The sequence below is a fragment of the Peribacillus alkalitolerans genome (assembly GCF_010882125.1).
GTDB lineage: Bacteria > Bacillota > Bacilli > Bacillales > DSM-1321 > Bacillus_BN > Bacillus_BN alkalitolerans.
The window spans coordinates 1-57,170 of the sequence record NZ_JAAGVZ010000021.1; the positions used below are offsets into that span (position 1 = coordinate 1).

Annotated in this window: 57 protein-coding genes, 2 tRNA genes and 1 rRNA gene; 3 read left to right on the top strand and 57 right to left on the bottom strand. The window is 39.0% G+C overall.

The features are described 5' to 3' along the window. From G3O09_RS18250 to spoIIE, 20 genes are all read right to left on the bottom strand, one after another. Positions 1-89: ribosomal RNA gene (locus G3O09_RS18250) — 16S ribosomal RNA — on the bottom strand; the annotation flags it as partial. A gap of 377 nt (positions 90-466) precedes the next feature. Then, entirely contained in the window at positions 467-1,951 is a 1,485-nt protein-coding gene (gene lysS, locus G3O09_RS18255) for a lysine--tRNA ligase (RefSeq protein WP_163102884.1), read from the bottom strand. 315 nt (positions 1,952-2,266) lie between these two features. Then, a complete protein-coding gene (dusB, locus tag G3O09_RS18260; RefSeq protein WP_163102885.1) occupies positions 2,267-3,265 on the bottom strand; it encodes a tRNA dihydrouridine synthase DusB in 999 nt (332 codons plus the stop codon). A 54-nt stretch (positions 3,266-3,319) separates the two neighbouring features. Continuing rightward, a complete protein-coding gene (locus G3O09_RS18265) occupies positions 3,320-3,529 on the bottom strand; it encodes a helix-turn-helix domain-containing protein (protein ID WP_163102886.1) in 210 nt (69 codons plus the stop codon). Then, positions 3,481-4,008 carry a 2-amino-4-hydroxy-6-hydroxymethyldihydropteridine diphosphokinase gene (folK, locus tag G3O09_RS18270; protein WP_163102887.1) on the bottom strand — a complete coding sequence of 176 codons (528 nt, stop codon included), beginning with the start codon at positions 4,006-4,008 and terminating at the stop codon, positions 3,481-3,483. The genes G3O09_RS18265 and folK overlap by 49 nt, the downstream gene beginning before the upstream one ends. Then, positions 4,008-4,370 (bottom strand): dihydroneopterin aldolase, encoded by a 363-nt coding sequence (gene folB / locus G3O09_RS18275; protein ID WP_163102888.1) that lies wholly within the window; start codon positions 4,368-4,370, stop codon positions 4,008-4,010. Before folB ends, folK begins: the two co-directional genes overlap by 1 nt. Continuing rightward, the gene (gene folP / locus G3O09_RS18280; protein WP_163102930.1) at positions 4,363-5,136 is read right to left on the bottom strand and encodes a dihydropteroate synthase; all 774 of its coding nucleotides are present in this window, start codon (positions 5,134-5,136) and stop codon (positions 4,363-4,365) included. Before folP ends, folB begins: the two co-directional genes overlap by 8 nt. Positions 5,137-5,219: 83 nt before the next feature. Continuing rightward, positions 5,220-6,107 (bottom strand): aminodeoxychorismate lyase, encoded by an 888-nt coding sequence (gene pabC / locus G3O09_RS18285; protein ID WP_163102889.1) that lies wholly within the window; start codon positions 6,105-6,107, stop codon positions 5,220-5,222. Then, on the bottom strand, positions 6,100-6,693 hold the full coding sequence (gene pabA, locus G3O09_RS18290; protein ID WP_163102890.1) for an aminodeoxychorismate/anthranilate synthase component II: 594 nt from the start codon (positions 6,691-6,693) through the stop codon (positions 6,100-6,102). The genes pabC and pabA overlap by 8 nt, the downstream gene beginning before the upstream one ends. Beyond that, a complete protein-coding gene (locus G3O09_RS18295) occupies positions 6,677-8,125 on the bottom strand; it encodes an anthranilate synthase component I family protein (protein ID WP_163102891.1) in 1,449 nt (482 codons plus the stop codon). Before G3O09_RS18295 ends, pabA begins: the two co-directional genes overlap by 17 nt. Before the next feature lie 302 nt (positions 8,126-8,427). Next, positions 8,428-9,357: a cysteine synthase A gene (gene cysK, locus G3O09_RS18300; protein WP_163102892.1), complete on the bottom strand. Its 930-nt coding sequence runs from the start codon at positions 9,355-9,357 to the stop codon at positions 8,428-8,430. A 198-nt stretch (positions 9,358-9,555) separates the two neighbouring features. After that, entirely contained in the window at positions 9,556-10,449 is an 894-nt protein-coding gene (locus G3O09_RS18305; protein WP_163102893.1) for a peptidyl-prolyl cis-trans isomerase, read from the bottom strand. 17 nt (positions 10,450-10,466) lie between these two features. Continuing rightward, positions 10,467-11,345, bottom strand: a complete 879-nt coding sequence (gene hslO, locus G3O09_RS18310; RefSeq protein WP_163102894.1) for an Hsp33 family molecular chaperone HslO — start codon at positions 11,343-11,345, stop codon at positions 10,467-10,469. 22 nt (positions 11,346-11,367) lie between these two features. Next, positions 11,368-12,147 carry a type III pantothenate kinase gene (locus G3O09_RS18315; protein WP_163102931.1) on the bottom strand — a complete coding sequence of 260 codons (780 nt, stop codon included), beginning with the start codon at positions 12,145-12,147 and terminating at the stop codon, positions 11,368-11,370. Between the two features lie 165 nt (positions 12,148-12,312). Further along, positions 12,313-14,358, bottom strand: a complete 2,046-nt coding sequence (gene ftsH, locus G3O09_RS18320) for an ATP-dependent zinc metalloprotease FtsH (RefSeq protein WP_163102895.1) — start codon at positions 14,356-14,358, stop codon at positions 12,313-12,315. 109 nt (positions 14,359-14,467) lie between these two features. Beyond that, the gene (hpt, locus tag G3O09_RS22595; protein ID WP_240338487.1) at positions 14,468-15,019 is read right to left on the bottom strand and encodes a hypoxanthine phosphoribosyltransferase; all 552 of its coding nucleotides are present in this window, start codon (positions 15,017-15,019) and stop codon (positions 14,468-14,470) included. A gap of 24 nt (positions 15,020-15,043) precedes the next feature. Next, positions 15,044-16,435 carry a tRNA lysidine(34) synthetase TilS gene (gene tilS, locus G3O09_RS18325; RefSeq protein WP_240338488.1) on the bottom strand — a complete coding sequence of 464 codons (1,392 nt, stop codon included), beginning with the start codon at positions 16,433-16,435 and terminating at the stop codon, positions 15,044-15,046. A 115-nt stretch (positions 16,436-16,550) separates the two neighbouring features. Further along, positions 16,551-17,534: a protein kinase domain-containing protein gene (locus G3O09_RS18330; protein ID WP_338048421.1), complete on the bottom strand. Its 984-nt coding sequence runs from the start codon at positions 17,532-17,534 to the stop codon at positions 16,551-16,553. Continuing rightward, positions 17,500-18,237: a VWA domain-containing protein gene (locus G3O09_RS18335; RefSeq protein ID WP_163102896.1), complete on the bottom strand. Its 738-nt coding sequence runs from the start codon at positions 18,235-18,237 to the stop codon at positions 17,500-17,502. The genes G3O09_RS18330 and G3O09_RS18335 overlap by 35 nt, the downstream gene beginning before the upstream one ends. A 73-nt stretch (positions 18,238-18,310) precedes the next feature. Then, positions 18,311-20,800 (bottom strand): stage II sporulation protein E, encoded by a 2,490-nt coding sequence (gene spoIIE / locus G3O09_RS18340; protein ID WP_163102897.1) that lies wholly within the window; start codon positions 20,798-20,800, stop codon positions 18,311-18,313. 739 nt (positions 20,801-21,539) lie between these two features. On the opposite strand from spoIIE, the gene G3O09_RS18345 reads away from it, so the two are divergent. Together G3O09_RS18345 and G3O09_RS18350 are read left to right on the top strand one after the other, a co-directional pair. Next, a tRNA-Met gene (locus G3O09_RS18345) sits at positions 21,540-21,616 on the top strand. A 9-nt stretch (positions 21,617-21,625) separates the two neighbouring features. Further along, positions 21,626-21,697: transfer RNA gene (locus G3O09_RS18350), tRNA-Glu, on the top strand. A 190-nt stretch (positions 21,698-21,887) separates the two neighbouring features. Here G3O09_RS18350 and G3O09_RS18355 read toward each other — a convergent pair. From G3O09_RS18355 to metG, 26 genes are all read right to left on the bottom strand, one after another. Next, complete coding sequence (locus tag G3O09_RS18355; protein ID WP_163102898.1) at positions 21,888-22,337, bottom strand: S1 domain-containing RNA-binding protein; 450 nt, start codon at positions 22,335-22,337, stop codon at positions 21,888-21,890. Positions 22,338-22,423: 86 nt separating this feature from the next. Then, on the bottom strand, positions 22,424-22,804 hold the full coding sequence (locus tag G3O09_RS18360; protein WP_163102899.1) for an FtsB family cell division protein: 381 nt from the start codon (positions 22,802-22,804) through the stop codon (positions 22,424-22,426). Between the two features lie 4 nt (positions 22,805-22,808). Continuing rightward, a complete protein-coding gene (gene yabQ / locus G3O09_RS18365; protein ID WP_163102900.1) occupies positions 22,809-23,447 on the bottom strand; it encodes a spore cortex biosynthesis protein YabQ in 639 nt (212 codons plus the stop codon). Next, positions 23,444-23,752, bottom strand: a complete 309-nt coding sequence (gene yabP, locus G3O09_RS18370; protein WP_163102901.1) for a sporulation protein YabP — start codon at positions 23,750-23,752, stop codon at positions 23,444-23,446. Before yabP ends, yabQ begins: the two co-directional genes overlap by 4 nt. A 57-nt stretch (positions 23,753-23,809) precedes the next feature. Next, positions 23,810-24,082, bottom strand: a complete 273-nt coding sequence (locus G3O09_RS18375; protein ID WP_163102902.1) for an RNA-binding S4 domain-containing protein — start codon at positions 24,080-24,082, stop codon at positions 23,810-23,812. 15 nt (positions 24,083-24,097) lie between these two features. Further along, positions 24,098-25,567 (bottom strand): bifunctional methyltransferase/pyrophosphohydrolase YabN, encoded by a 1,470-nt coding sequence (yabN, locus tag G3O09_RS18380; protein WP_163102903.1) that lies wholly within the window; start codon positions 25,565-25,567, stop codon positions 24,098-24,100. A 38-nt stretch (positions 25,568-25,605) separates the two neighbouring features. Continuing rightward, complete coding sequence (locus G3O09_RS18385) at positions 25,606-27,213, bottom strand: putative polysaccharide biosynthesis protein (protein ID WP_163102904.1); 1,608 nt, start codon at positions 27,211-27,213, stop codon at positions 25,606-25,608. 214 nt (positions 27,214-27,427) lie between these two features. Continuing rightward, the gene (spoVT, locus tag G3O09_RS18390) at positions 27,428-27,964 is read right to left on the bottom strand and encodes a stage V sporulation protein T (protein WP_163102905.1); all 537 of its coding nucleotides are present in this window, start codon (positions 27,962-27,964) and stop codon (positions 27,428-27,430) included. Between the two features lie 210 nt (positions 27,965-28,174). Continuing rightward, on the bottom strand, positions 28,175-31,705 hold the full coding sequence (gene mfd, locus G3O09_RS18395) for a transcription-repair coupling factor (RefSeq protein WP_163102906.1): 3,531 nt from the start codon (positions 31,703-31,705) through the stop codon (positions 28,175-28,177). Positions 31,706-31,888: 183 nt separating this feature from the next. Next, positions 31,889-32,119 (bottom strand): anti-sigma-F factor Fin, encoded by a 231-nt coding sequence (locus G3O09_RS18400; RefSeq protein WP_163102907.1) that lies wholly within the window; start codon positions 32,117-32,119, stop codon positions 31,889-31,891. 110 nt (positions 32,120-32,229) lie between these two features. Further along, positions 32,230-32,793 (bottom strand): aminoacyl-tRNA hydrolase, encoded by a 564-nt coding sequence (pth, locus tag G3O09_RS18405; RefSeq protein WP_163102908.1) that lies wholly within the window; start codon positions 32,791-32,793, stop codon positions 32,230-32,232. A gap of 185 nt (positions 32,794-32,978) precedes the next feature. Next, on the bottom strand, positions 32,979-33,617 hold the full coding sequence (locus G3O09_RS18410) for a 50S ribosomal protein L25/general stress protein Ctc (protein WP_163102909.1): 639 nt from the start codon (positions 33,615-33,617) through the stop codon (positions 32,979-32,981). Positions 33,618-34,062: 445 nt separating this feature from the next. Continuing rightward, positions 34,063-35,016 (bottom strand): ribose-phosphate diphosphokinase, encoded by a 954-nt coding sequence (locus G3O09_RS18415; RefSeq protein ID WP_163102910.1) that lies wholly within the window; start codon positions 35,014-35,016, stop codon positions 34,063-34,065. A gap of 17 nt (positions 35,017-35,033) precedes the next feature. Next, on the bottom strand, positions 35,034-36,407 hold the full coding sequence (gene glmU, locus G3O09_RS18420; RefSeq protein WP_163102911.1) for a bifunctional UDP-N-acetylglucosamine diphosphorylase/glucosamine-1-phosphate N-acetyltransferase GlmU: 1,374 nt from the start codon (positions 36,405-36,407) through the stop codon (positions 35,034-35,036). 250 nt (positions 36,408-36,657) lie between these two features. Continuing rightward, complete coding sequence (spoVG, locus tag G3O09_RS18425; RefSeq protein ID WP_108672132.1) at positions 36,658-36,960, bottom strand: septation regulator SpoVG; 303 nt, start codon at positions 36,958-36,960, stop codon at positions 36,658-36,660. Positions 36,961-37,179: 219 nt separating this feature from the next. Continuing rightward, on the bottom strand, positions 37,180-37,554 hold the full coding sequence (ridA, locus tag G3O09_RS18430; protein WP_163102912.1) for a 2-iminobutanoate/2-iminopropanoate deaminase: 375 nt from the start codon (positions 37,552-37,554) through the stop codon (positions 37,180-37,182). A 12-nt stretch (positions 37,555-37,566) separates the two neighbouring features. Next, positions 37,567-38,403, bottom strand: coding sequence for a pur operon repressor (gene purR / locus G3O09_RS18435; protein WP_163102913.1), 837 nt, complete (start codon positions 38,401-38,403; stop codon positions 37,567-37,569). A 60-nt stretch (positions 38,404-38,463) separates the two neighbouring features. Then, positions 38,464-39,333, bottom strand: coding sequence for a 4-(cytidine 5'-diphospho)-2-C-methyl-D-erythritol kinase (gene ispE / locus G3O09_RS18440; protein ID WP_163102914.1), 870 nt, complete (start codon positions 39,331-39,333; stop codon positions 38,464-38,466). 331 nt (positions 39,334-39,664) lie between these two features. Then, positions 39,665-39,841 carry a small, acid-soluble spore protein, alpha/beta type gene (locus G3O09_RS18445; RefSeq protein ID WP_108672136.1) on the bottom strand — a complete coding sequence of 59 codons (177 nt, stop codon included), beginning with the start codon at positions 39,839-39,841 and terminating at the stop codon, positions 39,665-39,667. Between the two features lie 163 nt (positions 39,842-40,004). Then, entirely contained in the window at positions 40,005-40,274 is a 270-nt protein-coding gene (gene veg / locus G3O09_RS18450) for a biofilm formation stimulator Veg (RefSeq protein WP_108672137.1), read from the bottom strand. A gap of 252 nt (positions 40,275-40,526) precedes the next feature. Further along, positions 40,527-41,411 carry a sporulation peptidase YabG gene (yabG, locus tag G3O09_RS18455; protein WP_163102915.1) on the bottom strand — a complete coding sequence of 295 codons (885 nt, stop codon included), beginning with the start codon at positions 41,409-41,411 and terminating at the stop codon, positions 40,527-40,529. Positions 41,412-41,683: 272 nt separating this feature from the next. Further along, positions 41,684-42,571, bottom strand: a complete 888-nt coding sequence (rsmA, locus tag G3O09_RS18460) for a 16S rRNA (adenine(1518)-N(6)/adenine(1519)-N(6))-dimethyltransferase RsmA (protein WP_163102916.1) — start codon at positions 42,569-42,571, stop codon at positions 41,684-41,686. Beyond that, positions 42,564-43,124: a ribonuclease M5 gene (rnmV, locus tag G3O09_RS18465; RefSeq protein ID WP_163102917.1), complete on the bottom strand. Its 561-nt coding sequence runs from the start codon at positions 43,122-43,124 to the stop codon at positions 42,564-42,566. Before rnmV ends, rsmA begins: the two co-directional genes overlap by 8 nt. Before the next feature lie 166 nt (positions 43,125-43,290). After that, the gene (locus G3O09_RS18470; protein WP_163102933.1) at positions 43,291-44,481 is read right to left on the bottom strand and encodes a G5 and 3D domain-containing protein; all 1,191 of its coding nucleotides are present in this window, start codon (positions 44,479-44,481) and stop codon (positions 43,291-43,293) included. 239 nt (positions 44,482-44,720) lie between these two features. Continuing rightward, complete coding sequence (locus G3O09_RS18475; RefSeq protein WP_163102918.1) at positions 44,721-45,488, bottom strand: TatD family hydrolase; 768 nt, start codon at positions 45,486-45,488, stop codon at positions 44,721-44,723. Between the two features lie 357 nt (positions 45,489-45,845). Next, positions 45,846-47,804 (bottom strand): methionine--tRNA ligase, encoded by a 1,959-nt coding sequence (gene metG / locus G3O09_RS18480; RefSeq protein WP_163102919.1) that lies wholly within the window; start codon positions 47,802-47,804, stop codon positions 45,846-45,848. A gap of 732 nt (positions 47,805-48,536) precedes the next feature. Here metG and G3O09_RS18485 point away from each other — a divergent pair. After that, a complete protein-coding gene (locus G3O09_RS18485) occupies positions 48,537-48,821 on the top strand; it encodes an AbrB/MazE/SpoVT family DNA-binding domain-containing protein (protein ID WP_108672156.1) in 285 nt (94 codons plus the stop codon). Positions 48,822-48,861: 40 nt separating this feature from the next. On the opposite strand, the gene rsmI is transcribed toward G3O09_RS18485, so the two are convergent. The 11 genes from rsmI to G3O09_RS18540 form a co-directional block, all read right to left on the bottom strand. Next, the gene (gene rsmI, locus G3O09_RS18490) at positions 48,862-49,737 is read right to left on the bottom strand and encodes a 16S rRNA (cytidine(1402)-2'-O)-methyltransferase (protein WP_163102934.1); all 876 of its coding nucleotides are present in this window, start codon (positions 49,735-49,737) and stop codon (positions 48,862-48,864) included. Then, complete coding sequence (locus tag G3O09_RS18495) at positions 49,709-50,002, bottom strand: GIY-YIG nuclease family protein (protein WP_163102921.1); 294 nt, start codon at positions 50,000-50,002, stop codon at positions 49,709-49,711. Before G3O09_RS18495 ends, rsmI begins: the two co-directional genes overlap by 29 nt. Next, positions 49,989-50,729, bottom strand: coding sequence for a tRNA1(Val) (adenine(37)-N6)-methyltransferase (locus G3O09_RS18500; RefSeq protein ID WP_163102922.1), 741 nt, complete (start codon positions 50,727-50,729; stop codon positions 49,989-49,991). The genes G3O09_RS18495 and G3O09_RS18500 overlap by 14 nt, the downstream gene beginning before the upstream one ends. A gap of 249 nt (positions 50,730-50,978) precedes the next feature. After that, positions 50,979-51,353, bottom strand: a complete 375-nt coding sequence (yabA, locus tag G3O09_RS18505; protein ID WP_163102923.1) for a DNA replication initiation control protein YabA — start codon at positions 51,351-51,353, stop codon at positions 50,979-50,981. A 15-nt stretch (positions 51,354-51,368) separates the two neighbouring features. Then, positions 51,369-52,196, bottom strand: coding sequence for a competence/sporulation regulator complex protein RicT (gene ricT / locus G3O09_RS18510; protein ID WP_163102924.1), 828 nt, complete (start codon positions 52,194-52,196; stop codon positions 51,369-51,371). Next, positions 52,189-53,196, bottom strand: a complete 1,008-nt coding sequence (gene holB, locus G3O09_RS18515; protein WP_163102925.1) for a DNA polymerase III subunit delta' — start codon at positions 53,194-53,196, stop codon at positions 52,189-52,191. The genes ricT and holB overlap by 8 nt, the downstream gene beginning before the upstream one ends. A 14-nt stretch (positions 53,197-53,210) precedes the next feature. Further along, complete coding sequence (locus tag G3O09_RS18520) at positions 53,211-53,651, bottom strand: YaaR family protein (RefSeq protein WP_163102926.1); 441 nt, start codon at positions 53,649-53,651, stop codon at positions 53,211-53,213. Between the two features lie 18 nt (positions 53,652-53,669). Further along, positions 53,670-53,999, bottom strand: coding sequence for a cyclic-di-AMP receptor (locus tag G3O09_RS18525; protein WP_163102927.1), 330 nt, complete (start codon positions 53,997-53,999; stop codon positions 53,670-53,672). Positions 54,000-54,090: 91 nt separating this feature from the next. Further along, on the bottom strand, positions 54,091-54,735 hold the full coding sequence (gene tmk, locus G3O09_RS18530; RefSeq protein WP_163102928.1) for a dTMP kinase: 645 nt from the start codon (positions 54,733-54,735) through the stop codon (positions 54,091-54,093). Between the two features lie 71 nt (positions 54,736-54,806). Next, positions 54,807-56,249: an aminotransferase class I/II-fold pyridoxal phosphate-dependent enzyme gene (locus G3O09_RS18535; protein ID WP_163102929.1), complete on the bottom strand. Its 1,443-nt coding sequence runs from the start codon at positions 56,247-56,249 to the stop codon at positions 54,807-54,809. A 90-nt stretch (positions 56,250-56,339) separates the two neighbouring features. Beyond that, complete coding sequence (locus tag G3O09_RS18540) at positions 56,340-56,537, bottom strand: sigma factor G inhibitor Gin (protein ID WP_108672151.1); 198 nt, start codon at positions 56,535-56,537, stop codon at positions 56,340-56,342. Positions 56,538-57,170 lie beyond the last annotated feature (633 nt).

Sequence of the window (57,170 nt, forward strand, 5' to 3'; positions counted from 1 at the left end):
AAAGCAAGCTTTTAAGATGTCCGCTCGACTTGCATGTATTAGGCACGCCGCCAGCGTTCGTCCTGAGCCAGGATCAAACTCTCCAAAAAGTGTTTGACTCGCTCATAAAATGTCTTATTTAAAAGACTTAAATTTAAACGTTGACGTATTGTTTTGTTTAGTTTTCAAAGAGCAATTAGAACAGCTTTTTAATATTACCACCGACTCAACTTTGAGTCAAGATGTTTTTTTAAAAAGTATTTCGTTCTTTTCGTTAAGTTGTTTTGTTCTTAACAACAGATATAAATATAACACCATATCGAAGTGGGCGCAATAGCTTTTTAAAAAGTTTTCCTGAAATAATTTATGTTATAAAATTCCGACAAAAGAACTTAATTAAAGCTAGTGGTAATTACATCTCTTATCCGAATATATCAAAATAAAAAAGCCTGGAAGATAATATCCTCCAAGGCTTCCACTCAAGCTATTAACGATGACGCATTAATGGGAATAACAATACATCACGGATAGAAGGTGAGTTAGTTAACAACATAACTAAGCGATCGATACCAATGCCAAGTCCACCTGTTGGAGGCATACCGTATTCTAATGCTTCGATGAAATCATCATCCATTTCATGTGCTTCATCATTACCTTGTTCTTTTTCCTTCATTTGAGCTTCAAAACGTTGACGTTGATCGATAGGATCATTTAACTCTGTAAATGCATTCGCATGTTCACGCTGAACGATGAATAATTCAAAACGGTCTGTGAATCGAGGATCTTCCTCGTTTTTCTTAGCAAGTGGAGAAATTTCCACTGGATGACCGTAAATGAATGTAGGTTGAATCAGCTTGTCCTCAATTTTTTGCTCGAAGAATTCATTAACGATATGGCCAAATTCCATATGCTCAGTAATCTCTACTCCATGCTCTTTTGCAAGTGCTTGTGCTTCTTCCTTCGTCATTTGCTTCCAGAAGTCAACACCTACGTACTCTTTAATCGCATCAACCATATGAAGTCTCTTCCATTCAGGTTTCAATTCAACCTGATGTTCGCCATATTGGACAGTAGTCGTACCTAATACTTCTTGAGCAATATGAGCAATAAGATTCTCCGTTAAAGTCATGATGTCACGGTAATCCGCATACGCCTCATACAATTCAATCATCGTAAATTCTGGATTATGTCTTGTAGAAACACCTTCATTACGGAATACACGTCCGATTTCATAAACCTTTTCAAGACCACCTACAATTAGACGCTTTAAATGCAGTTCAATTGCGATACGCATGAACAACGGCATGTCTAATGCGTTATGATGCGTAGTGAATGGTCTTGCAGAAGCTCCACCTGCAATCGCATGCATCATTGGAGTCTCGACTTCTAAGTAGCCGTGGTTATCTAAGTATCTACGCATAGATTGAATGATTAAACTTCTTGTAATAAAAGTCTTTTTGCTTTCCTCGTTCGTGATAAGGTCTACATAACGTTTGCGGTAACGCTCTTCCACATCTTTAAGACCATGGAATTTGTCAGGTAACGGACGAAGAGCTTTCGTCAAATAAGTGAAGTCAGTAGCTTTAATTGAAAGTTCTCCAACTTGCGTTTTGAATACCGTACCAGTAACCCCGATAATGTCCCCTAAATCAGCTGAATCGAAATCTGCATAGTTTTCTTCACCGATAGCATCTTGGCGAACATAGATTTGGATTTGGCCTGTAAGATCTTGAATATGAGCAAAGCCTGCTTTCCCTTTTCCACGCTTAGTCATAATACGGCCAGCGATAGTAACGGCAACCTTCTTTTCTTCTAGGTCTTCTTTAGATAATTCTCCATATGCCTCAAGAATTTCTTTCGCATGATGTGAACGATCAAATCTTTTACCGAAAGGATCTTTTCCTGCATCCATCATGGATTGCATTTTGTCACGTCTTACTTGTAACTGGTCATTTAACTCTTCATGACTCATTAAATTTCACTCCCAATTTCTTTTATATATGTAATCACATTAAACATCGTAATAATTGACACTTATCCATTTTACACAAGCTACTAAGATAAAACATCAATTTAAAATGAAAAAAATCCACATCAACAAAAACAGAATATTCTAATCATTTTAGTTTTTACAGAAACATTGGCAATTGCTTAATGCTACCTTACCCTCTAGTATCCCTACCTTAAATTACACCTTAAGATATAAATATGAAATGAATAATATAAAAACTGCCAGATTCCCTGGCAGTTTATTTACAGCGTATTATAGAAAAATTCAAAATCAAAGTCAACCAACCACTTGAGTTTCTTCATTGACTTCATTTTCTTCTACTAGAGAGTATAGAAGGTTAACTAGGTCATCCCTCGTATTACATTCATTAATGCCATTACGCACCTTCGCATTTCCACGTACACCTTTTAAGTACCATGCAGCATGTTTACGCATTTCACGAACGGCAACATTTTCATTCTTTAAGTCAATAAGGCGGTCCAAGTGAAGGACAGCAACATCCATCTTTTCACTTACGGATGGCTCGTCCATTAATTCCCCAGTTTCTAGATATTTTACCGTACGATAAATCATCCATGGATTCCCAAGAGCTGCACGTCCAATCATGACACCATCTACACCAGTTTCATCAAGCATACGTTTAGCATCCTGTGGAGTTTGGACATCACCATTTCCGATGATTGGGATGTTTACAGATTGTTTTACTTCGCGAATGATATCCCAATTCGCTTGTCCTTCATACATTTGAACACGTGTTCTTCCATGAAGAGATACTGCTTTACCGCCCGCACGTTCTACTGCTCTAGCGTTTTCCACAGCAAAAATGTGGTCTTCATCCCAACCCATACGCATTTTAACAGTTACTGGCTTATCAACAGCGTCAACAACAGCAGAAACCATTTCATAAATTTTGTTAGGATCTAGTAACCACTTTGCACCCGCATCACATTTTGTGATTTTTGGGACGGGGCAACCCATATTGATATCGATAATGTCCGCATTCGTATTGCGATCAACAAAACGAGCCGCTTCCACTAAAGATTCTCTTTCCCCACCAAATATTTGTAAGCTTAGAGGTTTTTCTCTTTCATCAATGTAAAGCATATTCATAGTCTTTTCATTTTTGAAGATAATCCCTTTGTCGCTTACCATTTCCGCACAAACTAGCCCTGCACCAAATTCCTTTACAGTAAGACGGAATGCTGAGTTACAAACACCAGCCATTGGAGCAAGGACAACAGGGTTTTTCATGGTGATATCTCCAATTTTCAGCACAATATTAACTCCTCTTTATTTTAAAATAATTTATATATTAAATGAATTGTCTTCTTAATTTTCTTTAGGGTTAAGCTCTCCTAGAGGTACATCGAGCATTTCTGCTACTTCTGTCAAAAATTTATCAGAAGGCATACGGTTTCCTCTTTCGACCTCACCTAATAAAGAAACAGAAACTCCAAGTTCTTTCGCAAATCCTTCTTGCGTATAACCTTTCAACTTTCGAAAGGCACGAATGCGTCTTCCCCATTTTTCTGCTTCCATATTCGAACTCCTTCTTTCTCTGGCATGTTCTCTAACAATGATGTTAGCGGTAAATCCATCGTCGGAAGCTTGATGTTCGATTCAATTTCCAATAAAGGTATAAGGACAAATGCTCGCTCATGCATCCGAGGATGAGGAATAGAAAGATTATCCGCTTCAATATTGTCTAGATTATACAACAAAATGTCAAGGTCTATGGTTCGAGGACCCCACCTAATTTCCCTTTTTCTCCCAAGTGACTCTTCAATAGATTGGCAACTTACTAGCAATTCTTCAGGTGAATGATCCGTTTCAATCTTCACTACAATATTCAAGAAATTTCCTTGATCAGTATACCCAACCGGTTCCGTTTCATAAATCGAAGAGATGTCCGTAACAAGAATATACTTATCTTCACGCAGTAATTGAACTGCTTCGTTTAAATATTGAAACCGATTTTCTATATTTGTTCCTAATGACAAAAAAGCTGTTGACTTCATTACCCTCTACTCCTCGAGATCTCAATGGCTACAGATTTATAGTGTCCAGGAATAGGAGGATCTGGCTTAATGACTTTGACTGTACAGCTTTGCACTTTTGAAAATCTTTCTAAAATCACTTCGGCAACTTTCTCTGCGACTGATTCTATCAGCTTATATGGTTTGCCTTCAACGATTTCCTTACAGGTAAAATATAGTTCACCATAATTAATAGAATCGTTTAAGTTATCACTTTTTCCAGCTTTGGATAAATCAGCATCCACTGACAAATCGACTTTAAATCGTTGCCCCAGCTTCGTTTCCTCAGGGAACACTCCATGGTAACCATAAAACTCCATTTCATTTAAATAGATTTTATCCAATAGAATCACCCTTCCCAACCAGAACATCCATCACTTTTGCCATACGTGATATTTCTTTCACATCATGAACGCGCATGATGTGGCATCCTTTTTGAATCCCATAACATACAGTTGCCCCTGTACCTTCCATCCGCTCTTGTGGTGGCAAATCCAAAATCTGTCCAATCATGGATTTCCGGCTTGTCCCGAGTAATACAGGATAACCTAAAGACACTAAATTATCTAACCCTCTCATCATGTCTATATTTCCTGCAAAGTCTTTTGCAAATCCAATGCCAGGGTCTAAAATGATATTCTGATCCTTCACACCTGCTGATTTCACCAACTCGATGCTTTGGTACAAGTCATAAAATGCATCACGCAAGAAAACATCATATTCCATTCCCTCACGATTGTGCATTAATATAATCGGTACATCTAACTCCGCTGCTACCTTTGCCATATTCGGGTCCGCTTTTGCTCCCCACACATCATTGATAATATGTGCCCCAGCTTTCACCGCACGCAACGCGACCTCAGCTTTATATGTATCGATGGAAATTGGCACAGAAACCTCATTAGAGATTGCTTCGATTACAGGAATGACCCGTATCAGCTCCTCTTCTACCGACACCCTTTCAGCACCTGGACGTGTGGATTCGCCACCTATGTCAATAATGTCAGCTCCGTCTTTTACTAACTGCTTGGCACGAGCTACAGCTGCCTCCACTTCATTGAACTTTCCCCCATCAGAGAAAGAATCCGGTGTTGTATTCAAAATCCCCATGATAAGGGTTTTATTCTGATAATCAAGTTGATACGGTCCACACTGTATGGTTGTTGAAGGTTCCCTCACAATAAAACTCTCCTTTACTCAGCACAATCATTTGGGTATTCACTCATTGTAAAAAGCTGTTCTCTTAGTGTTTTATATTTCCTAAACAATAATGCCGTGATAACACCTTGAACTCCGTTAAATTCCTTTACTCCTTCTAAACGGTCAATCGCGACGATTTCTTGAATGGAGTTGGTAATAAACATTTCATCTGCTTCTAGTAGGTCGTCGAGCAAGTATTCTCCTTCTTCTACCAGAATGCCATGTTCCATTGCAAGATGGATGACAAACTGTCTTGTAATCCCATTTAAAATTCCGGTTTGAATGGCTGGGGTGTATAAAACGCCCTTTTTCACCCAGAATATATTTGAAACAATGCCTTCTGCCAAGTTTCCTTTTTCATTCAAGAAAATCCCTTCGGCATCAACCCCAGCTCCCATCTCTCGCTTAGCAACAATATTGTTCAGGTAATGATGGGATTTCAAACGGAATGCCGTCTCTGGGGTATTCCTTCTTTGCCTCAATAGGATCGCTGTTTTACTACTCAATTGCTCCGTGGCTACAGGTAAAGAATTCATAAAAATCATGACATTAGGGTTAGTATACGGTTCAGTCTGCAAACCAATAGGTCCATCTCCCGCTGACACATTCAACCTCACTCGAGCATTTTCAAATCCATTCTTATTTATCAGTTCATTCAGTAGCTCTGACATATCCTCTATTGAAAGTGTTAGCTGAATGTTTAACTCCGATAAAGCCACTTGCATGCGTTTTAGATGTTCTGCTAATAAAAAGGGATGCCCATTGTATAGACGAAAAGTTTCAAACACTCCTAATCCATATAAGAAACCATGGTCAAATGGGGAAATAGTTGCTTCATTCTCGGGGATGATTCTCCCGTTTAAATACATCCACTTATTCATTCGTAATTTGTTCCGCTTTCGTATAAAATCCCACAAAATTACGTAGTAACTGTTTTCCATTCTGCGTCATGATGGACTCTGGATGGAATTGGACCCCTTCGACTGGCAACTCCTTATGGCGGATGGCCATGATTTCTCCCTCTTCAGTCCAAGCTGAGATTTCAAAGCAATCGGGAAGCGTTTCTTTTTTCACGATTAACGAGTGATAACGTGTGGCAATAAAAGGATTTGGCATCCCTTCAAATGTCGTTTTCCCATCATGGTATACAGGAGAAGTCTTTCCATGCATGAGTCGCTCGGCAACGATGACGTCTCCTCCGAATGCTTGTCCGATAGATTGATGTCCTAAGCAGACACCGAAAATGGGGATCTTCCCAGAAAAGTGACTGATGGTTTCCAGACTGATACCCGCCTCATTGGGACTGCAAGGCCCAGGTGAAACCATGATGATGTTTGGATGTAACTGTTCTATTTCTTCGATAGTGATTTGGTCGTTTCTCTTTACAACTAATTCTTCACCCAGTTCGCCTAAGTATTGAACTAGGTTATAAGTAAAAGAATCGTAATTATCAATCATGAGTATCATCGCTGTGACCTGCCTTTCGATACTTAGAATCTGCTTGTTCCTTCGCTCTCCATAACGCTGCTGCTTTTTTCAAAGATTCAAGATATTCATACTTCGGATTAGAGTCTATGACGACCCCTGCCCCTGCTTGAACATGGCCCATTCCATCCTTAGCGAGCATGGTACGGATAACAATATTCAGTTCCATTTCACCTGAATATCCAATCCAACCAATGGAACCTGTATATATGCCCCGTCTTACCGGCTCTAATTCTTCTATGATTTCCATCGTCCTTATTTTAGGCGCACCTGTAATTGTACCTCCTGGAAAAACTGCTTTGATGACGTCATACTCATTTTGTCCATCGGCAAGTTCTCCCCTCACATTGGAGACAATATGCATAACATGGGAATATTTTTCAATCACCATGAACTCATCAACCTCAACCGTACCGAAACGGCAAACACGTCCAAGGTCATTTCTTTCCAAATCAACAAGCATTACATGTTCTGCTCTTTCTTTCTCATTATCAATCAATTCCTTTGCCAAGCTTTCATCTTCTTCGGCATTAGCACCCCTTGACCTTGTCCCAGCAATTGGTCTTGTGCTGACATCAAGCCCTTTCTTCTTAATAAGAAGCTCAGGTGAGCCACTCACGATTTGAAAGTCAAGGGTTTCAACATAAGACATGTATGGAGATGGATTCAATTTTCGGAGTTCTTCGTATATCTCAATGGGAGAAGCCAATAAGGGCTTTGACTGTCTGACTGATAAATTCACTTGGAAAATGTCACCTTTAGAAATATAGTCTCGAACTCTTTCTACTGCATCCATGAATTCATTTTCCGTCATGGAAACTGTTAGTTCATCATTATCTACAACAATTTCTTCAGACATAAATTCTAGGTCAGCACGACTGGTCCATTCTTCCCTAACATCCGATTCCATTCGATTCAAAATTTCTTCAGCAATGTCCACTTGATCCTCGACACCTGTATACAGGAGCCACAGTGTTTTATTTTCATGTTCATAAGCTAGTAATTCGTCAAAAACCATGAAATAAATATCTGGTGTTAATAAATCATCCGTTGTAAGGCTTGGTAATTTTTCAATATAACGAGCATAATCATAGCTAATGAACCCCATGGCTCCACCTTGGAAATCTGGAAGTGATTCGTCTTGTATCACATTCCTTGATGCCATCCACTCTTTCATCAGAAGTAGAGGTTCTCCCTCCTGTCGGATAGAATGATCCTTCTCTGTGATGATTAATTCATTATCCTTACCTTCTAGGACAGCGACTGGGGAAATTCCAGCAAAAGAATACTTCCCACCTCTCCCACTTTCGAGCAGAATATGGTGTGATTTTTGTACAGATAAAGCTAGATATATATCAAAAAAATCTCTTTCGTTCATGGAAATGGCTCGACTAAACACTTTTCTTTTTTTCACTATGTCTGCACCCCTAAAAACAACTTTGTCATTATATGTTACAAGGAATTCTCCTCTTTAGTATCATGTCATATATTCTCACCATTCGACAACTACAAATACAAACCGGTAGGATGTACACATTAGAAAATTCGCCGATTGGCGAGCATAAAGGTGAAGACAGAGGAGGAGTATGTTGCACTTTTACTTCCACTCCTGAATTTGACCACTACGTTGCCTTTCTACGATTTAACCAATTTATAGTTTCTTACAATACAAAAGAGCATCCACCGCTTCGATGGATGCCCTTTTCTATGAAAAAATTATTCTTGTTCGAATTGATACAAAGGTGTACTTAAATAACGTTCTCCATTACTTGGGATAATGGCCAGGACTTTCTTTCCTTTGCCTAGCTTTTTCGCAACTTGTAAAGCAGCAGAAATCGCAGCCCCTGATGAAATTCCACCTAAAATCCCTTCTTCTCTTGCGGCACGACGTGCAAATTCAAACGCCTCTTCGTTTTTCACTTGAATAATTTCATCGTAAATGTCCGTGTTCAATATATCAGGAACAAATCCTGCTCCAATTCCTTGGATTTTATGAGGTCCTGGTTTTCCACCAGACAGCACTGGGGAATCAGCGGGTTCCACTGCAACAATTTTGATACTTGGAAAAGCTTCTCGTAACACTTCGCCGGCTCCAGTAACCGTACCACCTGTTCCGATTCCTGATACGAACGCGTCAAGTTGCTCTCCCATTTGCTCGACAATTTCTTTACCAGTCGTATTGCGATGGATTTCTGGATTCGCTTCATTCTTAAACTGCTGCGGCATAAAATAGCCATTTTCCTTAGCTAACTCTTCTGCTTTACGGATTGCTCCGCCCATCCCTTCAGGACCTGGAGTTAACACAAGATCGGCTCCATATGCTCGCAATAAATTACGACGCTCTAAGCTCATAGTTTCCGGCATGACAAGAATCGCTCGATATCCTTTGGCTGCAGCGATCATTGCTAAACCGATTCCAGTATTCCCACTTGTAGGTTCAATAATTGTATCCCCAGATTTCAATACCCCAGATTTTTCAGCGTCCTCGATCATAGCTAATGCAATACGATCTTTGACACTACTTCCAGGATTCATATATTCGAGTTTTAAGTAAACATCCGCGCTGTCAGTATCCACTAATCGGTTTAATTTTACGATAGGTGTTTGACCTACTAATTCTGATACCGAATTTGCAATACGTGCCATAGTATCCTCTCCCTAATACCAAGTAATTTTATGGGTTTTAATTCAATTTACTGCTTACTTTCTAAATTGTCAATAAATTCAGCTTGTCCCTCGAAAAAAAGTAACCGTCCGAAAAACTACTGTTAGTATATTCAATTCATCGTCAATAAGTCGTATAAAAAGAAAAAGCAGCCTCGGAAGGCTACTTTGAATGGAACGTCATTTTCCATAATACCAATCGACTTTTTGTTCATCCCAGAAAAAATCCGGGGAGGCTGGCTGTTCCATTTGATCCATTGCGACCTGTCTCCGAATTTGATCCTTCACATCATCGTAAGAATATTTCTTCGGCTTTATTCGCTCATGAAGGTACAAGATGGCATAACCATTTTCCACTTTAATGATATTGCTCCATTTACCTTTTCCTAACTTACTGGCTTGTTGAAAGTACTCGTTCGGATATCTTTCATTGGCAGCCGATATAAAACCGATATCCCCACCGTGATTGGAGGTAAAATCATCAACTGATTTTTCCATAGCGAGGAGGGAAAATGTAGCGCCATCTTTTAGCTCATCAACTACTTTTTGAGCTTCTGCCTTTTGTTTTACCACTATATGTGAAAGGTGAAGGGTTTCAGGAACTTCAAATGTCTTTTTATTATCTTCATAATACTTTTTTATGGTCTTTTCAGGAATATCCACGTCTTTGGTTAAAAGCTTTTCAAGGAGAATGCTCGTCTTAAGCTGCATTCTCCATTTCTCTTCATTTTCTAATTGTTGCTGATCAAACGATCCATACATGGTCTTCAGTAAGATAAATTCACGATCGAGTTCTTGGTCAGATACTGTTACATCATATTTCTTGGCAGTTTCTAAGATGACTTTTTCATCAATCATTTCTTTTAGTACTTCTTTTCCATAACGATGTTCCAGTTCATTTATCCATTCTTGCTGTGAAATCGTTTCCTTACCGATGGTCGCAACCACATCTTGTTGGTCATCAGAATGAAATACTTTATCTGAAGCGAAGGGCTTTATTGCAAAGAGTAAGATAGTCATCACATTCAAAAGGATAAGGCCGATGACTGTAGACCATAATCGTTTGTTAGTCAAAGCTTATCCCCCCAAAGTCATTTCGCATCTTTTTTTAGCTCTTCTAATTCTTCTCTAGAAAATTGGTATTTTTCATTACAGAAATGACATTGGGCTTCAGCAGACCCTTCATCATCAATGATTTCTTGAATCTCCTGTGTCCCAAGGCTCACTAATGCATTAGAAATTCTCTCTCTAGAACACTGACATTGGAATTGAATCGGCATTTTTTCTAGTATTTGAACATTCCCTTTTCCAAGGAGCTCTTCTAATATCTCTTCAGGGGTTAGCCCCTTTTGAATCAGCTTAGAAATTGGAGGGATGGTTTTTAAACGTTCCTCAATTTGGGTAATCGTTGCATCTTCTGTTCCTGGCAGTAACTGAATAATAAATCCGCCAGCAGCCAATATGGAGTTATCAGGATTCACTAGTACTCCAACACCCACTGAAGAAGGTACTTGTTCTGATGTGACAAGGTAGTACGTAAAATCTTCTCCAATTTCACCAGACACAATGGGAATTTGACCTGTAAAAAAGTCTCTTAATCCTAAGTCCTTGACTATGGTTAGCATCCCATCCGTACCAACGGCTCTACGAACATCTAACTTTCCGTGTTGGTTCAAGTCGAAATGTGTTTGAGGATTAGTCACATACCCACGAACTTCCCCTTTGGCATTGCTGTCTACAAGGATTGCGCCGATTGGTCCGCCACCTTCAATTTTGATAGTCAGTTTATCATCGCCTTTTAACATGGCACCTAACATCACACCAGCGGTCATCGTTCTACCAAGTGCTGCAGATGCCGTCGGCCATGTCCCATGTCTTTGTTGGGCTTCTCCCACAGAATTAGTAGAAGTAACCGCATAGGCACGAACCTGGCCGTTATAGCCAAGGGCTTTTATTAAATAGTCATTCATAAAATAAACTCCTAACTGTAATTTATTTCTTGCTCGACTCCATATTGCGTTGATAAATCAGTTTCAATCCCTTCAAGGTCAAGAAAGGGTCGACAACATCAATCACTTCGGATTCCTTAGAAATTAACGTCGCCAATCCTCCTGTTGCAATGACAGTTGGCTCTTTCTTACTTTGCGCTTTCATCCTTGCTACAATTCCTTCAACTTGTCCTACATAACCAAATAGGATTCCTGATTGCATCGCTGCCACTGTATTCTTTCCGACCACTTCTTCAGGGCGCGCTATTTCAATACGGGGAAGTTTAGCAGCCTTGGAATAAAGAGCTTCAGTTGAAATACCGATTCCTGGAGCGATAGCCCCACCCATATATTGTTTCTCTTCATTAATGTAACAATAGGTAGTTGCGGTACCAAAATCGACAATAATTAATGGATGTCCGTATTCATGGATTCCTGCAACGGCATTCACAATACGGTCAGCCCCAACCTCTCTTGGGTTTTCCAACTTGATGTTCAAGCCGTTTTTTATTCCAGGACCTACTATTAGCGGTTTAATACCGAAATATTTTATACACATGCGTTCCAGAGCAAACATAATTGGAGGCACTACCGAGGAAATAATAATACCATCAAATTCTTTAAAGGATAGTCCTACATGCTCAAGAAGAGATTTTATTATCATGCCAAATTCATCTTCAGTCTTATTTCTACTTGTCTCTATGCGCCAATGATGCTTTAGATGATCTCCTTCATAAACTCCCAACACAGTGTTCGTATTTCCAACGTCCAATACAAAAATCATTACAATCACCACTTTGCCTAAATTCTTAATCATCTATCTTACATTCTTTTTTAGTTAACATTACAGAATAAATAGGACCTTCACTATTTTCCATCCACATCATAACATAATAACGGTTTTTCACGAAGAAAAAAACGACCTCATATGAGATCGTTTTCAGTAGTTTTATTCTTTTTTCTCATCATTATTAGGATTGATAGGATTTTCAGGGTGCCCCTCTTGGATAGGTGGAGTCACAAGGTCTTCCCTTTTCTCCTTAATTTCAGGAGTACGCTCTTCCACTACTGGAGGTTCAACCGCTTCCTTATCTTCCTTACTTTTGATGTTCACTTTCACATCGTCTAGCTCACCATTCAGAGCTTTATAAGAACGCTCTGGTAGTTTACCATGATCTGCTAGGTGCTTGATTTGTTCTGCATCCAATGTTTCAACTTCAAGTAATGTGTTCGCAATGATATCTAGCTTATCACGATGTTCAGTTAGAATCTTTCTTGCTCGCTCATAACTTTCTTTGATAATACGCTGGATTTCTAAATCAATGTCATATGCAATTGCATCTGAATAATTTTGGTCGTTGTTGAAGTCTCTACCTAAGAAAACTTGGCCGCCTTGAGACTGTCCAAATTGAAGTGGTCCTAGTTTATCACTCATCCCGAATTCAGTAACCATTCGTCGAGCGATTCCAGTTGCACGTTGGAAGTCATTATGTGCCCCAGTACTTACTTCACCGAATACAATTTCCTCCGCCACACGGCCACCTAGTAGACCTACGATTTTGTCCAACAATTCCGGCTTAGTCATGAAGAAACGATCTTCTTTCGGAAGCATAACCGCATAACCACCTGCTTGACCACGAGGAACAATGGTAACTTTATGAACAGTTTCTGCTTCATCCAACACAAGACCAATGACAGTATGACCAGCTTCATGGAATGCAACAATATTACGTTCCTTTTCTGAGATCACACGGTTTTTCTTAGCAGGTCCTGCAATAACACGATCGGTTGCTTCATCGATATCGGACATATCGATTTTCTTTTTGTTTCGACGAGCCGCCACTAGGGCTGCCTCATTCAATAAATTCTCAAGATCAGCTCCAGAGAATCCTGGTGTACGCATTGCAATGGCTTTCAAATCCACTTCATCTGCAAAAGGTTTATTTCTTGCATGTACTTTTAGGACCGCTTCACGACCTTTTACATCTGGACGGCCGACTGTAACTTGACGGTCAAATCGTCCTGGACGAAGAAGGGCTGGGTCTAGAATATCAGGTCGGTTTGTAGCTGCGATGATAATGATTCCTTCATTTGCACCAAAACCGTCCATTTCAACTAATAACTGATTCAATGTTTGTTCACGCTCGTCATGGCCACCGCCTAAACCAGCACCACGCTGACGACCGACTGCATCAATTTCATCAATGAAGATAATACAAGGTGCGTTCTTCTTAGCGTTTTCGAATAAGTCACGTACACGTGAAGCCCCGACCCCAACAAACATTTCGACGAAGTCTGAACCTGAAATCGAGAAGAAAGGAACGCCTGCTTCTCCTGCTACTGCACGTGCAAGCAATGTTTTACCTGTACCTGGAGGACCTACTAATAGGACCCCTTTAGGGATACGAGCCCCTACTTCAGAGAATTTGCGAGGATCTTTTAAGAATTCAACAACTTCAACAAGTTCTTGTTTTTCTTCATCAGCGCCCGCAACATCTTTGAATCGCGCTTTTTTCTTTTCATCATTATAGAGTTTCGCTTTGCTCTTTCCAAAGTTCATCACTCGGCTTCCGCCACCCTGTGCTTGGTTCAGCAAGAAGAAGAACAAGATGAATATAATGATGAACGGAATAATTGAAGTAAAGAAAGTCATCCAACCGTTTGTTTCATCGGCAGGTTTAATATCTTCTTTAATACTAACACCTGACTGTTTCGCTGCAGCATCAATGCGACTTAATGCTGTATCACTAATCGTTACGTATGTTAGGAAAGATTTCCCTTCTTCATACCCTTTTAATTGTCCTCTAATTTCATAGACATTTCGTTCAGGCTTTAAAGAATATCCCGTAACGTCACCTTTTTCTAAGTAACGGAAAAACTGGTCCTGCGTAATATTTTCAGTAGGCTCATTATTATTCGTAAAGATGCTTACGATTCCAATAATGACCAAAAATATAAGTAAATAAAAAATCGTATTACGGAAGATCCGATTCATTCCTTACCTCCTCCCACAATGAATAAACTATATTAAATAGTATCATAGCAAAACATGGTAATACAATAATTTAACATCCCTACAAAAATGTAGACAAAATTGGGATGTTTTATTCCTTATTTGAATAAATTTCTGGCTTCAATACTCCAATGTAAGGAAGGTTGCGGTATCTTTCCGCATAATCAAGTCCATAACCTACAACGAATTCATCAGGCACGATAAAACCTACATAATCTGCTTCGATGTCAGCCTTTCTTCCTGATGGCTTATCCAATAAAGTCACAATCTTAATGGATTTAGCTTTGCGATAACGGAAAAGCTCCACTAAATAGCTCAATGTTAGTCCACTATCAATAATATCTTCGATAATCAAGATATCACGACCTTCTACTGAGGTATTCAGGTCTTTGATGATTTTGACTTCCCCAGTAGATACAGTGGAATTCCCATAACTAGATACATCCATGAAGTCCATTTCCAAATGAGTGTCCACACGTTTCAATAAATCTGCCATGAAAGGCATTGCACCTTTAAGGACCCCAATTGCTAAAGGAAAACGATCATTGTATTCATCTGTTAGTCTTGTTCCAAGCTCAAGGATTTTTGCTTGAAGTTCTTCTTCACTAATTAATACTTTCTCAATATCATTCTGTAATGTCATGTTTATAATTGCCCCCTAGAAGACCTACTCTTTTAAATATTTTAGACATATGAAAGACTTTAGCTTTTCCACGTTTTGATCCACCGGTGATTTTTTAAGTCCCGGAAGCCATATGATGTTGCCATCGTCATCTTCTACGATTGGCCACACTTCTCTTTCCACTAAAGGGATTTTTGCATTGATAAAAATATCCTTTAGCTTTTTGGAGCCTTCCAACCCCTTGACCTTCATCCGATCGCCATCTTTCTTGGTTCGCACCCTTAATGGGAAACAATCAAAATCAACTGGCAATCTTAATATGTAATTACTACTTTGGATAAAATTTTCTTCTTCTATATATTGTGCTGTAATTTTATATCCATTCGGAAGAAATATGTATCCTGGGATTTGTAATAATAAGGAATAAGGCTGCGCTAAGGTATCACCAAAGGAGAAGGTGCATTCATCATATGATTTTTTGGCAATGATTCCTTCTGGCAAATGAATTTCACCAGATGGATGAGTATTGCGGAACATTTCCAACAAATGTTCGATATGTATGGCGGATAAGGCTTTAGGTCTTTCAATGTAAAGATAGTTTAATATTAGTTGAATAGCTCTCCTTTGTAAAGGTTTAGGCACTATGAGCAAAGGCTGCAGGGCAATCACAACCCGATTTTCACCCTTCTCTACTATGATGTCCTGTAACTGTTCCTCTGCTTGTAAAAGTAAAAATTGTTCATCTTCCAACAATTCTTCACTAAATCGTTGAAAATGTTGATGAACTAGGGCATTCTCCTGCTTTAAAAATGGTAATACATGTTTTCTAAATCGATTCCGCACATATACTTCCTTTTCATTACTGGGATCGATTCGAGGGAAAAGGCCGTTTCTTTTACAATAATCCAGGATTTCTTCTTTAGTCACAGAAATAAACGGCCTAAATAATTCGCTGTCGTGGAATGCTCGTTGGATTGCCATGCCTGCACGCGCGGTCCCTGTTGCCCCTCTCGTCCATCTCATCAACATGGTTTCCATTTGGTCATCTCCATGATGACCAAGTGCAAGCTTATTCAACGAATGAAGATCCATAACATTTCTATAAAATTCATACCTGACATCCCGGGCTGCAGTTTGGGAGCTTTTACCCGTTTCCTTCATATAACTAGTTACATCAATACGTTTTGCCTCAAATGGAATGTCCCAAGCTTCACAAATACCCTTTACAAACAATAGGTCTCTGTAAGACTCTTCCCCCCTAAACATATGATCGACATGTGCACAAACTAAATGGATGTTGTACTGATTTCTTAATTTAAATAAGAAGTGCAACAGAGCCAATGAATCTGGCCCCCCAGACACACCCACTAAAATTCGGTCTCCCTCTTGAATTAAGTGATTGCTTTTGATGAACTTGATTGTCTTATGTTCTAGCATTCTTTTTACATCCCTTTTCAATGGGTTACCCTTTTTATACGAAATAATAACCTAAAGGTTTCAATTAATTTTTCTTTTACTCATTTTACTTTATCCTATATGATTTACCAATGTTTCAGCTTAGAATCTGCATATAAATGTACAAAGCATAAAGAAATGATACGACGAGCAAAATGACGAACGTTTCGATGTATCCTGTGCTCTTACGTCGCACCTGTTTCTGTTGGATTCGCGTAGCACTTCCATTCGCATGTGCTGGCTTTGGTTTTGAGATAGATTTTTTAGGTCTAGATTGGTTATTAAGGGTGTTAAAAAGGTCTTTTCTCATGTCAGAAGCTCGTGTATATCTTCCTCTCAATGCACTTTCCAGAATATCTTTATAGGGATGTAATTCAGTCTTTCTATCAACTGCATTCATAAGCATGGGAAGGTTATCGCTTCCCTTTTGAAACCGATTTGGATAGGCCGAATTAATCATAACCATCGCCACTGCAAATAAATCATAACTCGGTTCCGCCTTACGAGAACCAAGACCCCAATATCCCCTGTCAAAAAATTCTGTAAACTCTTTAACTGATCTCCCGATAATGGTGGTCCCTCCGACGTCAACGCATCGAATTTTAGAATGCGGCTGGGTCACAATTAGATTTTCTGGTTTTATGTCCCCAAAGATCCATCCATTGGAATGTAGTTCATCTAGGCTGGCAAGAAGTTGTAACATCAGGACTCCAGTCCAACCATGACCCTTTTTTTGTATGAAAGGGAGGAAGCTTTCTCCTTGAATGTATTCCATTACATAGAAAGGTAAAATCTTACCATTGCGCACCCAATCATCAGCTTCTATAAAAGAAGGTCCAAGGGCTGATCCCTGGACCTTTGAGAAGGATTTGAGAATATTCATTTCAGACGTGATACTCGCACTGTTATCGCTGATTTTCAAAGCTACTAATTGCCTGTCTTTTTCAGCGAGATATACGATGCCGTTCGCACCGTATCCGAGTTCCTTTAAGACCTTATACTGACCTTTTTTCCACTTCCCATGGATGATGCTACCCGGCGAAATGTTACACTGATTCCTCATAGTATTGTTCATCATCATTAGATAACAATCCCCTTAAAGAATGTTTTTTGCCGAAATAATGAAGCGCTTCCTGGATGGCAGGACCTGTTGGGGTAATCCCCCCAGTAGATAGTTTCGGAAAAATTTTTGATAAGGATTCCAGTTTCGGAGTCCAGTCTAGCAATTTTTCGACATCATCATGTTTCCCGGGAAATACAAACACGGAAAATTTATTGTTCCCAATTCTAGCATTTAGGCTTAATGACAAATCTAAAAGAGATTCTTTCACAGTAGGAAGCTTATGTTTCATGCTTGCACTTGTATCAACGAGGATCAATACCTCTAAATCAGAAGTCTCACCTAACTCATCGACCACTTCCATTACTTCCCCTCTTTTTTCAGGAGGAAGCTCCTCTATTGAGGTAGAACGCCCTAGAATTTGTTGGAGTTCTTTATTCACCACTCCCTGTATGGTTTGAGTCATTGCTTTTCTGGTAACCATTTGCACTGTCTGCGATAATTGTTCGGAGTAGACCACCTGGCTAACTCCCCCTCCAGAAGAGGCTATAGCTTCGATCTCTTGCATACCTTTTTCATCAATAACATCCTTCTCCATCACACCTATGACATTTACCGTTAATCCTTGCTCTCTTGCCAGTGCTGCCATAGCGGCAGGATCTGCTCCTTGGTTCGAGCATCCATCAGTAATCAGTAAAATTTGACGCAATGTACTTTTTTTCATAAAATCTCCCCTCCACTATTATTCTGTTACCATCTTCGACTTGTTGGAGGGAATTTATACTAGTTTTCTTGATTTAAATAGCTAATTTTTTGCTTTTGGTTTTCTTACCTCCGCTGACAGATATAGAAGACCATTTTGGGGTATTGTGTTTGATTTTCGCGACAACAATGGTCATGTCATCATCAATTTCCCCTTTTGTACGTATCACTTCCTCCAAGATAAGATCTGCCACTGCTTGAGGTTCATTCGTTTCAAGATCCTTTATTTTTCTCTTTAACCAATACTCCACGTTTTCCACATGGTTAGGTCCTTCAAAGATTCCATCGCTCATCATAATTAGTAAGTCTTCTGCCTTCAACTGCTCAGAAACGACATCCACATCAAACTCTCTCATGATTCCCATCGGTAGATTACTAGATTCAATTTTCATGATTTTATCCCCGCGTTTAATGAAACTAGGAATTGAGCAAATCTTCAGAAATTTAACCTTAGCATCCTGTAAGTCGACCATGGCTAGGTCAAGTGTTGAAAAGATTTCATCCGTCGTCCTTAAAGACAAAACGGAATTGACTGATTTAATTGCGATTTTCTCCTCGATTCCTGACATCAGTATTTTTTGTAACAGCTGTAATGTTTCCATACTTTCAACATGGGCGCGTTCTCCATTCCCCATCCCGTCGCTAATTGCGATTGCATATTTACCGTTCCCTAACTCCATCGTGGTATGGCTGTCCCCTGAAACAAACCCTCCTCCTTTTGCAGCATGTGCGATTCCTGTTTCCACTACAAAACGTTTCGCAGATTTAAAATTCACATGACAGAAACCATTTGGAAAGGCTGCGCACTCCTCAGATTGAACAACAATCGTTTCCCCTAGAATATCTGATAGCATTGGAGCAACCAGTTTCTCGCATTCTCCCCTTCCTTGGCAAAATGGGATTGACATATCTATATCTACATTTCCTTGTTCAAGACTGTATATTTCAACATTTCCGATTTGAATACCGAAATCCTGAATAGCTTCTAAGATTTGTTCCTCCTGTAAGTGGTGGTTTTTTCGTTCTCTTTGTATTTCTTTTGCAAAGTCCTCCATGACCTCTGAAACACCGCGTAATTGTTCGGCTACCAATCTTCTACTTTCTTGTACTTGGCGCTTTAGTTTTTGGTTCGCTTGATAAAAAGTTAGCTCCTGCGAAATGGCATCGATTACTTTCTGTCCTCTAATACATTGTTTGTTCCATTCCCGATTCGTTTTTGAAGAAATCTGCCCCCCATTATCCCCTAGCTGGATCATAATTTCCTTCATTCCATCATAGGTACCATTAAAATTCTTAGCCCAGCAGTAATTCTTTTTTGAGCAGGTCTGACACGTTTTTTCAGTAACATTGCTTAAGAAATAATCAAATTCCCGATCCTCGTCATCATTTTTGGACCATTCATCCATTTGTGAGAAACTATTAGATAAAGCTTCAAAAACATTGGAAAACTGCGAAACTCGTTGAGCTGTGACATCTCTCATTTTTCTCATGTAAACCTGTTGTTCGTTGGAATATTCCACAGTGCCTGGAATATGCCTCGCAATTTTTTCAATTAAAATGGTAGGCGTTAACATAAACAAGACAATGGCACCACAGGATTCATAGACTGTAATCATGATATTGGTACTACCTTCTCCATAAAGACCAATTAGAACAGTGGCAATCATTAAGCCTAGTGAAACACCAATCTTTTTCCCCTCTTTTAACAATCCCCCTAACAATCCTGAAAAAGCCAATAAACTCATTTGGTAAAGTGTCGCAACACTTGCGAGACTAAAAATAAGTCCGGTCACTACACCAACTGTAGATCCAATAGCTGCACCTGCTGCCAAAGAAAACAGCAAAACAAGATAACGTGAAAGTATATGTTCGAATGACAGGTCATAAAACGTCCATCCGATTGTTCCCGTCATAATTGAAGCCATTAAAATAATGACACTGACCACTTCCTCCGTTTTTAAGGAAGTCACTTTTTTACGGATAGCGAGAAGTGGGATGCATTGAATGAAAATTAGGGTTAAAATAAGTGCCAATCCGCTTTCAACTGCAATCATCATTGCATCATACATTTGAATATCTCTGTACAAAATGTATTGTTTCGCTACATTGGTGAGAGAAAGTGAAAGGAAAACATACAATGACATAACTTGCACTTGGTTAACTATCGAAGGTCCTCTCACTTTATAAAGCAACATCACCAGTATTGCTCCAACAAACATGACTAGCCCATTTGAAAAATCTACCGTTACTGCTCCCGCTATTAATCCAATTAATGCTAGCGGAGCACGATCTCTCCTCATTAAGTAAACTGCCGCGAAAAACGGGAGGCCAAAAGGAGCAAGTTGGGATAAAATTAAGGCTCGTCCTAATAAAAAACCAATAATGGTTAGGAGAAAGCCCCTTTTCACAAAAAACTCTTCCACTTTATTTTGGACCGTTCCAACCCACTTGGTTGCATCTGCGCGAGCTTCTTTTAGGTTAATTTCTGCCATTGGCTCTATTAGATTCCGTTCTACTTTTTCCAAACCTACCACTCCCATCTCTAGTAATAGTTGTTTTTTATTATAGTAGGAATGATAGTGGGAATTTGTCGCAATATAGAGGGGCATATGGAAAAACGTTCGACGGAATTCTTTCCAAAATGGCAAAAGTGAACATTAATAGTCTTTATTTAGTTCTTAAATTTCATGATTGGTGCTTAATACGAAATTTCCGAGGGAGAAATTTGGCAAATGATAGGAGAAAAAGGAGTTCGATTGGTGGAATAAAAATATAAAAAGGCTCATTTCGTATAGATTGTTATTTTTATGTTGTGTAGTTTGTCCGTTGATTGCAGCGAGAGGTACTTGCTTTCCGCGGGGGAGGGTGGGAGCTTCCTCGGCGTTACCGCCTGTGGGGTCTCCCACTTCCCTCTATTTCCCGCAAGAGTCAAGTGCCCTCCGCTACTATCAAATCAGACTTTTAAAATAAAGTTTACTAAAAAAGCAATAAAGTTTACGAAACAACCTATAAAAAAGAAATAATGAAACAAAAAAACTACTTTTCAACGAAAATATAACGTTGACAAAAACTATCGTGGTATGTAAGATATAACTTGTGCTCTTTAAGGGTACATCCTAATTTTATTTGGCGGCGTAGCTCAGCTGGCTAGAGCGACGAGCGACGCTTCATGAATAATCTTCGAGTTGTCCGTTCGAACCGCTTCTTGGACTAGCTTTCTGAGATAAGGACATACGGTTTTAAACTTCGAGCGTAAGTTAATTTGGCGGCGTAGCTCAGCTGGCTAGAGCGTACGGTTCATACCCGTGAGGTCGGGGGTTCGATCCCCTCTGCCGCTACCATATTTTATTGGCCCGTTGGTCAAGCGGTTAAGACACCGCCCTTTCACGGCGGTAACACGGGTTCGAATCCCGTACGGGTCATCAGAAAAGGCGACAGTCAAAGCTTATTATTAATAAAACCCCATCAGGTGAGAATCTGATGGGGTTTTATTTGTTTATTAAACATCCTTGCTCTCTTTCGTAAAACATAAAAGACAAGCAGTTAGCTTGTCTTTTGATCATTTATAATGTAATAGGAAAAACTGCTCGATCTATTTTTCAGCAGCAAGCATTATCCGCGACGGCCGCCTCTACCGCCTCTTTTACTTTCCGTGTTACGTTTAAGGGAAGAAATACGATCTTCACTATCTTTTAAGAAACGAGACATTTTTTGTTCAAATGTTTCTTTTGTATGGAAGTTACCCTTTGAACGGTTATCTCGTGAGCGATTATCATTTCCTCTACCCTGTCCTTGACGTGGGCGTTGTTGTGGTGGTGGTTCTGGACGATCTTTGGCTTTCTTTATAGATAAACCAATTTTACCGTCTTTCTCCACATTGATGACTTTCACTTCAACTTGGTCGCCGACCTTAAGATGCTCGTTGATGTCTTTTACGTAATTATCTGCAACCTCACTGATGTGAACAAGCCCTGTTAGACCTTCAGGTAGTTCAACGAACGCCCCAAAGTTCGTAATGCCTGTTACTTTTCCTTGTAACTTGCTGCCTACTTCGATTGACATAAAAAAAATGTTCCTCCTTAAATATTCAAAAAATCATACTTACTCTATATTATAGCTGTAGGAAAAAAACAGTGTCAATAAGAGTCCTAGTCTTCATCTGATTTTGGAAGATTAAATATAATTTCTCCTTTATTAGACAAAAAATAGTCTCTTCTGGCAATTTTAGCAATATATTCATCATCATTAAGCTTAATGATCTCTTCTTCTAAAAGAGTCTGCTTCTTTTCTAGCTTCGTTAATTCTTTTTCCAAGGTTGCTTTTTGTTTTTCTTTTTCATCTAATACTGCAGCTTGTGAGATTAAAGTGGAGACTGCCAATACTGAAAGAGCAACCGCGAAAGTGCCGAAAAATACAAGACGTCTAAATAATCCTTTTCGTTTTTTGGAGGATGCTTGTACTTTGGATATTTGCTGGTTAACATATGGGGTTTCCATCTTGGTGACTTTTCTTTCTCGTAGGCTTCCCATCTTCTCACTCCTTTTTCCATTTATTCTTTATCCATTGTAACCTATTAATAAAAGTTTTCTGTAGTTTCTTATAAAATCCTGCAAGATATTTACAAAACCTATCGACTCTTTTTGTAACATATTTCGGCAATAGTTTCCATATAATTTTCAAAATCCACCATATAGGTCTTAAGACTACCCTTATAATAGATAATACGACTCTGAAAATTAGCTTCACAAGGGTATAAAGACCCTTTAAAATCTTGATTGTCAGGAAATAAGTTATTTTTATTAGACCTATAATCGGACGGACTAATAATATGGTAATGATTTTGACCAGTAACTTAAACAAAGAAATGACAAACTGAATCATCCATTCTAAAACACTCATATATAGCTTCTTGAATAGGGCTTGATAGGCTGCAAATCCGCAAAGCAAAGCAAGGAAAAGATAAAAGCGCAGTTCCCCCTGATTTACTAGGAATAAAACATAAAAGATTATCAAACCCTGAACGAGCCAAAATAATAAATCATGGATGAATACAATCCACCTTTTACGCTTGCTTCGTTGTAAGAACCTATTATAAGTATCCAAGGCAGCACCGAAGTAACTGCCCATAGCGATCATAGATATTAAAGTGTAGAATTGGATGGTGAGTGTCATTTGAACAACTTGCTAAAGAATCCTTTAGCCTTCTCCCCAGATTGCTCATCTAAGTATACAAGGTCAAAAATTTTACCTTTTATAGATACAATACCTTTATCGACATCTAGGTTTTTCATTTGAAGGTTTTGACCTCTAATGGATAAGAAACCCATATTGGTCTCAAGCAAAAACTCTTCATTATCAAAGCTTTCTACTTGTCTAACTCCAGTGATGTCCAATAGTCTTCTGCCTCTCATGACCACATCATGCTCTTGAACCGGGCCTTTTGCTGCATTTTGTCCTGTATCATAATATTGGCTCATTCTCCATTCCCCCACAATACAAACAGTTTGTACAAGTTTATGTGTGAGGGAAAATTTTTAGAACAAGCCTTCTTCTTGGATTCTTTCTTCCTTTACTATTGTATACATATCTGCAGCGTCTTCTTTTTTCGTACTTTCAATTAACTTCTCGATTTGAACCGTAACCAGCTTTTGACCGAACTGGACGATCATTTCATCTCCAACCTTTACGCTTGTACTCGATTTCGCTGGTTTACCATTAATCTGGATTCTGCCTTTGTCTGCAACTTCCTTTGCCAACGTTCTTCTTTTAATTAATCTGGAAACCTTTAGAAATTTATCTAATCTCATATGTATTCTCCTTTACTACAACCCTTTTTGTTTCGCTTCATCCCAGAATGCATCTAATTCATCTAACGTGAAGGCTTCAAAAGGCTCTCCACTTTCCTGCACTCTTTGTTCAACATGTCGAAATCTCTTTAAGAATTTTTCATTTGTACGATGAATGGCTTCTTCAGGCTGGATGGAATAATAACGGGCAATATTTACTAAAGCAAAAAAGATGTCCCCTAGTTCAGCCTCAAGCTTTACATGTTCTACCTCTTTATTCCGCATTTCCTCTTCAAATTCCTTCATTTCTTCCTTTACCTTTTCCCATGCTGGAGCAACTTCAACCCAATCAAAACCTACTTTTGCAGCTCTTTTCTGATATTCTGCCGCAATCATTAACTTAGGCAATGATTTTTCTACTCCTTCAAGTAAAGATGATGCCTTTTCTGATCCTTTTTCTCTTTGCTTAATTTGTTCCCAGTTTGCAATAACGTCATTTTCATCTTCAACCTGAACTGTTCCAAATACATGAGGGTGCCTTCTTACCATTTTGGCTGAAATGCCCTCGATGACATCAGAGATGGAGAACATTCCTTCATCCTCCCCGATTTGGGCATGGAGCATGACCTGCAATAGTACATCCCCCAATTCCCCTATCATCGCTTCATCGTCTTCTTCATTAATCGCATCTATGAGTTCATAAGCTTCTTCTATTAAATACTTCTTTAGGCTGCTATGAGTTTGCTTTTTATCCCAAGGGCAGCCATTTGGGCCTCTCAGCTCCGCAATGATTTCACGTAACTTCGCAAACTCTTTATAAAAATGTTTCTCTTCTTTTACAGGTGGAACGTAAACACTCGTCAAGTTGCTAAGCTCCATATTATGGTCCAATTCAAAAAGAGGAACATGGACGATCTGTTCTTTGGAGCTTCCCGCTGCCGTTACTAGGAACACTCCATGGTCATCAGGATATTTTTCCATAAGGGTCAGCTTTACCTCTGAAGCGATGAAAGCATCATACACCTGTCCGATAATCAGATGTTGAGTCATAACAATTTCATCTCGTTTCAGCTCTGTCCCATCTAATAATTGAAAGCCTTCAATTGGATCGACTTTCACGGATTGAAACAAGGGGTCTAAGAAGCTCTGCCCACCTTCAATTGCGATTTGAACGCCCCGATCTTCTCCTTTTTCTAAAAGGAGCTGCACTGAACGTTCTGCAACCATCGGGTGACCGGGTACAGCATAGATGACATCCTCAGTCTGAGACCTTTCTAATAAGATTTCTGAGATTTCCTCATATACTTTTGGAAAAGTATCGTGCTTTTCATATACAGAGTCAAAACTTGTGAACTTCATCCCTTCGCTTTCCAGTTCCACTATGACCGGATGGTCTAATGTGCGTACGTAGCAATGAGAACTGTTGGTTAGTTTCCGATAAATTCCCAATGGAAGTTGAAGCAGGTCCCCTGCTCCCAAACCAACGATTGTAATATTTCTCGCCATTTTTTTCATCTCCATGCAAATATATTTTAAAGCATAATTTAGGATCGTTTATTAGGAAGAAGTTTACTGAGTTTACTTCCTAGAGGTAATAAACTTAATTCATGTCTGGAAAATAGTCCAAAACGGATTATTACCCAAATATATATCGCTGCCCCTAGAGGAACACCGGTTAAAGCTTGCAACGCCGCAAAACCACGCTCCATTTCATCACCAATGAGAACAGTGAAGATAAACCTATGAAGAAGTAAAACTAATGACATAGAAACAATAGCAGTACCTATCAAAAGAATCGTTTTTGCCTTTAGTAGACTGACTCTGATTTCTCTTCGTAGAACTATAGCCAATATGAACGTCATCCATAAAAATGATAGCACTGTAGAATAAGAAGCGCCTAATATCCCGATTGAGGGAACAAAAAGATGCATCAACATCCATTTTATGATAATCCCCGATATCACTACTGTAACGGTTATATATGACCGCCCCATACTTTGTAAGATTGACGCGGTGGTCATAAAGATGGAACAGAACAAAATGGATATGGCCAACACACCAAGGGCAGTACTGCCTTTATCATCCATAAAAAGCATAATGTTTGTAGGCTTGATGATACAAATCAATCCTACCGTGGAAGCTGCACCTAACATTAGGTTCATCCGGAGGGAAAGCTCGACATAATGGTTCAACTCTTCCTCTTTTTTCTGGAGGCGAAATTGTGAAATCAAAGGAACGAGTGTCAAGGATAGTGAAGTAATCGCTACAGTCCCCAGCTGGATGAGAGGCTGTCCCCTGTCGAATACACCCTTCCATTGTTTCGCATGACTTTCTTTCATTCCATGATCAAGCAGCAAAGGGTATAACTCCAAAGCATCGACCAATTGAATAAGGACAAGAACTAAATTCGTAATGCAAAAAGAAACACCATGTATGACCAATAATTTTGCTGTCGTTAAGAAATTCAGTTTTATGCCTTCATAAGATAGTTTTGCCCAATCATTCCTAAACCAAAAAAGAGTCAACAAGATTAAGATGCTCATCAGTCCTCCGATAAGAGAACCAAATAATGCACCGGCACCAACCTCGTACAGCGAACGTCCTTGCGAAAATAACACAAATGAAAATAACAGGATACAGAACACCCTGACAAGCTGTTCACCCACTTGCGAATAGGCAGTGGGCAGCATGTCACCCATTCCTTGATAAAAACCCCTTAGAACAGAAATGGTTGGCAATAGCAAAAATGAAAATGAAATAATCCTAATCAACGGAGCAAGTGAGGGGTCACTCATCACTCCTGCAATCCCACCTGCACCGGCATAAAGAATGATAAATATACCGAATCCTATAAACCCTAATATGATATAAGCAGATAAAAGAAAAGACTTAATATCGAATCTGGTGGATTTCGATTGATTTTCTGCTATGATTTTCGAAATTACTACAGGAAACCCATATGTAGAAAGAATAAGAGCAATTGCATAAAACGGATAAACTTGCTGGTATATATAAAAACCGATATCGCCTGCAATATTTTGAAAAGGAATTCGATATCCTGCACTCAAAATTTTTGTCACTAATGCAGCCACTGTTAAAATAAAAGCACCATGTAGAAAATTCCTGGATAGATCGTCTGATTTAACCTTCATATTACACCTATTAATATTTCTTAGTATGTTTAACCCTTGCCTACCCTCAGAAGGCATTCCCACCCATTATAGCACAGCCATCTTTAGCTCGGGTGAAAGTACATGGAAACGGCTTCCATCTTTATTCCATTGAAAAAAGACAGCCACTAAAGCTGTCTTCTAATCTGTAATGAATAATCAAAGAGGGATTGAAAAATAATACCTAGTTGCTTGATTATGACTCCATTTGTCTTGCTAGGAATCCAGCTGCAGTTTCGACAGCTTTTCGTTCAACCTCTCCAACAGTGCCTTCTTTTGAGAAAATCACTACTGCTCCAATTGGGTCACCATTTGCAACAATTGGTCCAATTGTATAAGATTGCATATCTTCTTCGATGCTATCAACAAGAGCGTATTGGCCCTTTTGCGTTTCTAATGTTGAAGTACGTTCTTCCATTGTCTTTTCCACTAAATCACTGATGCTTTTATTTAAATAATCCTTTTTGGATCCACCTGCAACTGCAATGTAGGTATCTCGATCACATATTAATACTGGGTTTCCAAGACTATCATATAATGCTTCTGCATATTCTTTTGCAAAATCACTTAATTCACTGATTGGTGAATACTTTTTCAAAATTACTTCGCCATCACGATCGACGAAAATTTCTAATGGGTCACCTTCTCTGATTCGAAGGGTTCTGCGAATTTCTTTAGGAATGACAACTCGTCCTAAATCATCAATACGACGAACAATACCAGTTGCTTTCATCTTGTGTTGCCTCACTTTCATCTATTGGTTGGTGGTGGTGATAGAGAAATCTGTAATTTATCACCATTGTTAAACTTATTATCTTTTCATATGGAAACTTCTATACATATTGAAATATTTTTTCTTGTTTCCACACTATTTTCCCTAATTTCCGTAAGATGAAGAATCTGTGAATACAGGAAATTAAGCATAAAACTAATGAACAACTACCTAGTTAATCACTTTACCCTTTTTGGCATCTTGGACCCCTCGAATGAGCCCTTCTAAGATTGCCAACCATTCTTGGGCCTTCATACCCTTGGTAGTTAGAACCATTTTCAGTTTGGAGCCATCCATACCCAATCCAACTTTCCGGCCAAATTTGTTACTTACTTGGAAAATTTTCTGGCCATCTATTTCACTGGTAGTTTTTTCTGTGGTGAGAATCGTAATGTCCTGCTTAGATTGCTTTATGATCTCTATGCCTGATTCCAAAGCAAATACTTTTATTTGTGCAATCTGGAATAACAAGCTTACTTCCTCTGGATATTCGCCAAAACGGTCCACCAATTCTTCTTGTAGCTCCTCCAACTCTTCAATCGATGTGATACCCCTAAATCGTTTATACATTTCTATTTTTTGATGACCATCTGAAATATACAAATCAGGGATATATGCATCCACCTCCAAGTCTATTTCTAGCTTAGGCTTCGATTCAACCGGCTTATCTCCCATTTTTTCCTCAATTGCATCCTTTAACATTTGAGAATATAGGTCAAAACCTACAGAGTCGATAAATCCATGTTGTTCTGCCCCTAGAAGATTACCAGCTCCTCGAATGGATAAATCACGCATAGCGATTTTGAATCCTGAGCCTAATTCAGTGAATTCTTTAATTGCCTGTAGCCTTTTTTCCGCTACTTCAGTAAGTACTTTATCTCTACGATGTGTAAAATAGGCGTATGCGACTCGGTTCGATCGACCTACACGACCACGGAGCTGATAAAGCTGAGAAAGACCCATCTTGTCCGCGTCATGAACAATCAACGTATTTACGTTAGGTATATCGACACCTGTTTCAATGATGGTTGTACTGACGAGCACGTCGAATTCACCTTCCATGAATGCCAACATGACGGTCTCTAGTTCCTGCTCGGACATTTGACCGTGGGCATACGTCACACGTGCGTCCGGGACTAACATGGAAATTTCTTCTGCTTTTCTTGCTATATCTTCTACCCGGTTGTACAAGAAGTAAACCTGGCCATCTCGAGCTAACTCTCTTTCTATTGCTTCACGGGCCAAACCTCCGTTGTATTCCATAACATACGTTTGAACAGGGAAACGATTTTCTGGTGGTGTTTCAATAACGGATAGGTCACGGACTCCAAGCATGGACATATGTAAGGTTCGCGGGATTGGAGTAGCCGTCAGAGTCAATACATCTACATTTGCCTTTAAATGCTTGATTTTTTCCTTATGCGTTACACCAAATCGTTGTTCCTCGTCTATGATTAAAAGCCCTAAATCTCGATAAATGACATCTTTAGATAAAAGACGGTGAGTACCCACTACAATATCGACTGTGCCTGCTTTTACCCCTTTAAGTGTTTCAGTTTGCTGTTTCTTCGATCTGAATCTACTTAAGAGCCCAATATTGATTGGATAATCTTGAAAACGCTCACGAATGGTTTCATAATGCTGCTGTGCAAGGATGGTAGTAGGAACTAAGAAAGCTACTTGTTTACCATCTGCAATGGCCTTAAATGCAGCCCGTATAGCCACTTCTGTTTTCCCATAACCTACGTCTCCACAAAGCAAGCGGTCCATCGGTCTTTCCCGTTCCATATCAATCTTTATTTCATGGATAGAACGCAATTGATCCTCTGTCTCTTTATAAGGAAAAGCCGCTTCAAAATCTCTTTGCATTTCTCCATCTGGTGAAAAAGCATACCCTTTAGAAGCTTCACGTTCTGCATAAAGTTTAATTAAGTCATCTGCAATGTTCTGTACTGAAGATTGCACTTTGCTCTTCACGCGTTTCCAATCACTGCCACCCAGTTTATACATTTTAGGTTCTTTACCTTCAGAAGCTACATACTTCTGTACCAGGTCAATCTGATCCACCGGAACATACAGTTGATCCGTTCCTTGATAGCGGATATTTAAATAATCTTTATGAATTCCATTGATTTCAAGCGTTTCTATTCCTAAATACTTTCCAATCCCGTGGTTAACGTGAACTACGTAATCGCCGACCTTAAGCTCTGAGTAGCTTTTAATACGTTCGGCATTTGATAGTTTCTGTCTCCGGACCGTTTTTTTAGGACGTTTATTAAACAATTCCTGTTCTGTAACTATGGCAAGCTTATGCATAGGTAACTCAAAGCCACTTTGTAAACTCCCTACAGTGATTTGTAATTTACCCGGCAAGATTTCACTTGACTTGTTCAGTACAGCCGCTTCAATATCATAATCTGCCAATACACTCCGTAGCTTTGATATACGGTCTTCCTCTACTCCAAGTACAACGACAGCAAATTTCCCTTTTTTCCATCTTTCGGTTTCCGTTTTGAACACGTTCATTTGTCCGTGGAAGTTTTGCATCTGCTTACAGGTGAAATTAACAATGTTCTGTGGGCTTGTAAAAGGAACATGTCGTAAAAAGAGAGACATGTAAATATATTGGTGCCTGGACTTTGGCACCAAGTCTTGTAAATCGTGAGAGATTTTCACATCATGGACTATGGCCCCTTCTGCAAGAAGGCTCGTATACCATTCTGCCTCTTCTTTTTCCAAAGACTCCGCCATTTCTTGAATTCTACTGATCTCATCTAGGACCACGATTCCTTGAGAGGGTAAATAATCTAGCAAACTAGCAGGTTTTTCATAAGCTAAACTTAGATACTTATAAATTTGTTCTGGCCTTATTCCTGTGTTTAATTGCTCTAGCTCATAACTAATATTTTGCGCGAGCAACTCTTTGGATTTGTCTGTTTTCAGCTTTTTCAAGCTTGTACTAAGACCGGACTTTAGCTGATCAACAAGCTTTGTGATATGACTGTTATCCAGCAATAATTCTGTGGCAGGGCCAATGGAAACTGTGTTCAATTTTCCCATCGATTTTTGATCCTCTATGGAGAACGTACGGATCGAGTCAATCTCTGTATCAAACAATTCCATTCGGATGGGATTGGCCTCAGTTAATGGATAGATATCAATGATTCCACCCCTCATGCTGAATTCACCCGGTGATGTTACCATATCGCCACGATGGTATCCCATCTGAATAAATTGGTTCAGAAGTGATTCAGGGTCTACTTCATCACCAAGGGAGAAAGAAAGTTGATTTCCCATCCATACTTCTTTTGGAGGCAATAGTTTTCGAAAACCGCCCATGGGGACAAGGACTATTCCTTTATTATGTAATGACCAGTAATTTAACGCCTCAATTCGTTGAGAACGAAGCTCTGGACTGGCAATACTTAACTCTGCTGCAATCAACTCGTTGGCAGGATATATATAGACCTCGTCCTCTTCGACAAAGGTTAGCAAGTCTTCATATAATTTTTGGGCCTGAAGAAGATTATATGTAACGACCAAGATTGGTTTCTTCTTCTCCTTATAAAGGGAGGAGATTAGTAAGGACCTTGAAGAGCCGGATAGCCCCGCTACTAACTGCTCTTTTATTCCGCCATCCAACCCAGTCAATATTGATTGGATGTCATCATTGTTTGTGAAAATATGGTTTAACCCGTTCATATGAACCCCCTCTGTTTGATACTTGGCAAGAGCCTTTTTTCGCTTGAAGCTGCCTTAATTGAACTTCTAACTCCCTACTTACGACCCCTACATTGAACATCCTTTAGGCTGTCTAAAGATATTTATTAAAGTTTATAGTCAGAAATGGAAAAATGCTTTGGACCATAATCCAAAGCTTTTTTCCTATTGAATAAGATAATCGACACTATGTAAATCCGGATTTCGTTCGAATGCTTCTTGGCAATCGGAACAAATGGATTTTACATGGATATCACCGGTTGAGGTATATGTGATAAAGTCTTTTCTTTCCTCTTCATTGAGCATGTGAAAACCGAGCTGTTCCGAATTCACGATGCTTTGCTCAAGTTTCCCAAGACTTGTACCGCAATGCCTGCAAGAATAATGGAGAGCCATAGGAACCCCCTTTTTTGCATTTATTGCTTAGTATAAGCCGAAACCTATCCTTTTAATCATGGAGCTACAGAACTTTATCTAAACCTTGATATAATTCAATTTCTTTTATATTATGACCCATTGTGTCCATTCATTACTTGTAAGAAAGGCTGCTTTAACCAGTCTTCGCACGCCGCTTCGCATTTCTTAATGACATGCTCCATTTCGATCCATTCCTCTTCCATAAAACGGCCTAATACATAGTTAGATATTGGCATTGGATTGGATGGACGACCTATTCCGATACGAATACGATTAAATTCCTGGGTTCCAAGATGTGCAATCGTAGACTTTATACCATTATGGCCGCCAGCACTGCCCTTTTGACGTAAACGAATTTTCCCGACAGGCATATCTAAGTCATCGTATAGAACAACGATATTCTCTATGTCTTCTTTAAAATAATCCAGGACAGCCCCAATACTTTCTCCAGAAAGGTTCATATAGGTTAAAGGCTTCAAAAGTAATGCCCTTACACCATTCACATGTCCTACCCCATAAATTCCTTTATGCTTTGCTTGATCAAGCTCAATTCCCCAATTCTTTGAGAGGGCATCGATTACTTCAAACCCTATGTTATGTCTTGTTCTATCATATTGTTTACCTGGATTACCTAACCCGATAATGATTTTCATTTTTACACCTCAATCATAACTTCCATTCTTACTAATTCATCAATAATGTGGGATTTCCTTTTATGTATCCTTAAATATAAGACCATTTTCTAAAAATAGCAAAGGCGCAACCTATTGGCTACGCCTATTATAGCACGGCTCCTCCCTAGAGAAACCGTTCTGAGTAACTAGATATATTCGATTGTTTATTCTTCGGAAGCTGGCGTTTCCCTGCCTTCTTCATGATCAGGTACTCCTCCATCTTGTTGCTCTCCAGAATTAATCTCTTCCTCTTGTCTTGGAGGTAGGATGGACGCAATCGTTTCAGTTTCATCATGATTGATGTCAATTTTATACTGGTTCTTAATGTCGCCTACAGTAACCACTTCATTAACCTGTAAGTTCGACACGTCCACATCAATAGATTCTGGAATATCATTTGGTTTTGCCGTGATAGAAAGTTCATGTAGGGATTGTTGCATCACACCGCCGTCTTTCACACCTGCTGAATCACCTGTTAAGTTAATTCGTACGTTTGCAGTGATATCTGCGTTTAAATCCACTATAAAAAAGTCTGCATGGATAAACTCATTCTTCAAGCAATCGATTTGATAATCAGTCAACATGACGTTTTCAGAAGAACCATTTACATCTAACGTAATAATTCCGTTCCTGCCTACTTCTCTCATTGTTTTGGTTAATTCTAAACTATCAACAGAAATAGCTTTACTTTCTTTTTTACTACCGTACACGACTGCAGGAACATGACCTTTTGTTCTTAATTCACGTAATGAAGATCGACTCGACTTTGTTCTTTCCTGAGCTGCTAAAGCTGCTTGACCCATAATAAGACACCTTCCTCTTTTACAATTAAAATTGGAATACCCATACTATAAAAATTGCCCTATTATCGCAGCATCTAAACATGAAGAAAAAATTGGTAATCAATTGTTGTAACGTCATTCTAAATAAAAGGCTCTATTCCAATAGTTTATAAAGCTTGCCCGTTGATTTCCACTCCAGGTACTTGCTTTCCGCGGGGAGGGTGGGAGCCTTCTCTGCGTTACCGCCTGTGGGGTCTCCCACTTCCCTCTATTTCCCGCAGGACTTTGAATAAGCTTCCTCGAATAATCACCGCACGAAGGAAATGCGTATGCATTTTCGAGGAGGAAAGTGCCCTCCGCTACAATCAACTCAGATTATTAAAGTTAAATCACACTAAGAGAACACAGACTTTACGAAATCAGCCAAATAAAAAAGACTCGCCTAAAAAGGCAAGTCTTATAATAATCAATCAAATAATGTACTTACAGATTGCTCTTCGTGGACACGGATAATCGCTTCCCCGATCAATGGAGCAACAGAAAGTTCTTTAATTTTTTCAATTTTCTTCTCTTCAGGTAATGCAATGGAGTTTGTAACAACCAATTCTTTAATTTTAGAGTTTTGGATACGCTCAATTGCAGGACCAGATAATACCGGGTGAGTACAGCATGCATAAACTTCTTTTGCACCGTTTTCAACTAGTGCATTTGCAGCTAGTGTGATAGTTCCTGCCGTATCAATGATGTCATCGATTAGGATGGCAGTTTTTCCTTCAATGTTACCTACAATGTTCATAACCTCAGCAACATTTGGTCTAGGACGACGTTTATCAATGATAGCGATAGGAGCTTTTAGACGATCAGCCATTTTACGTGCACGTGTAACCCCACCGTGGTCTGGTGATACGATAACGATATCATTCAAGTCCTTATTTCTGAAGTAATCCGCTAAAATAGGAACACCCATTAAGTGATCGATCAAGATATCAAAGAAACCTTGGATTTGTGGAGCATGTAAATCAAGTGTAATAACGCGCATAGCACCCGCAGTTTCCAATAGATTGGCTACTAACTTAGCAGTGATAGGCTCACGAGCTCTAGCTTTACGATCTTGACGTGCATAGCCATAATACGGCATGACGATATTGATGGTTTTAGCAGAAGCACGTTTTAAAGCATCGATCATGATCAATAATTCCATTAAGTGTTCGTTGACAGGAAGGCTAGTAGACTGGATAACAAACACATCACAGCCACGGATGCTTTCTTCAATGTTAATTTGAATTTCCCCGTCAGCAAAACGCGTTACGGAACATTTCCCTAATTCTACTCCAATCACTTTTGCGATTTCTTCAGCAAGTCCTGGATTGGAATTTAACGAGAAAAGCTTTAAATTAGGGTCTAAATACTGATTTGACATGATGAACCTCCAATGGTTTATTTATTAAATTTTAAATTTTTAACATAATCCTCTTTGTTCACTTGTCTTGCACGGGCAACAGCTAAGGCTTCTCCTGGAACATCTTCCGTAATGGTTGAACCTGCTGCGATGTATGCTCCATCTCCCACGGAAACAGGGGCTACTAGGTTTGAGTTACATCCCACAAACACACCGTCACCGATTTTAGTTAAGTGCTTGTTCTTTCCATCATAGTTGACTGTAATGGATCCACAGCCAATGTTGACATCATTTCCTACTTCAGCATCGCCAATATAGCTTAAATGAGAAGCTTTACTCCCTTTACCAAAGACAGCCTTTTTTATCTCGACAAAGTTCCCAATCTTTACTTCATCAGAAATTTGTGAAGCTGGTCGAATATGGGCAAAAGGTCCAATCGCGACATCAGAGCCGACTTCACTGTCATGAGCAACAGATTGACGAATAACAGTGCGATCACCAATGATACAGTTTTTAATTTCTGAATGTGGACCAATCATAGCTTCACTGCCAATTTTGCTTCCAACACCAATTATTGAGCCTGGATAGATAATAGTATCTGTTCCAATTACTACGTCAGCCTCTATATATGTGTTTTCAGGATCAATAATCGTGACGCCATTTCTCATATGCTGCTCATTGATGCGGCGCTTCATAGTACGTTCAGCTTGTGAAAGAGCCACTCGATCGTTGACTCCTAATGTTTCTTCGAAATCATCCGTTTGATAAGCAGATACGATTTCACCTTTTGATTTTAAAATCTCTATCACATCAGGAAGATAATATTCACCTTGAACATTATCGTTCGAAACATTTTTCAACGCGGCAAATAGCGCTTCATTATCAAAGCAATATGTGCCTGTATTGATTTCCTTAACCAGTTTCTCTTCTTCACTAGCATCTTTATGCTCGACAATCTTTTCAACAAAGCCTTCTGTGTTTCTAATGATTCTTCCATAGCCTGTAGGATCTTCTACGTAAGCTGTCAAAACAGAACCTTTTGCGCCTTGTTCCTCATGTTGTCTGATCAATGCTTCCATTGTTTCAGCCTTAATCAGCGGAGTATCTCCACATATGATAAGCGTTGTTCCTTTTTTACCTGCTAATAGGTTCTCTGCCTGCATCACTGCATGCGCAGTCCCTAACTGCTGTTCTTGTAAAGCATATTTACTTCTATTACCTAGTTGAGCTTGTACCTTTTCAGCTCCATGTCCAATAATCGTAACGATTTCTTCTATATGAAGGGATGAAACATGGTCAATAACGTGCTGTACCATTGGCTTACCGCATACTGAATGCAATACTTTATATAGTTTTGATTTCATTCGAGTACCTTGTCCAGCAGCCAAGATTACTGCAAAGCGATTATTCATAACACGCCTCCGTTTACCTTTTTATCCATCTAAAAATATATCTTAAAAACAGAAGGTTTTCAAGGAAACAAAGATATGTACATATATTTGTCAGAACAATGCCTTTTTTTGGAGGTGTTATTTTGGTATGTATGTATAAAAAAAGGATAATTTTCAAAGTAAAAATGTTTAACGAGGTTATTCTGGGGAAAATAAAAAAGAGCCGTACTATGAAGTAGGCTCCTGGTGTTGTATTAAGTATGAGGATGAATTAAGATGCTCCTGCTTCTTCTAATTCAACTTCTTCGATACCTTCAAGTTCACCAAGGCGGTGGTATTCTGCCAATACTGCGTCTTGGATCTTACCGCGGGTAGAAGAATTAATAGGATGAGCAATGTCACGGAACTCTCCATCAGGAGTGCGTTTGCTAGGCATTGCTACAAAAAGGCCATTATTACCATCGATCACACGGATGTCATGTACGACAAACTCATTGTCTAAAGTAATAGAGGCAATGGCTCTCATTCGACCTTCCGTATTCACGCGGCGTAATCTTACGTCAGTTACTTCCATTCTGTTCACCACCTTTTCCCTAAATAACAACTTGAGTAGAATAATTCAACACATTCATTCCTTTTTCCTTCTTCTTAATGAAATTATTTCAAAAAATTTTTAAAATATTTAAAAAATATAAATATTTCCCCCTGAACCTCTAGAATCCTAAGACGAAATAGTGTTTTTCCCCTATAAATAAAAAAACACCCGTGAATAATTCACGAGTGTTAGCTTCCCTTATTTCACCAGAGCAACCACTTCAATTTCTACTAGTGCGTCTTTTGGTAATCTTGCCACTTCAACACATGAACGTGCTGGCTTATGAGTAGAAAAATATTGACCATAAACTTCATTCACAGCAGCAAAATCATTCATGTCCTTAATAAAGACTGTTGCCTTAACGACTGTCTCAAAAGAAGCTCCTGCCTCCAATAAGACTGCATTTAGATTCTTAAAGACTTGATGCGTTTGTTCTGTGATATCACCCTCAACCATTATCCCTTCAGCTGTTAAAGGGATTTGACCTGAGCTATAAAACAAATTATTAACGACAATCCCTTGACAGTAAGGACCTATAGCAGCAGGCGCCTGATTTGTTTGGATGGCTTTCATGAGAGTTCCCCCTTAGTAAATGGTTTCTTTTGATTTTTCAAAATAATTCCCAGCTTGAACAGAAATCTTCTTTTCCCTAGTATCCACTTCAGACAATTTCAATAAAGATATATATTCCTTAACTAAACGTTCCTCTGTATCCTCTGACTCGATGAGTACAGCGATTCCGCTTACCACAGCGTCAAACTCTTCTAACAGGCTTACCATTCCGTTAATCGTGCCGCCAGCTTTCATGAAGTCATCTACTACCAATACCTTGGAACCAACGGCAAGACTTCGTTTTGAAAGTAACATAGTCTGGATTCTTTTTGATGAACCAGAAATATAATTGATACTAACCGTCGAACCTTCCGTCACCTTATTGTCTCTTCTTACAATCACAACCGGAACATTTAGGTGATTGGCAACAGCATAGGCGATAGGAATCCCTTTAGTAGCCATCGTCATGATGACATCAATTTGCTTTCCTGAATAGGCTGAAGCAATTAGACGTCCGACTCTATTTACAAATTGCGGATCGCCTAAAATATCAGTCATATACAAATAGCCACCTGGAAGAAGGCGTTCTGGCTTTTCCATCACTTCGCACATTTCACCAATGAAGCGTTCTGCCTCTTCCTTGTTGATGTTGACGATATATTTAACTCCACCCGCGGCCCCAGGAACAGTCACAAGGGTTCCGATTCCCCTTTGTTCAAACGTTTCCTTGATGATGGTCAAGTCTTCACTGATGGAAGACTTTGCAGATCCATACCGATCGGCAAAAAATGTGAGCGGCACTAGCTGACTTGGATGCTCTAACATATAGTTGGTCATATCCACTAATCTCTCGCTACGACGAAACTTCAAAGCAGAAAACCTCCTTCAAATCCGAATATTATTATATCAATCTTACATTAATATACGTCTTTATTCAAGAGGGTTCCGTTCTCCAAGCAATCTTACTGCGTATACATGTTCACAGAAACCTCGTAATCCGTTATATACTCGGTTCATTCTAGAGTCATGTTCGATTAATCCAAATACTGTAGGTCCACTTCCGCTCATTAATACGGCATCCGCTCCGAATTTTTTCATTTGTTCCTTAATATGATGTACCTCTGGATAAAGAGACAAGGTCACATTCTCAAGAACATTCCCTAGATGGGAGCATACACTTTTAAAGTCATGATCCTTTATTGCCTCAATCATTTTGGGTACATTAGGGTGCTGGACATTTTGCAAATCTAATCGCTTATATACATCTGCAGTTGAAACACCAATGGTCGGTTTTGCTAAAACAACCCAACAACTCGGTGGTGTTGGTAGATGCGTGATTATCTCCCCGCGCCCTTTGGCTAATGCAGTTCCTCCATAGACACAAAAAGATACATCCGATCCAATTTCTGCGCCTAATACAGCTAACTCGTCCAGACTCAATCCTAATTTCCAAAGTTTATTCAACCCCCGTAGCGTAGCCGCAGCATCACTGCTCCCTCCTGCTAGACCAGCTGCTACAGGAATGTTTTTCTCAATGGTAATGGCCACGCCGTTAGGAATGTTGTATCTCTGCTTTAATAGGTTAGCGGCTTGATAGGCTAGATTTCGGCTATCATCCGGTACATATCGATTGTGTGAGATAATCTTAATATCTTTCCCTGCTATTTCCGCTAGTTCGATTCGATCTGCAAGATCAACCGTTGTCATGACCATCTCTACTTCGTGATAATCATCCGGCCTTTTATAAAGCACGTCCAATGCAAGATTGATCTTGGCAGGTGCCTTCTCCATTAGCTTCAATATCTTCACCTACGTTCATAAAAAGTTCTTGTCCTATTTTACCATATCTACACACAATACAAAGTGTTTTTCCTATTTAAGCAAATGAAAAAAGACCCTTTCACATCATATGTATTTTAAAACCTGGCAAGCGCCATGAATTACTGACGAGAGCCTAATTGTTCTTATACTTTGTTCTTACTTGTGACACTTACACGAAAACTACAACAAGTCTTCCCAAGATAAAATTCTGATAGGAACAGAAAAGACCAAAGCAAATGCCTTGGCCTTTATCCGTCACTTGCATGTTTATTAATGAGTTGGTAAATCTTCCAGATAAACATTCAAAGGTTTAGCGATTTTGCATAAGCTGCTGCTCAGCAAGCTGGATGGCACGTTTCACCATATTCCCGGCATCTTTTGCACGGATTCCGCCCCATCCTTCCTTTTGAACTACATCATAAAAGCCTAACTCTTTAGCGAGCTCTTCCTTGAACCTTTCAGACATGACACCTCTACGTCGACCCAAAGCTTCTACCCCCTATGCATGCAGTGACAGTTATAGTTTGTGAAAGTTAGTCCTTTTTCATGAATTCAAAGGAGCTTTATTTATTTCCAGCACCATCATACAAATCTATTTTATCAGTATTATCCATTTTCACGAAAAATAAAAAAGCAGTAAACATTTTTGTTTACTGCCCGCTTAAAGCCATATTCCCTGCTGCTTCGTCAAAGAATGTTAATTCTACCGTTTCTGTAAGAACATCTGCATAGCTGTAGGAGACTCTTTCAAATGCATTTTCATCTTGGTCGAGCTCAATGACAAAAACGGATGGATAAGTTTCAGCTAATGTGCCAAGTCTTTCCACAGTTTTACGTCTTCCACCGTTCGCTTTTAAAACAAGCCTTTTTCCTAAATTGGAGTCAAGCGCTTTTTTAATATCAGCTAAAGTTTTCGGCATGATCGGTCCACCTCACTAAGTGTAGTATATCACATACTCGTACAAACCGTCAAACAAAATATAAAATTATATCAGTACTCAAAAATGCTTGTCAATGGTTTTTAATCGCAATTTTCGCCCCATATCCAATAATTATAGGATTGCCCATCCTATAGAATTTATGTAAGGAATATTAATTAATGCACAAAAAAAGTGACTCGAAACGACAAGTCACTCTTTATAAGCTTAATAACAATACATTTTCATTTATTGCTATGATTCATTTTCCATAAATTTATTATAAGGCATCCCAGTTCGTAGTACTCCTCGAGTTTCAATTCCGCCAAGTCCTTTTTCTCCTGTAAGGGTGTTTTTGAGAGCATCCCAAACATGCACCCTTTCCATGAACGGGGTGTAACAGATTTTCGCTACAATGTACACGGGATCAAGGGCATGAATATTCACTCTGGCTGGAGAGCTTGCAAAATTGGCTCCCGCTTGAATTAAGGATTCGAAATGGGATTGACATGCACCGGCAAAAATCACTAGCTGGTCAAGGCTTGGTACTTTTTTTCTCGCTTCCCTTACAGTCTGGACAAATTCCTTAGAATGACGGTATGAATTCAAGTCCATCATAGATCCTTTTGCTTTTGAATAGGCATCATGTCCTGTTACCACTAAAATATCCGGTCGAAACTTTTCAATATAGGAAATGATTCGATGCGGCATTTCTTTTTCATCACAAGTTACTCCTTGAACTGGTATACCAATTTTCTCGTACATATCCATGCATTTTTTTAAGTAGTTGGGATCTCCATCCATATGAAGAACCTTTCCTGGCATTTGAAAATATTCAGTAGTTTGCTTATAACCTTGAGTTACATCATACCTATACTTCTGCCTTAGAAGTTGAATATCTTGGGAAAACAATTTAAATGACTGCTCTATAAGTTCTTCATTTTTGTGCTTCCATTCATTTCTCATATCAGAGCCAACATGAGTTAGATCATCAAAAGGCGCATCTGCAATCAATCGTATATCTTCCCCAAATAGTATGGCTTCTTTTATTCCATTGACCTCTTGTATATCAATGACCCTAAATAAAACGTCACATTTATAAGAAATCCTTCCAACCACATCATTAATTTGAATGCTCATGATCTCACCTCTCGACAGAGCATATTGTACGCCGTCAAATTTATTCTCTTCATAGGCTATGCATATACCTTCAATTCGGTGACGCTTGGATTGGGGCTTTAAGATTAGAAAACTCGCCTCAAGGCTAGCCCTGAGGCGAGGACAGAGGCAAAGTTTCGCTCATGCTTCATTCATAAAATAGGCCATTACGCTGATTTCCTACTTTGCCCATTTTTTAATGGGCGTAGAAAAGAGCCTGCCCTCTTGGACAGACCCTTCATTTTACACTAGTGTTAATTCCGCGTATAAAAGTCAGAATAAAGCTCATCACTTAATCGGGCAAATTCTTCGATAGAAAGAGTCTCCCCCCTACGTCCTGGTTCAATCCCTGCACGATTTAAAGCAGCTAATAACGCATCCTTCTTTTCTTTTCCTTGAGGCAGCTGACTCGTTAAGTTGTTTTGGATGGTTTTTCGTCTTTGGGCAAAACTTGCTCTTGTCACCGTAAAGAAGAACGTCTCATCCTTTACTTGGACCAGCGGCTTCTCTCTTTTCGTCAAACGAATGACCGCCGAATCCACATTTGGCTGCGGCATGAACACCGTTTTAGGTACAATCATGACCGTTTCAGCTTCTGTGTAATATTGGATGGCAATGGAAAGAGATCCATATTCTTTTGTACCAGGCTTTGCAGAGATCCTGTCCGCTACTTCTTTTTGAAGCATGACGACAATCCCACGAATAGGCAGCCCCTCTTCTAATAATTTCATGATAATCGGTGTTGTCACATAGTAGGGTAGGTTTGCTACAACCATTAAATCTGAAATGCCTTCAAATTCTTTCTCCGTTACTTCATTTACATTCGCTTTTAACACATCTTGATGAATAATCTTTACGTTGTCATAAGGAGATAGTGTATCTTCTAAAATCGGCAGCAGTCGCTGGTCGATTTCAAATGAGACTACTTTCTTACTCACCTTTGCCAGTTGTTCGGTTAACGCACCGATTCCTGGTCCAATTTCAATAGCTCCACTTTCTTTTGTTAAACCTGCATAGTCTACAATGTTTCGTAATATGTTTGTATCAATCAAGAAGTTTTGCCCTAAACTTTTCTTGAATGAAAATCCATATTTCTCTAAAATCGCTTTTGTGCGTATGGGTGTTGCGATATCTTTAAGCATGTTGTTCCTCCCGCTCTATTTCATCCATTGCTTGTAAGAATGCGCTTTTCGTAATATTGAACATATTTAAGCGCTTATACAGTTGTTTGCCATTTGTAAACCCTATTTTAAGCTTGTACCCCAATTTTTCGCGTCGTTCCTTTGAACCTGGCCCACCCACTAAACCTGCATCTAGCAAATCCTGATGAGTTATTTCTTCCATGATTTCATCCCGCATTAATTGCGCATCCTTAAGTGCAGCCCGAATGGCATCAGGAGAAGCGTGTTCGACACCAATCCCTTTACCCGATTTAGGTAAAGCATCTTCCTTTGCGATAAAAGCATGCCTGCAACCTTCAACCCTTGATGAAATGATATTTCTAATCCGTTGCCCCGGATAGTCAGGGTCCGTTAAGATGATGACCCCTCTTTTTTCTTGGGCATGCCTAATTTGTTCAATAGTAAAATCGCTTACAGCAGAACCATTGGTCTCGATTGTATCCGCATCAAGTGCCCTCTTTATCGCGACAGTATCATCCTTACCTTCGACGACGATTATTTCTTTAATTTTCATTTTTCCTCCAAAATATTGAAACCTTTAGCTAGTATGAAACGTCTAATAATATGACGTAAATAAATATCTTTTCTATTATACCCTTATCATGTTTTCATTCAAAAATTATTTAAATCTACAAGCAAAAAAAGCAGAAGGATGATCTCCCTCTGCCTCTGTTATCTGATTAGTTCAAGATTCGAATTTTAACTTTACGTACGCCCCACTTATATGCTTGAGACTTCGATGAGAAAAATACATCAATCTTGTTTCCACGAATGGCTGACCCTGTATCAGCTGCAACTGCATATCCATATCCTTCAACATACACTTTAGTTCCTAAAGGAATCACGCTTGGATCGACAGCGATAACTTTGGCACTAGGATTGTTTTTCAGATTATACCCTGTAGCCGTAACCCCTGAGCAACCACTACAATTCGCTGTATAGGCAGTTGAATTCACATACAATTCACGACCAGAAGAATTCTCACTAGTTCCACGAGAAACCTGTGCAACGAGTACCTTCGTTCCCACAGCAACCACTTGATCTTGTTTTTCTTTTAGTATTTTTTCGGAAAGCAAAGTTCGTTTTACCTCTTTGCCATTTTCTTTGATGACTTCAAATTGCTTTGATTTTATGCCTTTTTTACCCTCTGTGACAACCTTCTCTTTACCCTTGGATAGAGAGCTGTCTTTTTTCGAAATGACTGCGAAGTTAATTGGTTCTTCCACTACATCGGTGACTTTTTCTACTCTCACGATTTTTACTGTGCCATTTTCTTGCACGTAATCTTGTAACCCTGGTACAACACGGTCTAATTCATTTAGGACAATTCCTTGGTGTTTTAAAAAGTCAGCGACCGTAGTCGAAGTGGACCATACTTGATTAACCTTTTTTGTTCCGTCTACCATATGAAGTAAAAACGATTTTTCAAAGGCTACTTTCATATTGCCTTGAAGCTCAGTGTCTAAGGATGGGGTAATGTGATCCTCTTTCTTTACTTCTAGCTTACTTTCCTTCAACAGTTCACCTACAGTTTCTGCTGTAGTCCAGATTTTCTTTTCCTTACCGTTCTGAATCAATGTAATCTGCTTCGCAGGCTTCCATACAACCTGAAGCTGATCTTTTACCTCGGTGCTTCCCGAGGGATATAGGTAATCTTCTGCAGATACCTTTATCTCCAAATCTTTTAAAATATCGTTAATCGTATTTGCATGTGTTTTAACGATTTTTTCTTGACCATCAATGGATATCGCTACTGTCTTCTTTGTTCCGTGATAGAACATTGTTCCTGTTACTGCAATAAAAACTATCAAACTACTAATTGCAATGGTCAGTCTCCTTCGTTTAAAAGACTTGGAAAACAGGTTTTTCATGTTTTTACTCACGATGAAAAACTCCTCCCTTCCTCTCCGGTGATTATATAGAGTTCTCTATCGACTGTCAAACCTACACCCTTTTTTCAGAACGTATCTCCAATTATGCATACTCATTCCGATCTTGAAAAGGAAGACTTGTCGACAAGGATATCCTATGTTCATAAAAAGAATTGTAGAACTTTTTGGAATTAGGAATTTTCCGGACAAGCTCCCCTATAAATCGACAAAAACCCTTATCAATTTATGCCGAATACTTTTTTTGCATTCTCGGTTGTAATTCTGGCAACTTCTTCATAGCTGATCTCTTTAAGCTGCGCAATTTCCTCCGCAACCAATTTGACATAGCTCGGCTCATTCCTTTTTCCACGGTTAGGATGCGGTGCCAGATATGGACAGTCCGTCTCAATTAAAAGTCGATCCAACGGGATTTGCTCAGCCACTTCTTTCGGTTTTTTTGCATTCTTGAAAGTAACTGGTCCACCTAGTGATATGTAAAAGTTCATTTCAACACATTCTTTAGCCGTTTCTGGACTTCCGCTAAAGCAATGCATAATCCCTCCTACTTCTTGGGCATTTTCTTCCCTTAAAATATCGACGATATCCTGTGTCGCGTCTCTATTATGAATGACAATGGGTAGTTTTACTTTTTTCGCTAAAGCAATTTGCTTTCGGAATACCTCTTTTTGTATGTCTTTCGGAGATTTGTCCCAGTAGTAGTCCAAGCCCATTTCCCCTAATGCTACCACTTTTGGGTGGGAAGCAAGCTCCTCGATCCAAGCCAGGTCCTCATCCTTCATATCGATCGCATCTACGGGATGCCACCCAATACTCGCATACATGAAATCATACGTCTCCACTAATTCCATCGCTTTCGTAATAGTCGGCCTATCGAAACCCACTACCACAATATTAGAAACTCCTACCTCCTTTGCTCTTTCAATCACTTCTTTTAGATCATCACTAAATTGATCCGCATTCAGATGTGCGTGTGTATCAAACAGCATGTATGTAATTCTTCCTTTCTAGCAACTATTTTATTACGAAAAAAAGATTTCATGTCTCACATTTAGGTAACAATATGATTACAACAACATAGTACTATAGACCCTCATACTTTCCATTCGCACTTCCAATATATTCTTTTAATTCTACATACTTAAGGGTGTATTGCAAATGATGTGCATTGATGTGGCCTTTCTATACTATTCTGCCATCACGCATTTTTTATGAGCCATTTCCTGAAAAACTTTTCTACCAAAATTTTATTTCACAAAAAAAAGATGTTCCACGTGGAACATCTTTTTTGATTTATTAACTTAGAATATTAAATGCCTGGTACCCTAATTTATATCCCGATATTATTATTTGACCTTTGCACCATTCGGTAAAGTTTGATCAACAGTCGCTAAAGATAGTTGGCCATTCTCGCTACCAGCTAAAATCATCCCTTGAGAAAGCTCGCCTCTTAATTTGACTGGTTTTAGATTCGTTACACAAATTACTTTCCTGCCTACTAATTCCTCAGGTTTATAGTATTGTGCGATTCCTGAAATCACTTGTCGTTTTTCAAAACCTAAATCAAGCTGTAATTTTAATAATTTATCTGCTTTTTTGACTGGTTCCGCTTCAATGACTTGAGCCACTCTAAGCTCTACCTTCATGAAATCATCAATTGAAATCTCTTCGGCTTGCTCGACTTTAGCATCTTGTTTTTCTTCTGCAACTGGAGCTGAACCGCCTTGCATCTTCATTTTGATATATTCAATCTCGTCTTTCATTTCAAGCCTTGGGAAAATAGGCTCCCCTTTTTCCACTTTAGTGCCTGCAGGAATAACGCCAAACTTTTCAAGACTTTCCCAAGTCTTTAATTCTTCAGCGGAAATGCTCAACTGGTTGAAGATTTTATCTGGTGTCTGAGTCATGAATGGTTTAAGCAGGACAGCAATTCTACGTAAGGATTCCGCTAAATGGACCATTACCCCTGCAAGGTCTTGTTGCTTGCTTTCATCTTTAGCGAGTGCCCATGGTTGTGTTTCGTCAATGAACTTATTTGTTCTGCTGACAAGTCCCCATACCGTAGTCAGAGCAACTGAAAACTCCATTTTCTCCATTGCTTCTTCATATTTCTCAACAACCTCATGATTCATCGACAAGAGCTGTTGCTCATAATCACTTGTTGAACTTGAATAAGTAGGAATGACGCCATTGAAATACTTATCGATCATTGCCACTGTACGGTTCAACAAATTGCCAAGGTCATTTGCTAGGTCAAAATTAATACGCTCAACGAATCCTTCTGGAGTAAATACCCCATCGGAACCGAATGGAACTTCACGAAGTAGGTAGTAACGCAATGCATCCAGTCCATAACGATCAATCAGAGTAACGGGATCGACCACATTCCCTTTAGATTTGGACATTTTACCATCTTTCATTAATAACCATCCATGGGCAAATACTTGCTTTGGAAGAGGTAGGTCTAATGCCATCAACATGATTGGCCAATAAATCGTGTGGAAGCGAACAATTTCTTTACTCATCAAATGGACATTCGCTGGCCAATAATTCAAGTACTTTGAATCATTATCCGTGCCATATCCTAGAGCTGTAATATAATTGGACAATGCATCGATCCAAACATAAATGACGTGTTTAGGATTGCCTGGAACCTTTACGCCCCATTGAAATGTGGTACGGGAAACAGCAAGGTCCTCAAGTCCAGGCTTTAGGAAATTATTGATCATTTCATTCTTTCTGGATTCAGGCTGGATGAAAGTTGGATTTTCTTCATAATACTGAAGTAGTCGATCGACATACTTGCTGACCTTAAAGAAATATGATTCCTCTTTAACCTTCTCAACCGGTCTTCCACAGTCAGGGCAGTTTCCATTCTCGACTTGTCTTTCAGTAAAGAACGACTCACAAGGTGTGCAGTACCAGCCTTCGTACTCATCTAAATAAATATCACCTTGGTCCAATAGTTGTTGGAAGATTTTCTCGACTACTTTTTTATGACGATCTTCAGTTGTTCTGATGAAATCATCGTAAGAAATATCCATCTTTTTCCACAATTCCTTAATACCCGATACGATGCCATCAACGTACTGTTGAGGAGTTACTCCTTCCTCAGCAGCTTTGCGTTCGATCTTTTGTCCATGCTCATCAGTACCCGTCAAGTACATGACGTCAAATCCCCTTAGACGCTTATAACGGGCCATCGCATCTCCAGCTACTGTCGTATAGGCATGTCCGATATGTAAATTTCCGCTCGGATAATAAATCGGTGTAGTAATATAAAAAGTCTTTAATTTTTCCTCCATGTCCATCCTCCATTCTTTCTTACCAATCTATTTAAGTAATTGGAATCTCATCTACTTCTTTAGAATCAGAAAACTACTTGTTGGTCCTAGATGCAATACACGTACCCCTAATCATTTTTTTCTTACTCTACAAGTATCTGAAATCCTTCATATTCTTTCATTATACCAAGATTTCAGTGATTTACTGCAACCTCTATGGACAAAAAAGAAAATATCCCCTATTTATTGCGTCCACGGCCAACCACTACCATCTTTGCTGTTCTTGCAACAAAATATACACGGTTAACCCTCTGTTTATTATCCACTGCTTCATAAAAGGGACAACAACTATAGTAGTAAAATAAAATCAGCTCTGAATTTAGTAAAAAACATTGATTTCATCGACAAAAATGGAGAATTCTGGTTTAAAAGGATGTAGTTTAATGTCGATTAATGTCGAATATCATGGTATGATTCTCCTATAATCAGTCAATGATTCAATTAAAAGTAAGTTGTTTGTCATATGCCTATTAATGGCCAAATGTCGTATAATGTATGTAAATTATTGATTTTACCACATTCTTAAGTCTGGATTATTTTACTAATTAAGGGTTTTAATAAAATGATTGACGAAAATGGGAATGCTTGGTATTATAAAAACATTATAAAATTTTGTCGAATCATGACGAATTATAGAAAAAGAAATCGAGAGCTAGAAACATTATTATTTTATCTTGAGAGGGGAACATGAAAATGAAATCTACAGGTATTGTTCGTAAAGTTGATGAATTAGGACGCGTAGTTATTCCGATCGAATTGCGCCGTACATTAGGAATTGCAGAAAAAGATGCTTTAGAAATTTATGTAGATGATGAGCGTATCATCCTTAAAAAATATAAGCCTAACATGACTTGCCAAGTAACTGGTGAAGTTTCTGATAACAACTTGTCATTAGCTAGCGGAAAATTAGTACTTAGCCGTGAAGGTGCAGAACTTCTTTTAAAAGAAATCTCTGAAAACCTTGAATTAGTAAAGTAATAAAAAGCGGTCCCATTCTGGGATCGCTTTTTTGTATGTTTCATTCTACATGATAGGCATGATAAACATCTCTTTTATTCAAATCGCGGTCTTTCGCGGTTAGTTTAATTGCTTCTTTGTTCGTTACTCCTTTTTCTTCTATATAAAACTGCACATGTTGGGAAATGGATAATTCTTGCCACCAATCGTTCTCTTCTAGTGGAGCTGATTCCTTTGATCCTTCAATAATCAAACAAAATTCCCCTCGAATTTCAGATTCCTCTGCCCAATGGATAGCATCTTCAATAGAACCCCTTATAAACTCTTCAAATTTTTTCGTTAGTTCACGGCACAATACAATAGATCGATTCCCAAAGATTTGCCCCATATGCTTCAAGGTTTCCTTTAACCGGTGGGGTGATTCGTAAAAAATTATCGTTGAGTTGATATACTTTAACTCCTCTAATTCTTTCTTCTTTTCTTTTGAACTTCTGCCTAAAAACCCGTAAAAATAAAAGGGTTGAGGTGCAATGCCCGAAGCAATCAGTGCCGTCAATGCAGCATTGGCGCCTGGAAGAGGGATGACAGGAATTCCCACCTCAATTGCTTCACGAACTAGTTCGTAGCCTGGATCGGATATGGTCGGCATTCCTGCGTCACTCACAAGAGCAATCGTCTGTCCTGATTGAATGCGTTCTACAATATTTTGACCGCTTATTTGTTTATTATGTTCATGATAGCTGATAATCGGAGTATCAATCTCATAGTAGTTACATAATTTTTTGGTGTTGCGTGTATCTTCAGCTGCAATGACATGTGCCTCCTTTAAAATCCGGATGGCTCTAAAGCTCATGTCCTCCAAGTTTCCAATCGGAGTCGGGACAAGATATAAAACAGCTTCGTTTCCTTCATTTGCAAAACTTTTTTGCTGTGAGATCAACAATATTCAACTCCTTAGCTATGATACGTTCCTTTTTCGTTCTAGGTAATCTTTTAAACCAGTATTCTGTTCGCATGGCTTCTTCTTTTGACAAATACTCATAAGAAAAAACCAATGAAACTGGACCTCTACCTCGGGTATATTTTGCACCCTTGCCTTCATTATGCATACGTACCCTACGGTTCAAATCGGTTGTGTAACCCGCATATAAACTTCCATCCTTACACTTAAGGACATAAAAAAAATGCTTATTTTTCTCCATATAACATATAACGTGCTTCTTCGGTATACTCATTGTTCTCATCGTAGACAACAAATGGCGGAAGGATCTTTAAGTCTGGGTTTCCATCCTTGATTCCTTCTATTAGAAGAGCATTTGCTTCTTTCCCTTGTTTAGGATAGACAAATTGAAGTCTTTTCGGTTCCAGCCGGTATTTTCTCATTAACGTTACAATATCTAATAACCTTCCAGGTCGATGGACAAAAGCCGCTTTTCCCCCTTGCTTCAAGAGTTGGCTGCTTACACGTACAACATCTTCCAACGTACACATGATTTCATGTCTTGCAATCGCATAATGCACATTTTTATTGATTTCTTCCTCAGAGGGAGTTGGAAAATAAGGTGGATTGCAAGTAACTGCATCATATTTAGCATGCCCTATATGTTGCGTCACTTCTTTTAAATCGCCATGTACCATCTGTATTTGGTTCTGTTTATCATTAAAAGCAATACTTCTTGTTGCCATCTCATATAGTCTTTCTTGTATTTCCACACCTATGATTTCTGCTTTGCTTCTATTACTTAGAAGCAATGGAATAACACCATTTCCTGAACATAAGTCAACTATTTTTCCCTTTTGGATGGGAATATGTATGAACCTTGCCAATAAAACCGCATCAAGTGAAAAAGAAAACACTGAAGGGCTCTGGATGATTTTCATATCCTCAGCCAATAAATAATCCAAACGTTCGTCATCATGTAACAACATGGATGGAGTACACCTCTCTTTACCTATCTATAACAAAGCTCGCAGATTGAAAGCTTTAAAGGGAAGTCTAGACTTAGTTGATCCATTATACGTAATTTTAAAAATGTTCACTACGTCTTTTCTTCTATGCTGCCCTTTTATCGTTACTCAATTATAAAAAAAGCCTCCCAGATTGGAAGGCTTTAACTTAAAAATGCAAAGTGAACAAACTATGCACCTAAAAAGATCTAATCTACAAAATAAAATAGCTTACTTTTTATTTAAGAATGAAAGGCAGAACAAGCAATCGCCTTCTTTTCGTGGACTTCCAAAATGGAGATTACAAATATGGAATCCTTCTTGATATAGGCGGGCAAGATTATCGTACCCCTCACCTACATCAAAGCCCTTTTCACCCTTTTCTGACGTACGAACCTTCGAAGACTTTTTGCCTTTTACAACTGGCTTTTGATTGGAAGAAACCTGATCCAAACGTCTTCGTAAATGTTCATTTTCTATTTGCAACGTGTTATTTTCTTCTAAAATACCCGCTACATGCGTTTTTAAATCTCCTAGTTGTTTATAGAGATGACCAATTTGCGTCTCCATATTACTAACAGAATCAAAAATTTCCTTTTTATCCACGCCCTCACCGCCTCATTAATCTGTGGCTTGAATAGAAACGGCTCCCTCTTTTAGAATTTCTTCTAAAGTATACTCTAATACTCTCTCCTGCTCGACCAATTCTACTTGAAGTACTCGTTCTAGAATATTAAGCCCTACTACCTTGCCTTTTCCATTTGGAGTCGTAATCAATTCCCCGAGATCTGGAAGCTGCTCTTTGGCAGTTTCATATTCATCATTTTCATACTTTAAACAGCACATCAATCTTCCGCAAAGACCGGAGATTTTTGTAGGATTCAAGGATAGGTTTTGATCCTTTGCCATTTTTATGGACACTGGTTCAAAGTCCCCTAGATAAGTCGAACAACAAAGCATTCTTCCACAAGGACCGATGCCTCCAAGCATTTTTGCTTCGTCCCTCACCCCAATTTGGCGCAGTTCAATTCGAGTGCGGAAAATGGCTGCAAGATCTTTGACTAATTCTCGAAAATCCACACGTCCATCAGCTGTGAAATAGAAAATCACTTTATTTCGATCGAAAGTATATTCCACATCAACAAGCTTCATGTCGAGTTTATGGTCACTGACTTTTTGTGAGCATACCTCATATGCTTCCTTCGCAGCTGATTTATTTTCCTCTACAATTAAACGATCTTTCGGATCTGCAATTCGCAGAACCTTTTTCAAAGGCAGAACTACATCATTCTCTTCTACTTGTTTCCGGGCAATAACCACTTTGCCAAATTCCACTCCCCGAGCTGTCTCGACAATCACAAACTCATCTTTTGGAATCTGAAGCTCACCCGGGTCAAAGTAGTATATTTTCCCCGCTTTTTTAAAGCGGACGCCTACTACATCATACAAATGATGACCCCTCCTGCAAATTCAACACTAGCTGTTCCATGACCAGCTGTGGATTTGTATTGGACATCAGCCTTCTTTTAGCCTCTAGGATTGCTTCCATTTTTTCAGCCAGTTTCTTTTGAGACAACAACCAAGCCGTTTTCTCAAAGTTTCCGATCATTGACTGATAAACAACTAATTCTGGCTTGTCCAACTGAATGTATAATAAATCTTTATAAATAAGAAGTAACAAATCTAAACCTCTATCAAGCTGTTCTTTTTCCTTAAAGTGACCCATCCATTCTTCCTGTAAATATATCAATGCTTTTAAAGAATCAGGTTGGAGCACTTCATATAATTTTAACACTATTTTTTGAGCTTGTGCAAACCATTCGTCAGAACTAATTTGCAAGGCTTCCTCAAAATTATGTGTAATTTGAGAAATAATGTAAGATGTTTGTGATGAAATGCCTTGATCCTCTAATTTGACTCTTATATGCATTGGTGAGAGTGGTTTGAGTGTGATAACTTGGCACCTTGATAGGATAGTAGGAATCATTCTATGTATTTGCTCGGTCAGTAAAATTGCTGTAGTTCCTTCATGTGGTTCTTCCAAAAACTTCAGTAAACTATTGGCTGCCTGTACAGTCATTTTATCCGCGTGAACAACCAGGTAGACTTTTCGTTTTGATTCAACGCTTTTTTTATTGAATTCTCCTTGTAAATGATGGATCTGTTCTTTTTTTATAGATAATCCATCTGGCTCAATCATATGAACATCCGGATGGTTTCCATTCGAAATCCGCTTACAGTTCGAACATACTTCACAGGGGATCACACCTTCTGTTGGATCCAAGCAAAAAAGACTTTTTGCAAATGCAATCCCAATGTCCTTTTTCCCCGTCCCTCGTTCACCTTCAAAGAGATAGGCATGTGAAATCCGATGTTTCTTTATGCTATTCTCTAGCATCGTCAGCACTTCAGGTTGGACCTGTTTGAGTTCGTTCCATTGTTTAACCATCACTATCATCCCGTTTATGTGTATAGATTTATCAATAAGCCTTTTACTTCACCGATTTTTCCTAAAATATCGATTGATTCTTTTTCTTTATTCATGACATCTTCCGTAAGCTCGACTAGCTTTTGATCAATGGTCTCAACTGTCTTCAATGGCCTACTTTGTCCAAACTGGTTCCAGCTATGTGACTGCTTCAGTTCCATACCGAAGTTGACTGCTTCTTTAACAAATTTCTTTACTAGGTTCTTATATTTAGCTAAATCCTTAAAAGTGCGGGACCTAGCCATACGCTCGCCCGCACCCTCAATATCCACAAGTAGCTTGTTTAATGCTTCATATTGTAGCTTTTGGTCCTGTTTTTGAACAAGAGACTGAAACCTTGTGTTCCCAGTAGAAATGGATTTCTGCTCTTTTGATATTTTATCCAATTTAAGATGAAGCTCTTGATTGATTTTCATATGAAAAGCCTCCGCTTACTAAAACTGTAGGAAATTTTCAATAGGAAGAACAAAGACTGTGGCTCCTCCTACTTCAACCTCAACAGGATACGGAACATAGGAATCAGCATTGCCCCCCATTGGTGATACAGGCGCAACTAGTTGCTCACGCGCCTTACAATTATCTCTAATGATTTGCAAAGCTTTTTCAACTCGAATGTCTTCTGTACCAATCATGAAGGTAGTATTTCCAGATTTTAAGAAACCACCTGTGGTTGCAAGTTTTGTTGCACGGAAATTATGGTCCACCAATGCGTTCAATAGCTTGTTGCTATCTTTATCTTGTATTACCGCAATAATCATCTTCAAAATAAAGCACCCCCCGAGTTATTGTATTCGTGTTCCTGAATATTGGTTAAGTTTAATTCCATTATATCAAGTAGAGAAGCATACTTCTCTATCATTTCAGCGAAAGATTGTTAATCGACTCTAGTACCTTTTTTTCAGCTTCTTCAACGACCGCATCAATGGGTTGTGATGCATCAATAGTATAGAACCTTTCATTAAACATCTGCTTTACCTTCATATATCCTTCTCTAACTTTATGATGGAAAGAAAGGGCTTCTAAATCTAAGCGATTCTGCTCTCGCTCCTCATTCGACGAGATTCTTTTCAAACCCTCTTCTGGTTCGATATCAAAATAAAGAGTTAGATGGGGCATTCGGCCTTCAATCGCAAATTCATTAATCTTAAAGACTTCATCAATTCCCAAACCTCGAGCGTATCCTTGATAAGCAAGTGAACTATCAATAAAACGATCACACAATACAATATATCCCTCTTGTAAAGCAGGAACCACTTTTTCTACTAAATGCTGTCTTCTAGCAGCTGCATACAGTAATGCTTCCGTTCTACCATCCATACTCGTATTTTCTTTATTTAATATGACATGCCGAATTTGCTCAGATATCGAAATTCCACCAGGCTCTCTAGTAATTAGAATTTTGCAACCTTGTTGTTGGAGCCTTTCACCTAGTAATGGGATGACAGTCGACTTTCCTGCCCCTTCTGGCCCTTCAATTGTAATGAACATACCCTTATCCATTCCTTTACCTCCATGGTATCTATGCTGTTTAGTATACAACATTCTTCAAGGCGAAACCCTAAGAATTAGAATTATTCATAGACCCATACTTTTCCTTCTCGTAACAAACTTCCACCGTGAAAACGAGTTCCTAAATCGATCAACTCTGTTAAATAAGATAATGTCTGATGAGTCATGATCTCCCCATTCATGATCAACGGAATACCAGGTGGATATGGAATAATCATTTCTGCACATACCCTATTCGCGCTTTCAAGAATAGATACGAGTACTTTCTTTTTCATACCCATTTCTTTAAACGAATACTCTAACTTTGAATAATGATGACTTGGTTGATAAAAAGGAATGTCCTTCCTTGCAGGTTGAAACTTCCTCTTTATTTGTTCAATGGCTGATGAGATTCTTCTTAATGCACTTTGATATGGGAATGGTTGTCCTTTTTTTAGTAAAGGTAATATAAACAATACATTATAAGGATCGGCTAATTCTGCGAATACTCCTGCCTCTTGTAAGGCATCCAATAACTGAAACCCCGAATATCCATCTAGTACTTGTAAAGTAACCTTTAACGGGTCTACTTTCGGTCCTTCTAACACTTTTACCCCACTTAGTAATCTTAAATCTTGTTTAAACCTTTCCATTTCGTCCAAAGTATACACTATGTCTTCTTCCACAAAATTTGCAAGATAATGTCTAGCATGATCTAGACTCATCATGATGGGATAAGAAGGACTGCTCGATTGAAGCATTTGCAAATACATTTCTACTTTTTGTTCATCCACTCTATCATTATATATATGTAAGTATGACCCCATCGTCATGGCAGGAAGAGTCTTATGTGCGGAGTGGACCACTATATCTGCACCAAATTGTGCTGCACTAGCCGGAAATGGACTCCCCAGCACGAAATGTGCCCCATGAGCCTCATCTACCAGGACTGGAATATGGTATTTGTGTGCTAAATTAATGATAGGTTCTAGCATATGAATTTTCCCGTAATAATCAGGTGAAGTGATTATTAAAGCTTTTGCATCAGGAAAAGATAAAATTGCCTCTTGAAGACCTTCAACGGTAATCCCTCCTGCCATCTTCCATTCATCATTTAATTCAGGTTGCAGAAAAACAGGTTCAACTTTAGCTAACATCAAGCCGTGAAGAATGGACTTATGACAATTCCTTTGTACAAGAACTACATCTCCTTCCTGACAAACCCCTAATATCATCGCCAAATTCCCAACTGTTGAACCATTCACCAGGAAATAGCTCTTTTTAGACTGATAAAAATCAGAAAGCAATAGTTGAGCCTCTAAAATAGCTTCCTCGGGATGGTGTAAATCATCTAATCCAGGTAATTCTGTCATATCATATGCTAACAAGCCCTTGATCGCCTCTGGCATCTCGTTAGAAAGAATCAAACCATTTTTATGTCCTGGGACATGAAATGAGAGCGCTCCACTTTTTCGGTGTCTCTCTAATACTTCAAACAACGGCAATCTAATCTGCTGTAATTTCATGTTCTTCTTCCTTTATATAATTAGTAGATTAAGTGTATCAAAATACTGTCTGATAGTATAAAAAAGAGAGACTCTATAAATAGAATCTCCCTAAGAAAAAATTTCTGGTTTAGTAATCTTCTTTAATTGATCCAGAAAATATTTATATCGTGGATCACTCGTTTCTGTTGTAACCATTTCTTTCTCGCACTCTTCACACACAAAAGATGTATAAAGGTGTATGCCCATTTGCTTTTCTTTCTCACATACAATGCATATTTCCCCATAATGCTTTGCCAAATTGTTCATTCCTCCACCTCCATACCCCTATTCTGCCCGAAACCCTTAATTTGTATACAATTTTTCGAATCGTTCATCCACCTGGGATATTGGCCTATACTATCCTATGTAGCTTAGGCTCTTTCCGTGTATGTCTTACTTGATTTTTTCTTTTATTAGTGCAATTCTTCTGTTCTGATGTATTTTACTTTAAGCTTTATTCCTCAATCTCATGTTTCATTTAATGATTATATAACCTCCCGGTTATTTCTGAAGATACAAAAAAGACCAGCTCTTCAGCTGATCTTCTTCTCATTGCCTGGCAACGTCCTACTCTCACAGGGGGAAACCCCCAACTACCATCGGCGCGCGAGCTTAACTTCCGTGTTCGGATGCCGACAAGCGATGTCCGTCGGATTCCTGCGTCAGCTTCAGTCACTCAGTCCTCATGTGCCTAGCACACTCCGGGCTTCGCTCCTTCTCTTCCTTGTACTCCTCGGACCTCCCTCGTCGGTGTTTTCTATATTTTATCTTCCTTTGTTCATTTGAGGGGCTGATAACCTTCCGGTTATTTAAAAAAGAACAAACAAAAAAGACCAGCTCTTCAGCTGATCTTCTTCTCATTGCCTGGCAACGTCCTACTCTCACAGGGGGAAACCCCCA

Bases quoted from the DNA above. Each gene is read 5' to 3' on its own strand.
- yabP (WP_163102901.1), bottom strand. From the start codon at position 23,752: ATGAGCCAATATTATGATACAGGACAAAATGCAGCAAAAGGCCCGGTT.
- pth (WP_163102908.1), bottom strand. From the start codon at position 32,793: ATGAAAATCATTATCGGGTTAGGTAATCCAGGTAAACAATATGATAGA.
- hpt (WP_240338487.1), bottom strand. From the start codon at position 15,019: ATGACATTACAGAATGATATTGAGAAAGTATTAATTAGTGAAGAAGAA.
- G3O09_RS18470 (WP_163102933.1), bottom strand. From the start codon at position 44,481: ATGAAAAACCTGTTTTCCAAGTCTTTTAAACGAAGGAGACTGACCATT.
- ridA (WP_163102912.1), bottom strand. From the start codon at position 37,554: ATGAAAGCCATCCAAACAAATCAGGCGCCTGCTGCTATAGGTCCTTAC.
- G3O09_RS18355 (WP_163102898.1), bottom strand. From the start codon at position 22,337: ATGTCAATCGAAGTAGGCAGCAAGTTACAAGGAAAAGTAACAGGCATT.
- G3O09_RS18400 (WP_163102907.1), bottom strand. From the start codon at position 32,119: ATGGCTCTCCATTATTCTTGCAGGCATTGCGGTACAAGTCTTGGGAAA.
- G3O09_RS18500 (WP_163102922.1), bottom strand. From the start codon at position 50,729: ATGTTGTTACATGATGACGAACGTTTGGATTATTTATTGGCTGAGGAT.
- folK (WP_163102887.1), bottom strand. From the start codon at position 4,008: ATGAAGTCAACAGCTTTTTTGTCATTAGGAACAAATATAGAAAATCGG.
- pabC (WP_163102889.1), bottom strand. From the start codon at position 6,107: ATGAATAAGTGGATGTATTTAAACGGGAGAATCATCCCCGAGAATGAA.
- G3O09_RS18315 (WP_163102931.1), bottom strand. From the start codon at position 12,147: ATGATTTTTGTATTGGACGTTGGAAATACGAACACTGTGTTGGGAGTT.
- veg (WP_108672137.1), bottom strand. From the start codon at position 40,274: ATGCCGAAAACTTTAGCTGATATTAAAAAAGCGCTTGACTCCAATTTA.
- cysK (WP_163102892.1), bottom strand. From the start codon at position 9,357: ATGGCACGTATTGCAAATTCGGTATCAGAATTAGTAGGTCAAACACCT.
- lysS (WP_163102884.1), bottom strand. From the start codon at position 1,951: ATGAGTCATGAAGAGTTAAATGACCAGTTACAAGTAAGACGTGACAAA.
- mfd (WP_163102906.1), bottom strand. From the start codon at position 31,705: ATGAACGGGTTAAACCATATTTTCACAAACAATGATGACATCCAATCA.
- G3O09_RS18535 (WP_163102929.1), bottom strand. From the start codon at position 56,249: ATGAAATTACAGCAGATTAGATTGCCGTTGTTTGAAGTATTAGAGAGA.
- yabN (WP_163102903.1), bottom strand. From the start codon at position 25,567: ATGGCGAGAAATATTACAATCGTTGGTTTGGGAGCAGGGGACCTGCTT.
- yabG (WP_163102915.1), bottom strand. From the start codon at position 41,411: ATGAGCATTCAAATTAATGATGTGGTTGGAAGGATTTCTTATAAATGT.
- hslO (WP_163102894.1), bottom strand. From the start codon at position 11,345: ATGAATGACTATTTAATAAAAGCCCTTGGCTATAACGGCCAGGTTCGT.
- G3O09_RS18475 (WP_163102918.1), bottom strand. From the start codon at position 45,488: ATGCTGTTTGATACACACGCACATCTGAATGCGGATCAATTTAGTGAT.
- rnmV (WP_163102917.1), bottom strand. From the start codon at position 43,124: ATGAAAATTAAAGAAATAATCGTCGTCGAAGGTAAGGATGATACTGTC.
- G3O09_RS18540 (WP_108672151.1), bottom strand. From the start codon at position 56,537: ATGAACAATTTGGCAAAGCATTATGGGGAAATATGCATTGTATGTGAG.
- G3O09_RS18360 (WP_163102899.1), bottom strand. From the start codon at position 22,804: ATGGGAAGCCTACGAGAAAGAAAAGTCACCAAGATGGAAACCCCATAT.
- G3O09_RS18330 (WP_338048421.1), bottom strand. From the start codon at position 17,534: ATGATGATGAACAATACTATGAGGAATCAGTGTAACATTTCGCCGGGT.
- spoVG (WP_108672132.1), bottom strand. From the start codon at position 36,960: ATGGAAGTAACTGACGTAAGATTACGCCGCGTGAATACGGAAGGTCGA.
- G3O09_RS18385 (WP_163102904.1), bottom strand. From the start codon at position 27,213: ATGAAGGTTAAATCAGACGATCTATCCAGGAATTTTCTACATGGTGCT.
- holB (WP_163102925.1), bottom strand. From the start codon at position 53,196: ATGGTTAAACAATGGAACGAACTCAAACAGGTCCAACCTGAAGTGCTG.
- rsmA (WP_163102916.1), bottom strand. From the start codon at position 42,571: ATGCTTAAAGATATCGCAACACCCATACGCACAAAAGCGATTTTAGAG.
- G3O09_RS18410 (WP_163102909.1), bottom strand. From the start codon at position 33,617: ATGGGTCAAGCAGCTTTAGCAGCTCAGGAAAGAACAAAGTCGAGTCGA.
- G3O09_RS18495 (WP_163102921.1), bottom strand. From the start codon at position 50,002: ATGGAGAAAAATAAGCATTTTTTTTATGTCCTTAAGTGTAAGGATGGA.
- G3O09_RS18415 (WP_163102910.1), bottom strand. From the start codon at position 35,016: ATGTCAAATCAGTATTTAGACCCTAATTTAAAGCTTTTCTCGTTAAAT.
- pabA (WP_163102890.1), bottom strand. From the start codon at position 6,693: ATGATACTCATGATTGATAATTACGATTCTTTTACTTATAACCTAGTT.
- G3O09_RS18265 (WP_163102886.1), bottom strand. From the start codon at position 3,529: ATGGAAGCAGAAAAATGGGGAAGACGCATTCGTGCCTTTCGAAAGTTG.
- tmk (WP_163102928.1), bottom strand. From the start codon at position 54,735: ATGGATAAGGGTATGTTCATTACAATTGAAGGGCCAGAAGGGGCAGGA.
- ftsH (WP_163102895.1), bottom strand. From the start codon at position 14,358: ATGAATCGGATCTTCCGTAATACGATTTTTTATTTACTTATATTTTTG.
- metG (WP_163102919.1), bottom strand. From the start codon at position 47,804: ATGGAGGAAAAATTAAAGACTTTTTATATTACTACACCGATTTATTAT.
- G3O09_RS18335 (WP_163102896.1), bottom strand. From the start codon at position 18,237: ATGAAAAAAAGTACATTGCGTCAAATTTTACTGATTACTGATGGATGC.
- G3O09_RS18485 (WP_108672156.1), top strand. From the start codon at position 48,537: ATGAAATCTACAGGTATTGTTCGTAAAGTTGATGAATTAGGACGCGTA.
- tilS (WP_240338488.1), bottom strand. From the start codon at position 16,435: ATGCTAGAACATAAGACAATCAAGTTCATCAAAAGCAATCACTTAATT.
- G3O09_RS18375 (WP_163102902.1), bottom strand. From the start codon at position 24,082: ATGAGATTAGATAAATTTCTAAAGGTTTCCAGATTAATTAAAAGAAGA.
- folP (WP_163102930.1), bottom strand. From the start codon at position 5,136: ATGGGGATTTTGAATACAACACCGGATTCTTTCTCTGATGGGGGAAAG.
- glmU (WP_163102911.1), bottom strand. From the start codon at position 36,407: ATGAATAATCGCTTTGCAGTAATCTTGGCTGCTGGACAAGGTACTCGA.
- spoVT (WP_163102905.1), bottom strand. From the start codon at position 27,964: ATGAAAGCAACTGGTATTGTTCGTCGTATTGATGATTTAGGACGAGTT.
- G3O09_RS18520 (WP_163102926.1), bottom strand. From the start codon at position 53,651: ATGAAAATCAATCAAGAGCTTCATCTTAAATTGGATAAAATATCAAAA.
- yabQ (WP_163102900.1), bottom strand. From the start codon at position 23,447: ATGACACTCACCATCCAATTCTACACTTTAATATCTATGATCGCTATG.